Source organism: Streptomyces sp. NPDC107562 (assembly GCF_055657325.1).
Genome location: NZ_JBVKBE010000004.1, coordinates 286,319 through 341,466 on the forward strand (window position 1 = coordinate 286,319; position 55,148 = coordinate 341,466).

At 71.9% G+C, this 55,148-nt stretch carries 54 protein-coding genes and 7 tRNA genes (1 of these 61 cut by a window edge); 46 read left to right on the forward strand and 15 right to left on the reverse strand.

Annotated elements, in window-relative coordinates; genetic code table 11:
* Positions 1-130: 130 nt before the first annotated feature.
* The gene (locus tag ACZ7LV_RS15590; RefSeq protein WP_401677619.1) at positions 131-805 is read right to left on the reverse strand and encodes a lysophospholipid acyltransferase family protein; all 675 of its coding nucleotides are present in this window, start codon (positions 803-805) and stop codon (positions 131-133) included.
* 380 nt (positions 806-1,185) lie between these two features.
* Between ACZ7LV_RS15590 and ACZ7LV_RS15595 the strand changes: the two genes are divergently transcribed.
* From ACZ7LV_RS15595 to ACZ7LV_RS15605, 3 genes are all read left to right on the forward strand, one after another.
* Positions 1,186-2,352 (forward strand): glycerophosphodiester phosphodiesterase, encoded by a 1,167-nt coding sequence (locus ACZ7LV_RS15595; protein ID WP_471939635.1) that lies wholly within the window; start codon positions 1,186-1,188, stop codon positions 2,350-2,352.
* A gap of 93 nt (positions 2,353-2,445) precedes the next feature.
* Positions 2,446-2,952 carry a sigma-70 family RNA polymerase sigma factor gene (locus ACZ7LV_RS15600; protein ID WP_471939637.1) on the forward strand — a complete coding sequence of 169 codons (507 nt, stop codon included), beginning with the start codon at positions 2,446-2,448 and terminating at the stop codon, positions 2,950-2,952.
* A gap of 44 nt (positions 2,953-2,996) precedes the next feature.
* A complete protein-coding gene (locus ACZ7LV_RS15605; RefSeq protein WP_471939639.1) occupies positions 2,997-3,494 on the forward strand; it encodes a GNAT family N-acetyltransferase in 498 nt (165 codons plus the stop codon).
* On the opposite strand, the gene ACZ7LV_RS15610 is transcribed toward ACZ7LV_RS15605, so the two are convergent.
* Positions 3,476-3,916 (reverse strand): hypothetical protein, encoded by a 441-nt coding sequence (locus tag ACZ7LV_RS15610; RefSeq protein WP_471939641.1) that lies wholly within the window; start codon positions 3,914-3,916, stop codon positions 3,476-3,478. The two genes, ACZ7LV_RS15605 and ACZ7LV_RS15610, sit on opposite strands and share 19 nt — an antisense overlap.
* Positions 3,897-4,256, reverse strand: coding sequence for a hypothetical protein (locus ACZ7LV_RS15615; protein WP_401677603.1), 360 nt, complete (start codon positions 4,254-4,256; stop codon positions 3,897-3,899). The genes ACZ7LV_RS15610 and ACZ7LV_RS15615 overlap by 20 nt, the downstream gene beginning before the upstream one ends.
* A 69-nt stretch (positions 4,257-4,325) precedes the next feature.
* Here ACZ7LV_RS15615 and ACZ7LV_RS15620 point away from each other — a divergent pair, with 69 nt between their 5' ends.
* The 9 genes from ACZ7LV_RS15620 (at position 4,326) to ACZ7LV_RS15660 (ending at position 16,369) form a co-directional block, all read left to right on the forward strand.
* Positions 4,326-4,976, forward strand: coding sequence for an HAD family hydrolase (locus tag ACZ7LV_RS15620; RefSeq protein WP_471939643.1), 651 nt, complete (start codon positions 4,326-4,328; stop codon positions 4,974-4,976).
* A gap of 318 nt (positions 4,977-5,294) precedes the next feature.
* On the forward strand, positions 5,295-6,338 hold the full coding sequence (locus ACZ7LV_RS15625) for a methionine ABC transporter ATP-binding protein (protein WP_471939645.1): 1,044 nt from the start codon (positions 5,295-5,297) through the stop codon (positions 6,336-6,338).
* On the forward strand, positions 6,335-7,072 hold the full coding sequence (locus tag ACZ7LV_RS15630) for a methionine ABC transporter permease (protein ID WP_471939646.1): 738 nt from the start codon (positions 6,335-6,337) through the stop codon (positions 7,070-7,072). Before ACZ7LV_RS15625 ends, ACZ7LV_RS15630 begins: the two co-directional genes overlap by 4 nt.
* A 63-nt stretch (positions 7,073-7,135) precedes the next feature.
* Positions 7,136-7,963, forward strand: a complete 828-nt coding sequence (locus tag ACZ7LV_RS15635) for a MetQ/NlpA family ABC transporter substrate-binding protein (protein ID WP_401677590.1) — start codon at positions 7,136-7,138, stop codon at positions 7,961-7,963.
* Positions 7,964-8,100: 137 nt separating this feature from the next.
* Positions 8,101-8,739 carry a GNAT family N-acetyltransferase gene (locus ACZ7LV_RS15640; RefSeq protein WP_471939647.1) on the forward strand — a complete coding sequence of 213 codons (639 nt, stop codon included), beginning with the start codon at positions 8,101-8,103 and terminating at the stop codon, positions 8,737-8,739.
* Positions 8,740-8,862: 123 nt separating this feature from the next.
* Positions 8,863-10,074: a precorrin-6y C5,15-methyltransferase (decarboxylating) subunit CbiE gene (cbiE, locus tag ACZ7LV_RS15645; protein ID WP_401677584.1), complete on the forward strand. Its 1,212-nt coding sequence runs from the start codon at positions 8,863-8,865 to the stop codon at positions 10,072-10,074.
* 346 nt (positions 10,075-10,420) lie between these two features.
* Positions 10,421-14,107, forward strand: a complete 3,687-nt coding sequence (gene cobT / locus ACZ7LV_RS15650) for a nicotinate-nucleotide--dimethylbenzimidazole phosphoribosyltransferase (protein WP_471939648.1) — start codon at positions 10,421-10,423, stop codon at positions 14,105-14,107.
* A gap of 146 nt (positions 14,108-14,253) precedes the next feature.
* Entirely contained in the window at positions 14,254-15,486 is a 1,233-nt protein-coding gene (gene cobA / locus ACZ7LV_RS15655) for a uroporphyrinogen-III C-methyltransferase (protein WP_471939649.1), read from the forward strand.
* 64 nt (positions 15,487-15,550) lie between these two features.
* Positions 15,551-16,369 (forward strand): TrmH family RNA methyltransferase, encoded by an 819-nt coding sequence (locus ACZ7LV_RS15660; RefSeq protein WP_401677575.1) that lies wholly within the window; start codon positions 15,551-15,553, stop codon positions 16,367-16,369.
* Positions 16,370-16,417: 48 nt separating this feature from the next.
* Here the strand turns inward: ACZ7LV_RS15660 and ACZ7LV_RS15665 are convergent, their stop codons facing one another.
* Positions 16,418-17,839, reverse strand: a complete 1,422-nt coding sequence (locus tag ACZ7LV_RS15665; protein ID WP_471939890.1) for a serine/threonine-protein kinase — start codon at positions 17,837-17,839, stop codon at positions 16,418-16,420.
* 196 nt (positions 17,840-18,035) lie between these two features.
* Here ACZ7LV_RS15665 and ACZ7LV_RS15670 point away from each other — a divergent pair, with 196 nt between their 5' ends.
* From ACZ7LV_RS15670 to ACZ7LV_RS15685, 4 genes are all read left to right on the forward strand, one after another.
* A complete protein-coding gene (locus ACZ7LV_RS15670; protein ID WP_385385564.1) occupies positions 18,036-18,311 on the forward strand; it encodes a hypothetical protein in 276 nt (91 codons plus the stop codon).
* 196 nt (positions 18,312-18,507) lie between these two features.
* Complete coding sequence (locus tag ACZ7LV_RS15675; RefSeq protein WP_189699657.1) at positions 18,508-18,714, forward strand: hypothetical protein; 207 nt, start codon at positions 18,508-18,510, stop codon at positions 18,712-18,714.
* A gap of 645 nt (positions 18,715-19,359) precedes the next feature.
* The gene (locus tag ACZ7LV_RS15680) at positions 19,360-20,295 is read left to right on the forward strand and encodes a phosphotransferase family protein (RefSeq protein ID WP_471939650.1); all 936 of its coding nucleotides are present in this window, start codon (positions 19,360-19,362) and stop codon (positions 20,293-20,295) included.
* 80 nt (positions 20,296-20,375) lie between these two features.
* Complete coding sequence (locus tag ACZ7LV_RS15685; protein WP_365448962.1) at positions 20,376-20,663, forward strand: TFIIB-type zinc ribbon-containing protein; 288 nt, start codon at positions 20,376-20,378, stop codon at positions 20,661-20,663.
* A 57-nt stretch (positions 20,664-20,720) separates the two neighbouring features.
* Here the strand turns inward: ACZ7LV_RS15685 and ACZ7LV_RS15690 are convergent.
* The 5 genes from ACZ7LV_RS15690 to ACZ7LV_RS15710 all read right to left on the reverse strand — a co-directional run bounded on the left by ACZ7LV_RS15690 (position 20,721) and on the right by ACZ7LV_RS15710 (position 21,198).
* Positions 20,721-20,792 (reverse strand) — tRNA-Val (locus ACZ7LV_RS15690).
* Positions 20,793-20,841: 49 nt separating this feature from the next.
* Positions 20,842-20,913 (reverse strand) — tRNA-Val (locus ACZ7LV_RS15695).
* A 26-nt stretch (positions 20,914-20,939) separates the two neighbouring features.
* Positions 20,940-21,011 (reverse strand) — tRNA-Val (locus ACZ7LV_RS15700).
* A 1-nt stretch (position 21,012) separates the two neighbouring features.
* Positions 21,013-21,086: transfer RNA gene (locus ACZ7LV_RS15705), tRNA-Cys, on the reverse strand.
* Between the two features lie 39 nt (positions 21,087-21,125).
* Positions 21,126-21,198 (reverse strand) — tRNA-Gly (locus ACZ7LV_RS15710).
* 178 nt (positions 21,199-21,376) lie between these two features.
* Here ACZ7LV_RS15710 and ACZ7LV_RS15715 point away from each other — a divergent pair.
* The 3 genes from ACZ7LV_RS15715 (at position 21,377) to ACZ7LV_RS15725 (ending at position 24,198) form a co-directional block, all read left to right on the forward strand.
* A complete protein-coding gene (locus ACZ7LV_RS15715; protein WP_471939652.1) occupies positions 21,377-22,417 on the forward strand; it encodes a chorismate-binding protein in 1,041 nt (346 codons plus the stop codon).
* An 82-nt stretch (positions 22,418-22,499) separates the two neighbouring features.
* A complete protein-coding gene (locus ACZ7LV_RS15720; protein ID WP_471939654.1) occupies positions 22,500-23,321 on the forward strand; it encodes an aminotransferase class IV in 822 nt (273 codons plus the stop codon).
* Between the two features lie 52 nt (positions 23,322-23,373).
* Positions 23,374-24,198 carry a GNAT family N-acetyltransferase gene (locus tag ACZ7LV_RS15725; protein ID WP_471939656.1) on the forward strand — a complete coding sequence of 275 codons (825 nt, stop codon included), beginning with the start codon at positions 23,374-23,376 and terminating at the stop codon, positions 24,196-24,198.
* A gap of 33 nt (positions 24,199-24,231) precedes the next feature.
* Here the strand turns inward: ACZ7LV_RS15725 and ACZ7LV_RS15730 are convergent, their stop codons facing one another.
* The gene (locus ACZ7LV_RS15730) at positions 24,232-24,750 is read right to left on the reverse strand and encodes a DsbA family protein (RefSeq protein ID WP_471939658.1); all 519 of its coding nucleotides are present in this window, start codon (positions 24,748-24,750) and stop codon (positions 24,232-24,234) included.
* A gap of 192 nt (positions 24,751-24,942) precedes the next feature.
* Here ACZ7LV_RS15730 and ACZ7LV_RS15735 point away from each other — a divergent pair, with 192 nt between their 5' ends.
* Entirely contained in the window at positions 24,943-25,389 is a 447-nt protein-coding gene (locus ACZ7LV_RS15735) for a hypothetical protein (RefSeq protein WP_471939660.1), read from the forward strand.
* A 161-nt stretch (positions 25,390-25,550) separates the two neighbouring features.
* The gene (locus ACZ7LV_RS15740; protein ID WP_189699665.1) at positions 25,551-25,703 is read left to right on the forward strand and encodes a hypothetical protein; all 153 of its coding nucleotides are present in this window, start codon (positions 25,551-25,553) and stop codon (positions 25,701-25,703) included.
* 60 nt (positions 25,704-25,763) lie between these two features.
* Here ACZ7LV_RS15740 and ACZ7LV_RS15745 read toward each other — a convergent pair whose 3' ends face one another.
* Both ACZ7LV_RS15745 and ACZ7LV_RS15750 read right to left on the reverse strand, forming a co-directional pair.
* Positions 25,764-26,324 carry a CGNR zinc finger domain-containing protein gene (locus ACZ7LV_RS15745; protein ID WP_471939662.1) on the reverse strand — a complete coding sequence of 187 codons (561 nt, stop codon included), beginning with the start codon at positions 26,322-26,324 and terminating at the stop codon, positions 25,764-25,766.
* A 400-nt stretch (positions 26,325-26,724) separates the two neighbouring features.
* A complete protein-coding gene (locus ACZ7LV_RS15750; RefSeq protein WP_004002642.1) occupies positions 26,725-27,138 on the reverse strand; it encodes an SsgA family sporulation/cell division regulator in 414 nt (137 codons plus the stop codon).
* Positions 27,139-27,329: 191 nt separating this feature from the next.
* Between ACZ7LV_RS15750 and ACZ7LV_RS15755 the strand changes: the two genes are divergently transcribed.
* The 4 genes from ACZ7LV_RS15755 to ACZ7LV_RS15770 all read left to right on the forward strand — a co-directional run bounded on the left by ACZ7LV_RS15755 (position 27,330) and on the right by ACZ7LV_RS15770 (position 28,673).
* Positions 27,330-27,782 carry a TIGR02611 family protein gene (locus ACZ7LV_RS15755; RefSeq protein WP_471939664.1) on the forward strand — a complete coding sequence of 151 codons (453 nt, stop codon included), beginning with the start codon at positions 27,330-27,332 and terminating at the stop codon, positions 27,780-27,782.
* A 78-nt stretch (positions 27,783-27,860) separates the two neighbouring features.
* A tRNA-Val gene (locus ACZ7LV_RS15760) sits at positions 27,861-27,932 on the forward strand.
* Between the two features lie 171 nt (positions 27,933-28,103).
* The gene (locus ACZ7LV_RS15765; protein WP_471939666.1) at positions 28,104-28,562 is read left to right on the forward strand and encodes an SRPBCC family protein; all 459 of its coding nucleotides are present in this window, start codon (positions 28,104-28,106) and stop codon (positions 28,560-28,562) included.
* Between the two features lie 39 nt (positions 28,563-28,601).
* Positions 28,602-28,673 (forward strand) — tRNA-Val (locus ACZ7LV_RS15770).
* 55 nt (positions 28,674-28,728) lie between these two features.
* Here ACZ7LV_RS15770 and ACZ7LV_RS15775 read toward each other — a convergent pair.
* Positions 28,729-29,454 carry a 3'-5' exonuclease gene (locus tag ACZ7LV_RS15775; RefSeq protein WP_401677542.1) on the reverse strand — a complete coding sequence of 242 codons (726 nt, stop codon included), beginning with the start codon at positions 29,452-29,454 and terminating at the stop codon, positions 28,729-28,731.
* Between the two features lie 188 nt (positions 29,455-29,642).
* Between ACZ7LV_RS15775 and ACZ7LV_RS15780 the strand changes: the two genes are divergently transcribed.
* The 4 genes from ACZ7LV_RS15780 (at position 29,643) to ACZ7LV_RS15795 (ending at position 34,185) form a co-directional block, all read left to right on the forward strand.
* Entirely contained in the window at positions 29,643-30,209 is a 567-nt protein-coding gene (locus tag ACZ7LV_RS15780) for a DUF4365 domain-containing protein (protein WP_471939667.1), read from the forward strand.
* Entirely contained in the window at positions 30,206-31,417 is a 1,212-nt protein-coding gene (locus ACZ7LV_RS15785) for a hypothetical protein (protein ID WP_471939669.1), read from the forward strand. The genes ACZ7LV_RS15780 and ACZ7LV_RS15785 overlap by 4 nt, the downstream gene beginning before the upstream one ends.
* A 90-nt stretch (positions 31,418-31,507) precedes the next feature.
* Positions 31,508-33,484, forward strand: coding sequence for a threonine--tRNA ligase (thrS, locus tag ACZ7LV_RS15790; protein WP_471939670.1), 1,977 nt, complete (start codon positions 31,508-31,510; stop codon positions 33,482-33,484).
* A 140-nt stretch (positions 33,485-33,624) separates the two neighbouring features.
* Positions 33,625-34,185: an HIT family protein gene (locus ACZ7LV_RS15795; RefSeq protein ID WP_471939672.1), complete on the forward strand. Its 561-nt coding sequence runs from the start codon at positions 33,625-33,627 to the stop codon at positions 34,183-34,185.
* 21 nt (positions 34,186-34,206) lie between these two features.
* Here the strand turns inward: ACZ7LV_RS15795 and ACZ7LV_RS15800 are convergent, their stop codons facing one another.
* Positions 34,207-35,868: a hypothetical protein gene (locus tag ACZ7LV_RS15800; RefSeq protein ID WP_471939673.1), complete on the reverse strand. Its 1,662-nt coding sequence runs from the start codon at positions 35,866-35,868 to the stop codon at positions 34,207-34,209.
* A 181-nt stretch (positions 35,869-36,049) separates the two neighbouring features.
* Positions 36,050-38,248 (reverse strand): elongation factor G-like protein EF-G2, encoded by a 2,199-nt coding sequence (locus tag ACZ7LV_RS15805; protein WP_471939675.1) that lies wholly within the window; start codon positions 38,246-38,248, stop codon positions 36,050-36,052.
* Positions 38,249-38,475: 227 nt separating this feature from the next.
* Here ACZ7LV_RS15805 and pgsA point away from each other — a divergent pair, with 227 nt between their 5' ends.
* From pgsA to ACZ7LV_RS15890, 17 genes are all read left to right on the forward strand, one after another.
* Positions 38,476-39,216: a phosphatidylinositol phosphate synthase gene (gene pgsA, locus ACZ7LV_RS15810; RefSeq protein WP_471939677.1), complete on the forward strand. Its 741-nt coding sequence runs from the start codon at positions 38,476-38,478 to the stop codon at positions 39,214-39,216.
* Complete coding sequence (locus ACZ7LV_RS15815; protein WP_471939679.1) at positions 39,213-40,151, forward strand: phosphatidylinositol mannoside acyltransferase; 939 nt, start codon at positions 39,213-39,215, stop codon at positions 40,149-40,151. The genes pgsA and ACZ7LV_RS15815 overlap by 4 nt, the downstream gene beginning before the upstream one ends.
* The gene (locus tag ACZ7LV_RS15820; RefSeq protein WP_471939681.1) at positions 40,148-41,311 is read left to right on the forward strand and encodes a glycosyltransferase family 4 protein; all 1,164 of its coding nucleotides are present in this window, start codon (positions 40,148-40,150) and stop codon (positions 41,309-41,311) included. Before ACZ7LV_RS15815 ends, ACZ7LV_RS15820 begins: the two co-directional genes overlap by 4 nt.
* 40 nt (positions 41,312-41,351) lie before the next feature.
* The gene (locus tag ACZ7LV_RS15825) at positions 41,352-41,894 is read left to right on the forward strand and encodes a LemA family protein (protein ID WP_471939683.1); all 543 of its coding nucleotides are present in this window, start codon (positions 41,352-41,354) and stop codon (positions 41,892-41,894) included.
* Between the two features lie 113 nt (positions 41,895-42,007).
* Positions 42,008-42,931 carry a pyridoxal 5'-phosphate synthase lyase subunit PdxS gene (gene pdxS, locus ACZ7LV_RS15830; RefSeq protein WP_401677511.1) on the forward strand — a complete coding sequence of 308 codons (924 nt, stop codon included), beginning with the start codon at positions 42,008-42,010 and terminating at the stop codon, positions 42,929-42,931.
* A gap of 13 nt (positions 42,932-42,944) precedes the next feature.
* Positions 42,945-43,553 carry a pyridoxal 5'-phosphate synthase glutaminase subunit PdxT gene (pdxT, locus tag ACZ7LV_RS15835; protein ID WP_471939685.1) on the forward strand — a complete coding sequence of 203 codons (609 nt, stop codon included), beginning with the start codon at positions 42,945-42,947 and terminating at the stop codon, positions 43,551-43,553.
* 49 nt (positions 43,554-43,602) lie between these two features.
* The gene (locus tag ACZ7LV_RS15840) at positions 43,603-44,355 is read left to right on the forward strand and encodes a YebC/PmpR family DNA-binding transcriptional regulator (protein WP_471939687.1); all 753 of its coding nucleotides are present in this window, start codon (positions 43,603-43,605) and stop codon (positions 44,353-44,355) included.
* A 140-nt stretch (positions 44,356-44,495) separates the two neighbouring features.
* Positions 44,496-45,041 carry a crossover junction endodeoxyribonuclease RuvC gene (ruvC, locus tag ACZ7LV_RS15845; RefSeq protein WP_471939688.1) on the forward strand — a complete coding sequence of 182 codons (546 nt, stop codon included), beginning with the start codon at positions 44,496-44,498 and terminating at the stop codon, positions 45,039-45,041.
* Positions 45,038-45,646, forward strand: coding sequence for a Holliday junction branch migration protein RuvA (gene ruvA / locus ACZ7LV_RS15850; protein WP_471939690.1), 609 nt, complete (start codon positions 45,038-45,040; stop codon positions 45,644-45,646). Before ruvC ends, ruvA begins: the two co-directional genes overlap by 4 nt.
* A gap of 136 nt (positions 45,647-45,782) precedes the next feature.
* A complete protein-coding gene (gene ruvB, locus ACZ7LV_RS15855) occupies positions 45,783-46,853 on the forward strand; it encodes a Holliday junction branch migration DNA helicase RuvB (RefSeq protein ID WP_471939692.1) in 1,071 nt (356 codons plus the stop codon).
* A 162-nt stretch (positions 46,854-47,015) separates the two neighbouring features.
* Positions 47,016-47,504 carry a preprotein translocase subunit YajC gene (gene yajC / locus ACZ7LV_RS15860; protein WP_401677494.1) on the forward strand — a complete coding sequence of 163 codons (489 nt, stop codon included), beginning with the start codon at positions 47,016-47,018 and terminating at the stop codon, positions 47,502-47,504.
* A 130-nt stretch (positions 47,505-47,634) separates the two neighbouring features.
* A complete protein-coding gene (secD, locus tag ACZ7LV_RS15865; RefSeq protein ID WP_471939694.1) occupies positions 47,635-49,425 on the forward strand; it encodes a protein translocase subunit SecD in 1,791 nt (596 codons plus the stop codon).
* 1 nt (position 49,426) lies between these two features.
* Positions 49,427-50,539: a protein translocase subunit SecF gene (gene secF / locus ACZ7LV_RS15870; RefSeq protein WP_471939696.1), complete on the forward strand. Its 1,113-nt coding sequence runs from the start codon at positions 49,427-49,429 to the stop codon at positions 50,537-50,539.
* The gene (locus ACZ7LV_RS15875) at positions 50,536-51,075 is read left to right on the forward strand and encodes an adenine phosphoribosyltransferase (protein WP_471939697.1); all 540 of its coding nucleotides are present in this window, start codon (positions 50,536-50,538) and stop codon (positions 51,073-51,075) included. The genes secF and ACZ7LV_RS15875 overlap by 4 nt, the downstream gene beginning before the upstream one ends.
* Before the next feature lie 345 nt (positions 51,076-51,420).
* Positions 51,421-53,949, forward strand: coding sequence for a RelA/SpoT family protein (locus tag ACZ7LV_RS15880; protein ID WP_471939698.1), 2,529 nt, complete (start codon positions 51,421-51,423; stop codon positions 53,947-53,949).
* Positions 53,950-54,003: 54 nt separating this feature from the next.
* Positions 54,004-54,150 carry a hypothetical protein gene (locus ACZ7LV_RS15885; protein WP_471939700.1) on the forward strand — a complete coding sequence of 49 codons (147 nt, stop codon included), beginning with the start codon at positions 54,004-54,006 and terminating at the stop codon, positions 54,148-54,150.
* A 3-nt stretch (positions 54,151-54,153) separates the two neighbouring features.
* Positions 54,154-55,148 carry the 5' portion of a protein kinase domain-containing protein gene (locus ACZ7LV_RS15890; protein ID WP_471939892.1) on the forward strand. It continues 199 nt past the right edge of the window, so the window shows 995 of its 1,194 coding nt (coding positions 1-995); the start codon lies at positions 54,154-54,156; its stop codon lies beyond the right edge, outside the window.

Genomic DNA, 55,148 nt, shown 5'->3' on the forward strand with positions numbered 1-55,148 from the left:
GACGACCGAGCCTCAAAACCCCGCCGACGCCCCCGACCCAGGGGCGCGGGGAACTGCGCGACAAGCCCCCACCCACCCGCACCCGATCAACCGAACCGCACCCCCACGACCCCCCGGCCCACCAGCGGAGCTACGCCGCCTGCTTGGCCTTCGTGGCGTACATGTCCACATACTCCTGCCCCGACAACCGCATGACCTCCGTCATCACGGAGTCCGTCACCGCCCGCAGCACGTACCGGTCCCGGTCCATACCGTCGTAGCGCGAGAACTCCAGCGCCTCACCGAAGCGCACCGTCACCCGCGCCGGACGGGGAAACCCGGACCCGCCGGGCTGGATCCGGTCCGTCCCGATCATCGCGAACGGGACGACCGGAGCCCCCGTCATCAGCGTGAGCCGCGCGATGCCGGTCCGGCCCCGGTACAGACGGCCGTCGGGGGAGCGGGTGCCCTCGGGGTAGATACCGAAGACCCTGCCCTCCTCCAGGATCCGGCGCCCGGTCATCAGCGCCGCGACCCCGCCCTTGCCGCCGTCGCGGTCGACCGGGATCATCCCGACGCCGGTGAAGAACCAGGCCATCAACCGGCCCTTGAGGCCCTTCCCGGTGACGTACTCGTCCTTGCCGATGAAGAAGACCTGACGGTCGCAGACGAGCGGCAGGATCATCGAGTCGATGAACGTGAGGTGGTTGCCGGCCAGGATCACCGGACCGTCGCCCGGGATGTGCTCCACGCCCTCCACCCGAGGGCGGAACATCAGGCGCATGATCGGACCGAGCACTGCCTTGATGAGCGCGAAGCGGGACAACGGGCCCTCCGGGGTCAACGGTTTCGGTATGAGTCTGTGCAGGTGAGGACGATACTCGCGGCCCCCGGGCAAACGCACATCGGGGACATCGGGTTCACCGAGGTCTTACGCACTGTTGACGTGCGTTCACCTGCGGTGGCGTGTCGCAGCCTACGCGTAACCCGGCGGCGACGATGTGACCGACATCGCGTGGAGGCCGCTACGGACCGGCTACCCCCGCGCACGCCGCCGAAGCCGACGCCTCGTCACCTCGGCCGAACATACGGTCCTCATACGACATCCGTAGTCATCCACGCGTTCGAAATACAGCCTCCCGGCTGACACGTCGACACCCCTACGATCTGCCAGCACCATCGACGTTCACGGCAAGGAGGCCGCTGATGGCAACGCAGGAGTCGAACGAGCGGGAGCAGGCGCACACCGGGCGGCGGGCGCTTCTCGGTGCCGCAGTGCTCGGCGCGGGTGGAGCCGTCCTCGGCCTGTCCGGCACGGCGAGAGCCGACGCGCGTCATGGAGGCCGGGGAATGAAGAGCCTGCCCGTGCCGACGATCGTCGGCCACCGCGGTGCCAGCGGTTACCGCCCCGAGCACACGCTCGGCTCGTACCAGCTGGCCCTGGACATGGGCGCCGACATCGTCGAGGCCGGCGACCTGGTCCCCACCAAGGACGGTCACCTCGTCTGCCGGCACGAGCCCGAGATCGGCGGCACCACGGACGTCGCCGACCACCGCGAGTTCGCCGACCGCAGGACCACGAAGATGCTCGACGGCGTCTCCACCACCGGCTGGTTCACCGAGGACTTCACCCTCGCCGAGCTGAAGACCCTGCGCGCCACCGAGCGCATCCCGGCCAACCGCCCGCACAACACCCTCTACGACGGCCGCTGGGAGATCCCCACCTTCGAGGAGGTGCTCCGCTGGCAGGACGAGCAGGCCCGCAAGCGGGGCAAGGAGGTCTGGATCTACCCCGAGCTCAAGCACCCCACCTACTTCCGCAAGCTGGGCCTGTCCCTGGAGGACCGGGTCGCCAAGGTGCTGCGCAAGTACCGCAGGGACCGCTGGAACTCGCCGGTCATCCTCCAGTCCTTCGAGCCCACCAGCGTCCAGCGCCTGCACAAGCTGGTCGACAACCCGCTCGTCGTGCTGCTGTCCGGCGCCACCACCCGTCCCTGGGACTTCGTGGAGACCGGTGACCCGCGCACCGTCGCCGACCTGATCAAGCCGGCCGGCCTGCGGGAGATCGCCTCCTACGCCCAGGGCATCGGCCCGACCCTCGACCTGGTCATCCCGCGCGACGCCGCGGGCAACCTGACCCGGCCGACCACCCTCGTCGCCGACGCCCACAAGGTGGGCCTCAAGCTGCACCCCTACACGATGCGCAACGAGAGCCCGTTCCTGCCCGCGAACTTCCGCGAGGGCACCGACGCGGACGCCTACGGCGACGTCTTCGGCGCCTACAAGGCGTACTTCGCCACCGGCATCGACGGCATCTTCACCGACCAGCCCGACACCGGCCTGCTGGCCCGCGAGGACTTCGTCAACGGCTGAGCCGCCGCACCCCGCTCGGGGTGACAGCCGGCCGCCCGGGCAACCCACCGCCCGGGCGGCCGCGTCGTGCCGCATATGACGCACATGACGCACATGACGCACGATCTGCTCACCGCGCTGCGCCCCCTGCTCGCCGCCGAGGCCTCGGCCGAGGCGCACGCCACCGGCGCCGAGCCCGGCGACCTGGAACAGGCGGTCTGGCTCCGCCTGCTGGAACTCCTCGACTCCGGCGGCCCGCCCCACGACCCCGAGCGCTGGCTGCGCCGAGCCGTCCGCTCCGAGGCCCGCCGCTCGCGCCGTACGAACCGGCGCGAACGTCCGTACGAGACCGAGCCCGCCGACGAGGCCGACCCCACCCCGGAGCGGCGCGCCCTCGACGCCTCCCGTGCCCGCGCCCTGCGCGCCGCGGTGCGCGGACTGCCCGGCCGGTGCCCCGCCCTGCTGGAGGCGCTGATGTCCCCCAAGGACCTCACATACCGGGAGATCGCGGGGGAGTTGGGTATCTCACAGGGGAGTCTCGGGCCGGAACGTTCCAGATGTCTGGGATGTCTGCGGCGATTGCTCGCAGCGGAGGTTGCGGCTCACCGGGCACGGGGATAGGAGTGGGGGACAACAGGCAACAGGTGAGCGGGAGGCGTGCACACATGGGCATGAGCGTGATCATCTCCGAGGCGACCGACCAGGACGTCGAGCAGATCTTCAAGCTGCAGTACCTGTGCTTCCAGAGCGAAGCGGCGCTGTACGGCAACTACCGCATCGACCCGCTCGTCCAGACGCTTGATTCGGTCCGTCAGGAGGTCGCCGAGGACTGCGTCTTCGTGGCCCGGCTCGGCGACGAGGTGATCGGCTCGGTGCGCGGCGCGATCACCGACGACGGCGCGGCCTCCATCGGCCGGCTCTGCGTCCACCCCCGCCTCCAGGGGCACGGCATCGGCGCCCGCCTGCTGGGCGCGGCCGAGTCGGCCCTCGCGGAGCAGCGTGGCGCCAAGAAGTTCCGCCTGCACACCGGCCACCGCAGCGAGGGCAACCTCCGCCTGTACCGCAAGGTCGGCTACGAGACGGTGGGCACGTCGCAGGGCACCGACGGCGTACCCATGATCGTCCTGGAGAAGCAGGCAGGCGCCTACGTGGCGACGGCCTGAACCCTCCGTGCCTTCCGCAGCCACCACAGCGCCGAGACCGGCAACAGCACCGGGATGAACAGATAGCCCATGCCGAAGTCGGACCACACGGTCGCGTCCGGGAAGGCGCCGGGATCCACCAGCGTCCAGGTGCCGACGACCAGCACGCCCACCAGCTCGGCGGCGCAGCAGACCTGTGCCGCCCGGCGGGCCGTCTCCCCGCCGCGCACCAGCGTGCAGGTGATGAACCCGTACACCACGCCGGCCAGCGCCGACAGCGAGTAGGCGAGCGGCGCCCGGTCGAACTCCGTGGCGATCTGGTACGCGGACCGCGACACGGCGCCGACGACCATCACGCCGTACAGCCACACCAGCAGCACCCCGGGTCCGCTGATCAGCCGCGTCCTGGCCGTCGTGGCCACCTCAGCCTCCCCAGATGTCATAGAGCCGCACCTCCAGCACGGCGAGCACCACGCCACCCGCGGCGACCGTCACCGAACCCCACTTCGACCGCTCGGCCAGCGACATGAACCCGGCGGCCGGGATGCACGCGAAGGCGCCCAGCAGATACGCCACGAAGATCGTCGTCCCCTGGGCCGGCTCCTCGCCGCGCGCCAGCTGCACGATGCCGATCACCAGCTGCGCCAGCGCCAGCACCGACACCACGGCCATCCCGATGAAGTGCCAGTCCTTCGTCGGCTGGTCGCGGTACGCGGCCCAGCCGCACCACGCGCCGAGCAGCAGCGCGGCGACCGCGGTCGCCACCGTCAGGGCATCAAGCATGGGGCGACCCTATTACGGGCCAAAAGGCCTGATGCGGCCGCCCCCGGGCCGCCCCGTAGGGTCGAGGGCATGAAGATCCGCGCACAAGCCCTCCTGTTCGACAACGACGGCACCCTCGTCTCCTCCCTCGAATCCGTCCACCGCTGCTGGACCCGCTGGGCGGGGGAGTACGGCATCACCGCCGAGCGCTTCGCGCGGATCGAACTGCACGGCCGCACCGCGGCCGAGATAGCCGCCGACCTGCTGCCGTCCGAGGTCGTGCCGGAGGCCGTCGCGCGGATCGAGGCGCTGGAGGTGGAGGACGTGCCGCACGGCGGGGTGCGCCTGCTCCCCGGCACCCACGACGTCCTCACCGCTCTGCCCGCCGACCGCTGGGCCGTCGTCACCTCCGCCACCCGCCGGCTGGCCGAGGCCCGCCTCGACGCCGTCGGCATCCTGCCCAAGACGCTGATCGCCGCCGACGACGTGACCCGCGGCAAGCCCGACCCGCAGCCCTACCTGCTCGGCGCCCGTGCGCTGGGCGTCGACCCGGCCGCCTGCGTCGTGTTCGAGGACGCCCCCGCCGGACTGCGCGCCGGCCGCGCCGCCGGGATGGCCACCGTGGCCTTGGCCACAACCCACCCCGCCCACGAGCTGACCGCGGACCTGGTGGTCGAGGACCTGTCGGCCCTGTCCGTGCTGGTCACCGCCGACGGCGTGGAGATCTCCGCCCGGGGCTGAGCACTGTCCACCGCTGTCCGCAATGCGGACAGCGGTTCCTGATTGCCTCCGTACGTCTGCTTTACTGATCGCATGACCACGACGAACAGCCGCATCCCTGCGACCGAGGCGACCCGCACGCCCGGCGCCGGCTGTATGTGTCGTCGAATGTGCGCCTTCTAGAGGGCCCCCGCACCCCCTGAGCCTCGCGCCCCGAAGCGAGCCGCCGTGGCATGTCCGTACCTCCTCGGCCGTACGTGACCCCTTGCCCCGCGCACCTCTTCCCTCCCGTACCAGGGCACACCCACGCCCGCGTACTCGACAGTGACGGAATCCCACGTGATCACCACATCGGGCCTCACCAAGGTCTACCGCTCACGCGGCCGCGAGGTCACCGCCCTGGACGGCGTCGACCTGCACGTCCGCGAGGGCGAGGTCTACGGCGTCATCGGCCAGTCCGGCGCCGGCAAGTCCTCACTGATCCGCTGCGTCAACCTCCTGGAGCGCCCCACCTCCGGCACGGTCACCGTCGCCGGGCAGGACCTCACGGCGCTCGCCGGGCACGGTCCGCGCGCGGGACGGGAACTGCGCCGGGCGCGCAGCCACATCGGGATGGTCTTCCAGCACTTCAACCTGCTGTCCTCCCGGACCGTTCAGGACAACGTCGAGCTGCCGCTGGAGATCCTCGGCAAGGCGGGGAAGGAACGTTCCCGCAAGGCGCTCGAACTGCTCGACCTGGTCGGCCTCGCCGACAAGGCGAAGGCCTACCCGGCCCAGCTCTCCGGCGGTCAGAAGCAGCGCGTCGGCATCGCCCGCGCACTGGCGGGCGACCCGAAGGTGCTGCTCTCCGACGAGGCCACCAGCGCCCTCGACCCCGAGACCACCCGCTCGATCCTCAAGCTGCTGCGCGACCTGAACCAGCAGCTCGGCCTGACCGTGCTGCTCATCACGCACGAGATGGACGTCGTCAAGAGCGTCTGCGACTCGGCCGCGCTGATGGAGAGGGGCCGCATCGTCGAGTCCGGCACCGTCAGCGAGCTGCTGGCCACGCCGGGCTCGGAACTGGCCTCCGCGCTCTTCCCGGTGGGCGGCGAGGCCTCCGCCGACGACCGCACCGTGCTCGACGTCACCTTCCACGGCGAGTCGGCCACGCAGCCGGTCATCTCCCAGCTGGCCCGCACCTACAACATCGACATCTCCATCCTGGGCGCCGCGATCGACACCGTCGGCGGCCTCCAGGTCGGCCGGATGCGCATCGAACTGCCCGGCCGCTACGAGGACAACGTCGTACCGATCGGGTTCCTGCGGGAACAGGGCCTGCAGATCGACGTGGTGGGTGTCGCGGACGACGCGCCCCTGCTGGTGAAGGAAGGTGCCAAGTGACCTGGTCCGAGATGCAGCCCCTGCTGGAGCAGGCCTGTACCGAGACGCTGATCATGGTCGGCTGGTCCACCCTGATCGCCGTCGTCCTCGGCCTGCCGATCGGCGTCCTGCTCGTCCTCACCGACAAGGGCGGCCTGCTGCAGAGCCCCGTCCTGAACAAGGTCATCGGCCAGATCGTGAACGTCGGCCGCTCCCTGCCCTTCATCATCCTGATGGTGGCGCTGATGAGCTTCACCCGCTGGGTCACCGGCACCACCATCGGCAGCGGGGCCGCCATCGTGCCGCTCGCCATCGGCGGCATCCCCTTCTTCGCCCGCCTCGTCGAGACGGCCGTCCGCGAGGTGGACCACGGACTGGTCGAGGCCGTCCAGTCGATGGGCGGCAACAACTGGACCATCGTCCGCAAGGTCCTCGTCCCCGAGGCCCTGCCGTCCCTGATCGCCTCCACGACGACCACGGTCATCGCCCTCATCGGCTACTCGGCCATGGCCGGCACCGTCGGCGGCGGCGGGCTCGGCGACCTCGCCGTCCGCTACGGCTACCAGCGCTTCGAGACCGGACTGATGTGGATCACGGTGGCGGTCCTAGCCGTCGTCATCTCGCTCATCCAGTTCGCCGGCGACTACGCGGCCCGCTCCCTGCACCACCGCGGCGCCCGCTCCGGCCCCGGACCGAGGCTGCGCCTGCTGCAGGCGAAGGAGCCGGCCACGGCCGACGTGGACAAGGTCGCCTGACCCCCCAAGAACCCCCCGCACACCACCGCGGGGTCGCACCACCCTTAAGGAAAGGCACTTTTCGTGCGTAACACCGCCAAGATCACCGCCGCCGCACTCGCCGCCGGAGCCCTCACCTTCGGGCTCACCGCCTGCGGTTCCGGCCAGGACGCCGCGTCCGACACCTCGGGACCGCTGGTCGTCGCCGCGACGCCCGTCCCGCACGCCCAGGTCCTCAACTACGTCAAGGACAACCTGGCCGAGAAGGCCGGGCTGGACCTCGAGGTCAAGGAGTTCACCGACTACGTCACGCCGAACACGGCGACGGAGGACGGCTCCGTGGGCGCCAACTACTTCCAGACCGCGCCCTACCTCGAGGACTTCAACAAGAAGAACGGCACCCACCTGGTGTCCGTCGCCTCCGTGCACCTCGAACCCCTCGGCCTGTACTCCGAGAAGACCGACAAGGTCGGCGGTCTGAAGAACGGCGCGACCATCGCCGTCCCCAACGACACCGTCACCGAGGCGCGCGCCCTCCAGCTGCTCGCCGCCAACGGACTGCTCACCCTCAAGGACGGCGTCGGCACCTCGGCCACCACCGCCGACATCACCGAGAACCCGAAGAACCTCAAGTTCAAGGAGCTGGAGGCGGCCCTGACGCCCCGCGCCCTGAAGGACGTCGACGCGGCCGTGATCAACGGCAACTACGCCCTGGAGGCGGACCTCAAGCCGGCCCAGGACGCCCTCGTCCTGGAGTCCCCGGACAACAACCCGAACGTCAACCTCCTCGTCGTCAAGGAGGGCAACGAGGACGACCCGCGGGTGCGCAAGCTCGCGAAGCTCCTCACCTCCCCCGAGGTCAAGAAGTTCATCGAGAAGGAGTACGCCGGCTCGGTCATCGCCTCCTTCTGAGCCCTGCCTCCCCTCGTGCGCACCCGGGATTCACTCCCTCACACGGAGTGGACCCCGGGTGTGTGGTTGAGTGCTTTCATGCTGCATGCTGGGCAGTTCAGCAGTCCCTGACGGTTCGAAGGTTATGGAGCGACGTCATGACGAGCACCTTCCCCAGCATCTCCATCAGCACGGAGCGGTTGGTGCTGCGTCCGCTCGACGAGGACGACGTGCCCGCCCTCGCCGAGATGATGAACGACGAGCAGGTGGTCGCCTGGACCGACGTGCGGCTGCCCTTCACCGAGGACAGCGCGCGCGCCTGGATCACCCAGCAGGCCCCCGCCGAGCGCGCCCGCGGACGCGGCGTCGCCCTCGCCGTCACCGAGTTCCTCACCCAGCGCCTGGTCGGCGTGATCCAGCTGACCCGCACCGACTGGCACGTGCGCTCCACCGAGCTGTCGTACGTCGTCGCGCCCTGGGCCCGCGGCGAGGGCTACGCCTCCGAGGCGGCGCTCGCCACCGCCGGGTGGCTCTTCCACGACCAGAAGTTCGAACGCATCGAGCTGCGCACGGCGGCCGACAACACCGCCTCCCAGCAGGTCGCCCAGAAGATCGGCTGCATCAGCGAGGGTGTCCTGCGCGGCGCCTGCATAGCGCGCACGCGCACCGACGACGGCCGCTGGACCGAAGTACGCACCGACTACATCGTCTGGAGCCTGCTGCCCGAGGACCTGGAGGGGGCGGGCGAGCAGCTGGCGGACACCGGCGGATTCACGTCCTACTCCGACTGGAACTGAGCCGGGAACCGCGCGCGGCGGGGAAGGCGCCCGAGCGCCCCCGGACGTCACCAGGTACTCTCACGGAGCCCGCCCGCGGGCTGCCCCCGACGACCTGCGCGAACCTCCAGGAGACTGACGACGATGGCCGACCGGGTCACGGTGATCGGCTGGGACGGCTCTCCACTGACCGCCGCGGCACGCGGAGCCCTGGGCGCCGCCACCCTCGTGGCCGGTGCCGGACACCACCTGGCGTTGCCCGAGGTGCCGCCCGGCGCCGAGCGCATCAGGCTCGGCAGCGTCGCGCTCGCCGCCCGCCGGATCGCCGCCCATCGCGGCACCGCCGTGGTCATCGCCGACGGCGACCCCGGCTTCTTCGGAGTCGTCCGTACGCTGCGGGCCCCCGAGTTCGGCCTGGAGGTCGAGGTCGTCCCCGCCGTCTCCTCCGTGGCCGCCGCCTTCGCCCGCGCGGGCATGCCCTGGGACGACGCCCAGGTGGTCGTCGCCCACCCGCGCACCCTGCGACGCGCGGTGAACGTGTGCCGCGCCCACCCCAAGGTCGCGGTCCTCACCTCGCCCGGAGCCGGTCCCGCCGAACTCGGTCTGCTCCTCGACGGCATCCACCGCACGTTCGTCATCTGCGAGGAACTGGGCACCGCCCGAGAGCAGGTCACCGTCGTCACCTCCGACAAGGCCGCCGACCACACCTGGCGCGACCCCAACGTCGTCATCGTCATCGGCGGCCCCGCCGCGGCCCAGGAGGGCGGCGGCTGGATCGCCGGCCGTGAGCCCGGCGCGGGCCCCCGTGGCTGGACCCTGCCGCCCGAGGCGTACGACGGTGCCCTCGGGGAGGGCGAGAGCGAACCGCTGCGCGCGGCCCAACTCGCCCGGCTCGGACCTCGCGTCGGCGACCTCGTGTGGGACATCGGCTGCGGCAGCGGCGCCTTCGCCACCGAGGCCGCCCGCGCCGGCGCCGCGGTCATCGCCGTCGACCGGGACCGCGGGGCCTGCGGGCGCACCGACGCCGCCGCACGCCGTTTCGCGGTCCAGCTCCAGATCGTCCACGGCACCGCCCCGCACGTCCTGGAGAACCTGCCCGAACCCGACGTCGTGCGGGTCGGCGGCGGTGGAGCGGCCGTGGTCTCCGCGGTCGCCGACCGGCGCCCGCAGCGCATCGTCACCCACGCCGCCACGCGCGACGCGGCCGAGATCATCGGCCGTGACCTCGCCGAGCACGGCTACGAGGTCGAGTGCGCGCTCCTGCAGTCGGTGGAACTCGACACCCGGTCCTGGACGGAGAAGGAGCGGAGCGTCGCGTTCCTGCTTACCGGAGTTCTGCCGGATCGCGCCCCGTGATCCGTTTGTCGTACTGCGCGCGGTAGGCTGGCCGATCGTTGTACCGCACTCGGACGCCCGGCGCTTCGTCGGTCAATGTCCGGAAAACATGCTCGTTTTGGGGTGGGTGTGGTACGGCAGAACCCGAGGACGCGCAACGTGGCGCAGTCCACAGCGGGCCGTCGCGAATGAGGCTGACGCGACGGTGGAACGGCCGCGACAATGCCACTGAATGGCTTTGTCGCCTTTTCCGGCGGGTCGTTCGTGCCGCTGGGCACGCGCGCTCGTTCTTCACGGCGGGGCGGTCGGTGCGCCGTTCCGGGTGAGCTGGACGTAGGAGCATCAACCGATGGGCGAGGGGTTACGCATGACCGACACCGGCCAGGTCCCGGGCGAGGGGCTGCCGGAGAACGCAGGCCCGGCGCAGCAGCCGGGCGTCTCCGTTCCCGGCGCGTACACCTACGTCTCCGAGGCATCCGCCGAGGAGGAGGACCTGCTGCTGCCGGGCGCGCAGGGGGCCTGGGGGAACGAGGTGGCCCCGCCCGCGCCCGAGCCGGTGGTCGAGGCCGTCCACGAACCCGGCGCGCACGAGATGTCCGGCCGTGACAGCGGCTCGGTCGACCTGACCGGTGTACGCCTGCCGGGCCCGGCGCCCGCCGCGCAGGCACCGGCGCCCACCCCCACACCGCGCCGTCCGCTGCACCTGGGCCCGCCCATCCCCGACGCCTCAGCGAGCCCGGTCCGCTCCCTCGCCGACCGCGGCCCGGCCGGCGCGCCGGTGCGGCAGATGGGGCCGCCCACCATCGGACCCGAGTACCTGGACGTCCCGCCCGGGCGGGAGACGCCGCGCCAGGGCGCGGTGCCGCAGACCGCCACGCCCTGGGAGGATGCCGCCCGGCCCGCCGCGCCGCAGCCGCAGGTGGGCGCGGAGGGCGCCCCTGGGGAAACGGTTGTCCCGGTCGCCGTCCCGGCGGGGCAGGTGTACGAGCACGCGCACGCCCAGGCCGTGGGTGTGCCGGTGGCCCACACGCCGGCCCTGACCGATCCGCAGGACCAGGGAGATCCGCAGGCCCCGATCGACGTGCAGCAGGCCGAGATGTACGCGCAGGCGACGGCGCAGGCCGCGGCACACGCGCGGTCGACGGCCGGCGCCCATCCGCACGGTGAGGCGCACGCGCCGGGCGACACACCCGCCCCTGCCCGGGCGGAGGCGCCCGCGCCTGCCGAGGCGCCGGTGCAGGCCACGTCCGAGCCCCTCGGTGCGGCGCAGGCCGCGATGGGCCGCCTCGCCGCGGAGACGGGCACGCCGATCCACGGCGAGCCCGTCACTGCCGAGGCGGAGGCCGTCGTCGAACCGGCCTTCGGCCCCGACGCGGGCACGGAGGCGGCCGTTCCGGCGCAGCAGGGCGCCGGCCCCGAAGGACACGCGTTCGTCCCGGACGCCGACGAGCCGCCGAGCGCCCCGGTCGCGGACGAGGCAGCGCCGCTCGCCGAGCCCGTGTCCGCTCCCGAGCCCGAGCGGCTTCCCGAGGCCCCGCAGCAACCGTCCGCCGACGCCGCCGAGGAAGCCCCGGCCGCCACGCCCGCGCCCGCCCCGGAGTCCGTAGGACAGCCGGAGCACGTCGTGGCGCAGGCCCAGGACGCGGGGACGACCGAGACCGTGCCCGCGCCCGAGGCGGACCCCTTCGTTCCCGACCCGGCCCAGGCCCCGGAGCCGCAGACCGTCGCCGAGCCGGCCGTACCTGCCGCAGCCCTCGCCTCCGTGGAGCAGCCCCTCGCCGCGGACGAGGCGGCGCAGGCCCAGGTCGTGACGTCGGACGTGCACGAACGTCCGCTCCAGCCCGTCCCGCACCCGGAGGGCGCCGCGGCCGAGGCCGACCCCGGCACGCACCTCGCTCCGCCGCAGGACATCGCGCCCGGCGCCGTCCCGGAGCAGCCGCGGCCCGACCACTCGCTCGGTCAGTTCGTCCCGGTCGAGGGCACCGTGCCGACGACCCCGCACCTCGCGCCCACCCCGCCGCACCCCATCGTCCTCCCCGCCCAGGAGCAGGCGCCGGAGCCCGCCGTACAGCCGGAGTCCGCCGCTCAGCCGGAGGGCATGGTCATGGTCCCCGGGCCCCGCGAGGCCGATCCCGCCCCGGGCCCCGACCCCGTACCACTGGTGCAGAGCGCGGACGACCTGGACACCCGGGCAGCCGACCAGGAGGACCAGCCCGAACTGCTCGGTCTCCTGCACCCGCAGGGCCCGCAGGCCCCGAACGACCCGCACGACCCGCACGAAATGAGCACGGCCCCCGTGGCAGAAGCACAGCAGCCCACCGGCCCCGCCGCGCCCGCCTACGACGACGCCGAGCGCGAGGCCGTCCTGAAGGTCATGCGCGAACGGCGCGACATCCGCAACGGGTTCCGCTCCGACCCCATCCCGCACGAGGTGCTGCTGCGCGTCCTGGAGGCCGCCCACACCGCGCCCTCGGTCGGGCACTCCCAGCCCTGGGACTTCGTCGTCATCCGGTCCGCCGAGACCCGGCGCACGATGCACGAACTGGCCATGCGCCAGCGCGAGGCCTACGCCAAGTCCCTCCCGAAGGGCAGGGCGAAGCAGTTCAAGGAACTGAAGATCGAGGCCATCCTCGACACCCCGGTGAACATCGTCGTCACCGCCGACCCGACCCGCGGCGGCCGGCACACCCTCGGCCGGCACACCCAGCCGCAGATGGCCCCGTACTCCTCCGCGCTCGCGGTCGAGAACCTCTGGCTCGCCGCCCGCGCCGAGGGCCTCGGTGTCGGCTGGGTGAGCTTCTTCGACGAGCGCGAGATGGTCCGCACGCTGGGCCTGCCCGAGCACCTGGAGGTCGTCGCCTACCTCTGCGTCGGGTACGTCGACGAGTTCCCGGAGGAGCCCGAGCTGATGCAGGCGGGCTGGTCCAAGCGCCGCCCGCTGTCCTGGGTCGTCCACGAGGAGACGTACGGCCGCCGGGCCCTGCCCGGCGAGGAGCCGCACGACCTGCTCGCCGAGACCGTCGCCCAGATCAGGCCGCTGGACGCCAAGGCCCTCGGTGAGGCGTGGGAGCGGCAGAAGCGGATGACCAAGCCGGCCGGGGCGCTCGGCATGCTGGAGATCATCTCCGCCCAGCTGTCCGGCCTGTCCCGGCAGTGCCCGCCGCCCATCCCGGAGCCCGCGGCCGTCGCGATCTTCGCCGGCGACCACGGTGTGCACGCCCAGGGCGTCACCCCCTGGCCGCAGGAGGTCACCGCCCAGATGGTGGCCAACTTCCTCGGCGGGGGAGCGGTCTGCAACGCGTTCGCGAGCCAGGTGGGCGCCGAGGTCTGCATCGTCGACGTGGGTGTCGCCGCGGAGCTCCCCTCCACGCCGGGCCTGCTGCCGCGCAAGATCCGCCCGGGCACCGGCGACCTGACCACCGGCCCGGCGATGACCCGCGAGGAGGCCAGGCAGGCCATCGAGGTGGGCATCGAGACGGCCCGCGACCTGGTGGCGGCGGGCAACAAGGCCCTGCTCACCGGTGAGATGGGCATCGCCAACACCACCGCGTCCGCCGCCCTCATCTCCGTCTTCACGGGCACGGACCCGGCGGAGGTCACCGGCCGGGGCACCGGCATCAACGACGAGACCCTGGCCCGCAAGACCGAGGTCGTCCGCCGCGCCATCGAACTGCACCAGCCGGACCCGGCCGACCCCATCGGCGTCCTCGCGGCGATCGGCGGCCTCGAACACGCCGCGATCGTCGGCCTCCTCCTCGGCGGCGCGTCCCTGCGGACGCCGGTGATCCTGGACGGCGTCAGCGCCGGCGCCGCGGCCCTGGTCGCCCGCGCCATCGCCCCGGAGGTCCTCGCGGCCTGCATCGCCGGCCACCGCAGCGCCGAGCCCGGCCATGTGGCCGCGCTGAACAAGCTGGGCCTGCGTCCCCTGGTCGACCTCGACCTCCGCCTCGGCGAGGGCACGGGCGCGCTGCTGGCCCTGCCGCTGGTCCAGAGCACCGCCAGGGCCATGCACGAGGTGGCGACGTTCGACTCGGCGGGTGTGACCGAGAAGTAGGCACCCGGGGCAGGAAGAGCCGGGTGGGCGCACCGTAGCCCCCACCCGGCCCCCGCCGTACGCTGAACGCACTCTAAAATCCGCACGTCAGGGCAGCTCCGGAGCCGTAGCGCCCATCGCACGCCCGCACGAGGAGCCGTACCCTCATGGCCGAACACCCCGCCTACCCCGTAGGCCTCCGCCTCGCCGGCCGCCGTGTGGTCGTCCTCGGTGGCGGCCAGGTCGCCCAGCGCCGCCTGCCCGCCCTGATCGCGGCCGGCGCGGACGTCCTCCTCGTCTCCCCGGCCGCGACGCCCTCGGTCGAGGCCATGGCGGACACGGGCGAGATCACCTGGGAGCGGCGGCCCTACGCCGAGGGGGACCTGGCCGACGCCTGGTACGCCCTGATCGCCACCAGCGACCACGAGGCGAACACCGACGCCTCGGCCGAGGCCGAACGCCACCGCGTCTGGTGCGTTCGCTCCGACGACGCCGACGCCGCCACCGCCTGGACCCCGGCCACCGGCCACAGCGAAGGCGTCACCGTCGCCGTCCTCACCACGGACACCAGGTCACGCGACCCCCGGCACACCGCCGCCATCCGTGACGCGGTCGTCGAGGGCCTGCGCGACGGCACCCTGGTCGCCCCGCACCACCGCACGCGCACCGCCGGGGTCGCCCTGGTCGGCGGCGGGCCGGGGGACCCGGACCTGATCACCGTGCGCGGCCGCCGCCTGCTCGCCGAGGCCGACGTCGTCATCGCCGACCGCCTCGGCCCCCGCGACCTCCTCGCCGAACTGCCCCCGCACGTCGAGGTGATCGACGCGGCGAAGATCCCCTACGGCCGCTACATGGCCCAGGAGGCCATCAACAACGCCCTGATCGAGCACGCCAAGCAGGGCAAGTCCGTCGTACGCCTCAAAGGCGGCGACCCCTTCGTCTTCGGCCGGGGCATGGAAGAGGCCCAGGCGCTCGCCGAGGCCGGCATCCCGTGCACGGTCGTCCCCGGCATCTCCAGTTCCATCTCGGTCCCCGGCGCGGCCGGCATCCCGGTCACCCACCGGGGGGTCGCACACGAGTTCACCGTGGTCAGTGGTCATGTCGCCCCTGACGACGAGCGCTCCCTGGTCGACTGGCCGTCCCTCGCCAAGCTCACCGGCACGCTGGTGATCCTCATGGGCGTCGACAAGATCGGCAGCATCGCCGAGACCCTCGTGGCGCACGGCAAGCCGGCCGGCACGCCCGTCGCCCTGGTCCAGGAAGGCACGACGGCCGCCCAGCGCCGCGTCGACGCGACGCTCGCGACCGTCGCCGAGACCGTGCGCGAGCAGGAGGTCAGGCCGCCGGCCGTGATCGTCGTCGGCGAGGTCGTCGGCGTCGGCCCGAGGACTCCCGCGTAACCCCGGGTAACCCAACCCGTTCCGAGCCGTTGGCACCGTACGCACGACAAGGCAGTATCACTCTGTGGCCGATCTCATCACCGTCGAGGACCCCGACGACCCGCGCCTGCGCGACTACACGGGCCTGACCGACGTCGAACTGCGCCGTAAGCGCGAACCCGCCGAAGGCCTCTTCATCGCCGAGGGCGAGAAGGTCATCCGCCGCGCGAAGGACGCGGGCTACGAGATGCGCTCGATGCTGCTGTCCGCCAAGTGGGTCGACGTCATGCGCGACGTCATCGACGAACTCCCCGCCCCCGTCTACGCGGTCAGCCCGGAACTCGCCGAACGCGTCACCGGCTACCACGTGCACCGCGGCGCCCTCGCCTCGATGCAGCGCAAGCCCCTGCCGACGGCCGCCGAACTGCTCCGGTCCGCCCGCCGGGTCGTCGTCATGGAGTCGGTCAACGACCACACCAACATCGGCGCCATCTTCCGCTCGGCCGCCGCGCTCGGCATGGACGCGGTCCTGTTGTCCCCGGACTGCGCCGACCCCCTGTACCGCCGCAGCGTCAAGGTCTCCATGGGCGCCGTCTTCTCCGTGCCGTACGCCCGGCTGGACAGCTGGCCCAAGAGCCTGGAGTCGGTCCGCGAGGCGGGCTTCTCGCTGCTCGCGCTGACTCCCGACGAGAAGGCCAGGGCGCTCGACGAGGCCGCCCCGCACCGGATGGACCGCGTCGCCCTCATGCTGGGCGCGGAGGGCGACGGCCTGTCCACCCAGGCCCTGGTGGCCGCCGACGAGTGGGTGCGCATCCCGATGTCCCACGGCGTCGACTCCCTCAACGTGGGCGCGGCCGCCGCCGTCGCCTTCTACGCGGTCGCGACGGGCCGCCCCCCGCAGTAGCGGGGCCCCTCCCCGCCGGGCGGCGGCCTCACGGCACGCGCGGCACGCCTACGGTGACCCCTCGGACGCCCGCTCGTGACGCCCGGCGAGCACCGCCCCGCCCGCCGGCGACGGGTGGCCGGTCCGCACCTGCTCCTGCCGCCCGCCCGTGCCGCCCCGCTCGTCGCCGAGCCCCCGCGTCGACGCCTGGCACCCCTGCACGATGCCGATGCCCAGCGCGACGAGCAGCGTGACGACCACGAACACGAACAGCCGCTGCCGCAGCAGCCGCGGATTGGCCGGCCGCCGCCCGGTCCCGGTGGGCCGCGCCGGACGACCGGCGCCCCCGCGCGGTGCCGTACGACTCCCGCTGCCGGAACGGGTGGTGTTGCGCGCCGGGGTGTTCCGCGAGGCGGGCGTGGGCCGGGCCCCGGAGCGCGACGGGGAAGCACCGTTGCGGGAGGGGGCGCCGCCTCGGGACTGCGGCGTGCCACGCCCCGGCACGGGACCCCGCGTACCGCCCGCGCCCCGGGGCGCCGGAGTCACCTGCCCGCCCTGCTGCTGACGGCGCGGCGCGCGGTCCGGGTAGGTGTCGGCGAGCCGTCCGGTGGGCCGGTCCGCCTCGCCGTTGCGCGGCGCCGGCGGCCGCCCCTCGATCAGGCCCTGCGCCTCGCGGGCGGCGATCTCCTTGAGCCGCAGCGACAGCTCCAGGGTGCTGGGCCGCTCCTCGGGGTCCTTCGCCAGACAGGCCCGCACGAGCGGGGCGAGCGCGTCCGGCACGCCGTGCAGCTGGGGCTCCTCGTGGACGACGCGGTACAGCATCACCTCGGAACTGCCGTGCCCGAAGGGTGAGTCTCCCGTCGAGGCGTACGCCAGGGTGGCGCCGAGCGAGAACACGTCGGTGGCGGGCGTGACGGTGGCGCCGCGCACCTGCTCGGGCGCGAGGAAGCCGGGCGAGCCGACGGCCGTGCCGACGTGGGTGAGCGTGGAGGCCCCGGTGGCCCAGGCGATCCCGAAGTCGATGATCCGGGGGCCCTTGGGGGAGAGCAGGATGTTGGACGGCTTCAGGTCCCGGTGGACGACCCCGGCCTCGTGCACCGCGACCAGACCCTCCGACAGGGCCGCCCCGACCGCGGCGACGTCGGCGGCGCCGAGCGCCCCCTCGTCGGCGACCTTGTCGTGCAGGGAGGGGCCCGGTACGTACTGCGTGGCGAACCACGGCCGGTCCGCCTCCAGGTCGGCCGCGACCAGCCGTGCGGTGCATCCGCCGCGGATCCGCCGGGCGGCGGAGACCTCACGGGCGAAGCGGGAACGGAACTCCTGATCCTCCGCCAGATCGGGCCGGATCACCTTCAGGGCGACCCGCTGGCCCTTCTTGTCGGAGCCCAGGTAGACGACGCCCATCCCGCCCGCGCCGAGGCGTCGGTGGAGCCTGAACGAGCCGACGACGCGCGGGTCCTCGCGCCTCAGGCGCATCATCGCCATGTTCATCCCCGCTGCCCGGTCCGTGTGACGTGGCACAGCTTACGTTTCCGTGGCCGTCTGCGCGCAGAGGCCGCGCCCTCTCGGCCGGACGGATTGTCAGTGCCGGGTGCGAGACTTGAGGGGTGGTCAGGGAGCGTGCCGTCGACGCGCCTTTGAGCCGTCCGCGCTCCCAACCACCCGTCGCAGAAGGGGGATTGGGTCCATGAAGGGTGACCGTGTGGAGATAGTCGTGGACGCCGGGGACACGACACGAACGTACGAGGTGGTGGCGAGCAGGGCGGGCCGCCGGGTGGAGACGGCGGTACGCCGAGGTGTCGTCGAAGTGAGCGAAGTCACGCGAACCGGCGTCGTGGTCCGTACGGCGCGGTTCATGGCGAACCGGGTGCTGGCCCTGGTCGAGCAGCCGGTGCCCCGGGAGGACAGCTCGGAAAACACCGGACACACCGGGCGCCCCCTCCGGGAAGACCCCGAGACCTAGGTCCTCTTCTCCACCCAGGGGAGTACACCCCGTCCCAGGGCTCATCCTCCGGGAGGCCCGCCAATCGGTACGAGGGCATGACGCCCGGCAACCGCCGCGCACCTAGATTTGAGGTCAAGCGGCGGGTGCAGCACTCGTCCCCCGAGGTCAGGCACTCGCCGCTGTCAACGACAACTGAACGGTCAGGAGAGGGACCATGGCCTACACAGCACCGCGGACACTGATCCGCGAGCAGGGACGCAGGGCGCACGCCGCGTTCCGCCCGCGCCGCACGGGCCGCCGCCACCCCCTGGTGGCAACGGCCATGGCCCTTCCTCTGGCGGTCCTGCTCCTCGTCGTCTTCGACGGCTGGGAGACAGTGGCCACACAGGCGTCGTCCGTGGGCGTGATGCTGGGGCGCTGAGCGGCGACCCCAGGCCCGGAAGAGCGGTCCGGGCGGGGACATCCACCCATAACCCCGTGGGGACGGGGGTGCGGCGGACGGCACAAATGCCGGCGCAGCTGGGGAGCTGCGCCGGCATTGCTTTTCCCTCCGGCGGTACGAGGGGCGCGGTCGGGCCACGCCGCCCACCGCAGGACCGTTGCGCGGGCGGCCACTTCGCCGGTGGCCGCCGCCCCCGACGACCGCTTCACACCTCACTTGGCCGACGGTTCCGACGCCGCCCGCCGCCTGACGCGTCACCACCCGTCCGCCGCCCGGAGCCGAGCCGTCGCCCCCTCCACGCGCCACCGCTCCCCGCCACCCGCTATCGGTCTCCCCCCACGCGCCACCACTCTCGCCCCACGCGCCACCGCTCTCCCCCCCCCACGCGCCATCGCTCCGGACCCTGCGCCATCGCTCCGGCCCCTGCCTCATCGTTCCGGCGCCTGCGCCACCGCACCGGCCCCGGCGGCGCCGTCCCGGCAGCGGCCACCCCCGGCGCCCCACCCCGCGCCCCCACCCGGCACCAGCACCCCTGCACCCCCCTGGCCTGCCCCCCCGACGCACCCCCGCTCTCCGCCGACGTACCCTCCCAGCACCGCCCCGCTCCCGAGGAAAGCCCGCCCCGTGACCCCCTCCCTCCTGCCCGACCTGGCCGCCCGAGCCAGAGCCGCGGCTCACCCGCACGCCGAGGCCTGCGCCTGCGGGACGGTGGTCACCCTCGCCGACCGGGCCGACGCCACGGTCGTCCGGCACGCCGACACCGTGGCCAAGGCGCACGCCCCGGGCACCGACCCCGCCGCACTCGCCGCCCGCCTCACCACGGCCGCCCGGATCCCCGGCGTACTGCTCGCCCCCCTCGTCCCGGCGCCGGTCGCCCTGCACGGCAGGCCGGTGACCCTCTGGCCCTACGGCAGCCCGGTCGACCCCGACGACCCCGACGCCGCCCCCTGGGAGGCCGCCGCCACCCTGCTCGCCCGCCTCCACCGCACCCCGCCTCCGGTTCCCCTGCCCGCGATGCGGGGTCCCGTGAAGGCGGCCCGGGCGATCGCGGGGCTGCGCGCGACGGCGCAGGGCTCCGCCGCCCGCGCCGTACTCCGGGCCTGGACCACCCTCCCCGCGTGGGCGCGCGGCGAGAGCCCCCTCCCGGACACCGGCACCCTCTGCCACGGCGACCTGCACCTCGGCCAGCTCGTCCGGCATCCCGCGCCGGGCGGCCCCTGGCTGCTGATAGACGTCGACGACCTCGGGACGGGCCCCGCGGCCTGGGACCTGGCCCGCCCGGCCGCCTGGTACGCCTGCGGTCTGCTCCCGCCCGACGAGTGGACCCGCTTCCTGACCACCTACCAGGCCGCCGGCGGCCCCGCCGTCCGGCCGGACGCGGACCCCTGGGCCGCCCTGGACGTCCCGGCCCGTGCCCTCACCGTCCAGACCGCCGCACGGATGGTGACCAAGGCCGTGGAGGCGGAGCGGCCCCTGGACGACGTGGAGCGGTCCCTCGTGGACGCCTGTGCCCGAATGGCTTCGGTCCCCGCCCAGTTGTCCCGGAACCTCGCGAAGTAGGGTGCAACCGACCGCAGCCGGACAGAGTCTGTCCTGGCGGAACACGAAGCAGGACCAACCGGCGAGGAGTTGAACCGACGATGCAGTGTCCGAAGTGTCATGCGCCCATGCACACGTACAACCGCAACGGCGTCCAGATCGAGCAGTGCTCGGGCTGCCGCGGCATCTTCCTGGACTACGGCGAGCTGGAGGCCCTGACCCGTCTGGAGTCCCAGTGGTCCCAGCCGGCCCCGCCGCCCCCGCCGGCCGGACAGGCCTACCCGGCCCCGCCGGCCCCCGCCTGGGGCGCCCCTCACGGTGGGCACCACGGAGGCCACCACGGCCACCACCGCAACAAGAGCTTCGGCCGCATGCTCTTCTCCAGCTGAGCGGAACGCAGCACGACGAAGCCCCCGGCCGCTGAGGCGGCCGGGGGCTTCGGTCCGTGGACGATACTGGGATTGAACCAGTGACCTCTTCCGTGTCAGGGAAGCGCTCTCCCGCTGAGCTAATCGTCCTCGTCGGGGCCACGGTCGTGACTCCGGGGAGCCGATCGTGGGCACTGCGTGCGCGATACTGGGATTGAACCAGTGACCTCTTCCGTGTCAGGGAAGCGCTCTCCCGCTGAGCTAATCGCGCGGGTACGGACCTTCGAGAAGATCCAGTGGACGATACTGGGATTGAACCAGTGACCTCTTCCGTGTCAGGGAAGCGCTCTCCCGCTGAGCTAATCGTCCTTGGAGGTGGAGACGGGATTTGAACCCGTGTAGACGGCTTTGCAGGCCGTTGCCTCGCCTCTCGGCCACTCCACCAGGAGTGTAGGGGTCCGGGAAGATCCCCTTGCTCTTTCGAGCGAACGACGAGGTTCGAACTCGCGACCTCAACCTTGGCAAGGTTGCGCTCTACCAACTGAGCTACGTTCGCCTGTCTTTCCGGTCGGCTTGCGCGTCGCGGCGACGTGTTGAACTCTAGCGGATTCCTCGGCCAGCACAAAAACGCGTTTGTGCAGCGTGCTGCGCTGTGCCTGGTCACACGCGCGGTCGGACCACCTGGAAGGACACGCCCGGGCCACCGGCGGGACACCCGCCATAGACTCGACAACGTGCTCCACCTCCCACCTCTCGCCCGCTTCGGCGACCGCGTCGCCACCGGCCTCCTCGACGTCACCGGTGACCCCACCGCCCTCGACTCCACCGGTTTCTGGGCCGTGGCCGCCGACTTCGAGGGCCGTCTGACCTGCGCGCGCTTCGCCGAGGTGCGGGAGGAGCCGGTGCCCGCGCCCGTCCCGGGCGCCTGGCGCGGCCCGGCCGTCGCCGACTGGACGTCGTCCCTCGACCGCGCCTCGTACACGGCGGGAGTGCGCCGGATACGGCAGCACATCGCGGCCGGCGAGGTCTACCAGGCGAACCTCTGCCGCGTCCTGTCGGCGCCCCTCGCCCCGGACGCCGACCCCGACGCCCTCACCGCGCTGCTGGCCCGCGGCAACCCGGCGCCCTATGCCGGAACGATCCGCCTGCCCGCCCACGGCGTCGAGATCGCGACCGCGTCCCCCGAACTCTTCCTGCGCCGCGAGGGGCGGTCCGTCGTGTCGGGCCCGATCAAGGGCACCGGCCGCACCGAGGCGGACCTGCTGGAGAAGGACTACGCCGAAAACGTGATGATCGTGGACCTGGTCCGCAACGACCTCGGCCGCGTCTGCGCGTCCGGCACGGTGACCGTCCCCGACCTGTGCGCGGTTGAGAAGCACCCGGGGCTGGTCCACCTCGTGTCCACCGTGCGCGGTGAACTGCGCGACGGAGCGGGCTGGCCGGATTTGCTCGCCGCCGCCTTCCCGCCCGGATCGGTCACCGGCGCGCCCAAGTCGAGCGCCCTGCGGATCATCGACGCGCTGGAGACCGCGCCCCGGGGACCGTACTGCGGCGGCATCGGCTGGGTCGACGCCGACCGGGGGACGGGTGAGCTGGCCGTCGGCATCCGCACCTTCTGGTTCGACCGGGCCGCGGGCGTACTGCGTTTCGGGACCGGCGCGGGGATCACCTGGGGCTCGGACCCCGAGGGCGAGTGGCGGGAGACCGAGCTGAAGGCATCCCGGCTGCTCGCGGTAGCGTCGGGGGCGTACGAGATGAGTGAAGAGGGACCGTGAGCGTGCCGAGTCCGTCCGGGGGCGATCCCCGGATCCCCGGTCGCGGTCAGGTCCCCGGCACGGAAATGTGAGGTGGAGACCGGTGAAGATCTGGCTCGACGGCAGGCTCCAGGAGGCCGAGTCCGCCCGTGTCTCCGTCTTCGACCACGGGTTGACCGTGGGCGACGGCATCTTCGAGACGGTCAAGGCGGTCGACGGCACGCCGTTCGCCCTCACCCGCCACCTCGACCGGCTGACCCGCTCCGCCCGGGGGCTGGGCCTGCCGGACCCCGACCTCGACGAGGTGCGCCGCGCCTGCGCCGCCGTCCTGGACGCCAACCCCATGCCGCTCGGCCGGCTGCGCCTCACCTACACCGGCGGCCACGGCCCGCTCGGCTCGGACCGCGGCGAGCACGGCCCGACCCTGGTCGTCGCCCTCGGCGAGACCCGGCGGCGCCCGGACTCCACCGCCGTGATCACGGTCCCCTTCACCCGCAACGAGCGCGGCGCGCTCACCGGCCTGAAGACCACCTCGTACGCCGAGAACGTCGTCGCCCTCGCTCGCGCGCACGAACAGGACGCCTCCGAGGCGCTGTTCGCCAACACCGTCGGACAGCTCTGCGAGGGCACCGGCTCGAACGTCTTCGTCGTCCTCGACGGTGAGATCCACACGCCGCCGCTCGCCTCCGGCTGTCTCGCCGGCATCACCCGCGCGCTGACCGTCGAGTGGACCGGCGCCAAGGAGACCGACCTGCCGCTGGACGTGCTGGAGCGGGCCGACGAGGTCTTCCTGACGTCCACCCTGCGGGACGTCCAGGCCGTCCACCGCGTCGACGGCCGCGAACTGCCGGGCGCCCCGGGCCCGGTGACCGCGAAGGCCATGCAAATCTTCGACGAGCGGGCGGGCGACGACCTCGATCCGTAGAGCCGTGGAAATGGGGCGGACCTGAGGGCCTGGACCGGGTAGAACACCCCTGATGACCACCACCCTGCGGCCGACCGAGCCGCTTCAGCGCGCGGCCGACGGGACGCGTTCCCGCCACTACCAGGTGTGCGTGAACAGCCGTCCCGTCGGCGCGGTGCATCTCGGCACGTCCCCCGCCTTCGGCGACTCGATGGCGCGGATCCTCGACCTGCGCATCGACGAGCCCGACCGCCGCCGCGGACGCGGCACGGTCGCCGCCCTCGCCGCCGAGGAGGTGGCCCGTGGCTGGGGCTGTCGCCAGATCGAGGCGTCCGCCCCGGGCGGCGCCGAGGCGGCACTGCGGCTCCTGACCGCGCTCGGGTACGTCCCGCGCAACCGCGGCATGGAGAAGCACCTCGGCGACACCCCGCCCGACCTGCCCGCCGGACGTCACGCGCGGCCCATGACCGAGGCCGACTTCGCCCGCTGGCTGGAGCACGAGTCGCAGCGGTACGCGCGTACCTGGCGGGAGCGGGGGGTCACCGAGGCCGAGGCCCGCGCCAAGGCGCGGAGCGACCACGAGCGGCTCCTGCCGGACGGGGCGGCCACACCGGACATGCTGTTCAGCGTCCTGGAACAGGACGGCACCCCGGTAGGCGTCCTGTGGGTGGCGCTCCAGGGGGACAAGGCCTACGTGTACGACGTGGAGACCGACGCGGCACATCGGGGACGAGGGCACGGTCGTGCGCTCATGCTGCTGGCCGAACGGCAGGCGCTCGCGGCCGGCCGGCACGTCCTCGGCCTCAACGTCTTCGCCGGGAACACCCCCGCCGAGCGGCTCTACGAGTCCCTCGGCTACACGACGACGCGGCACACCCTCTACAAGAACCTGCTCTGAGCAAGCCGAGGGAGGGGCAGCAGGGCCCGGCCGTCAGTCCTGGGCGGCGAGCAGCCGGTCCGCGATCTCCTCGACGCGCTCGCGCAGCCCCTCCTGGCTCTTGCCGCCGTCCAGCAGGACCCCGTCGATGACGTACGTGGGTGTGCCGGTCACGCCGATCGCCTTGCCCTCGGCCTGGTCGGCGTCGACGATCAGGATGTGCCGCCCGTCGATCAGCGCGGTGTCGAACTCCTCGGCGTCCAGGCCGAGTTCCCGGGCCACCTCGACCAGGAACGGCTCTCCCTCGCGGTCCAGCTCCTCGACCCGCGCCAGCACGGCCTCGACGTAGGGCCACCCCTGCCCCTGTTCGGCGGCCTCCTCGGCGGCCTGCGCGGCGGCGAAGGAGTGCTTGTGCTTCTCCAGCGGGAAGTGCCGCAGCCGCAGTTCGAGGCGGTCGCCGTAGCGGGCGCGCAGGGCGCGGAGATCGTCCAGGGCGCCGCGGCAGTCCGGGCACTGCAGTTCGCACCAGACGTCGAGAACGGGCGCGGGGCGGTCGGGGGAGGAGTCGTTCATGCCGTCAGTCTCCCAGCACCGGCGCGCCCGTCCCAATCGGCTCCGGGCGTCGTACGCCCCACCTGCACCTGCGGAGGAGCCGACCCGGAGATGTCCCTGATGTCCTGGCGGTGCGTGGCCCGGCGCGGCTGCGCGGGTGCACGATGGAGGAGGCGACGCGCACCGCCCGCCCGAGGCTGCCTGGAGGACCGGATGATTGCCGAGACCGTGTGTTCCGCCGTTGCCGCGGCCGGCCTGGGCATCGCGGCGGTGTCCGCCTTCCGCAGGCGCTTCCTCACGGCCGCCCGGATCGCCGCCTATGCGCTGGTCCCGCTCGGCCTGGTGATGACCGGTGCCGTGGAGTGGGCCGCGGACACCGCGTTCAGCCCGGTGGCCTGGGCGGGCTTCGGGGTGCTCGGCGGTGCCTGGCTGCTGTTCCTGTCCACGAGGGCGGTGGAGCGGCGGCGCGGCCGCAAGGGGCGCGCGGTGGCCGGGGCGCCCCAGCAGGACCCGGTGGCCCCGCGGGCCTCGGCGCCCTCCCTCGGCCCGGCGGACCGCCCGGCCGGCCGGCCCCGCACCGAGCCGCAGGCCGCGCCCCGTGGCGAGGGCACGGACGACTTCAGCGACATCGAGGCCATCCTCAAGAAGCACGGCATCTGAATCCGGGCGCAAGCGTCTGAAACGACCCAATCCCCTGGATGATCGGAAGCTGTCCGGCTCGCGCCACAGACGTGCAGGTGATCACGGATTTCGGCGAACTCTCGCATCTTCGTGCGTCTTGATCGCGTTCGGGCCGCCACCTGCGTCATCATCGCCGCGAGATGCTGGACACGACACAGAGCGATGCCGCGCCGCCGAAGGACGAGCCGCGCGGGTGCCTCTTCGCCCTATCCCAGCCACCGCTGATGATCTTCCTTGCGGTGATCGGGTGTCTGCTGCTCATGGCTGCGTTGCACGATCTGTTCCTGCTGTGAGCCGTACGCGCGGTCCCCGGCGTCACCCGCCGGGGACCGCGTCGGCATCCCGCCCGGGCGTCAGCCCGCGGCCTCCTTGCGGCGCGCCCGGTAGGCGGCCACATGCAGACGGTTGCCGCAGGTGCGGCTGTCGCAATAGCGCCGCGAGCGGTTGCGTGAGAGGTCGACGAAGGCGCGCCGGCAGTCGGGCGCCTCGCAGCGCCGCAGCCGCTCCTGCTCACCCGCGACCACGAAGAAGGCGAGCGCCATCCCGCAGTCGGCCGCCAGGTGGTCGGCGACGGAGGCACCGGGCGCGAAGTAGTGCACATGCCAGTCGTAGCCGTCGTGGTCCGTGAGCCGGGGCGTGGTGCCGGCGGCGGCGATCAACTCGTTGATCATTCCGGCCGCGGCACGGGGATCCGGGGCGGCGAAGATCCCGGCGAACCGGCCACGGATCTTGCGCACCGCCGAGAGGTCGAACTCCGAGAGCACGCCGACGTCGCTGACCTCGTGGTTCCGCACGAAATCGGTGAGAGCCGCGAGGTTCGCGAGTCCGTCCGGCGCCGACTCGTCCTCCGGCGCGGTGTTCACCAGATCGACCACGGTGTCGAGAGCGCACCGGGTGTCGTGGGTGATCAGCACGTTTCGCTCCCTGGCCTGATGGTCGGGCGGGCGCCCGCCGATGCTGGCCGATGGTAGTGGCTCCGGGCCGTGGCCCCACCGCCTCGGGTGGCACCCGGTCGGCGCCCTGCCCCTGGAACGCGGGGGGACGCGCCGCGGTTCCCCGAGGGCCCGGGACGCGAGACGTGCGGGCACGCGGACCGGCGCCGCCTCCGCGACATCGCGCGGCGGCAGCGCCGGTGTGTGCCGTATGCGGTTGTCCTGGCGCGTGGGGGCCTGCCCGGAGGATCCTGCCGGGACGGGCCCTGGCACGCTTCACGGTGGAGGATCAGTGCCGTCGGCTCGCTCCGGCCTGATCCGCCGGACAGGCCCGAGCCGTCTCCCCGAGTGGACGGCCGGGCGGCTTGGTGGCGGTCTCGCCCTAGCTCTCCGCCAGGATGTGCGAGAGCTCCTGGTCGAGATCGAAGTGCCGGTGCTCCGTGCCGGGCGGCACGGCGGCGTCGGTTCGCTTCAGGAACGACTCCAGGGCCCGCGCGGGGGCCTCGAGCAGAGCTTCCCCCTCAGGGGAGCTGAGGGCGATGCAGACGACGCCCTGACCGTGACTGCGCGACGGCCAGACACGGACGTCGCCGGTTCCTGTGGGCCGGTGAAGCCCTTCGGCGAGGAGGTCGCGGGCGAACACCCACTCGACGGTCTCCTCGGCTCCGGTGTGGAAGGTGGCGTGCACGGCGTAGGGGTCGGCCGTGTCGTACCGCAGGCCTGCGGGGACAGGCAGGGAGGACTCGCTCGACACAACGAGGCGCAGGTGCAGCTCGCAGCTGACCGTGGTGTTCATAAGCGCCAGGGCCTTTCGCTCAGTGTGCGCTCGGGGATTCGCACGTCGGCGAAATCGACATGCCACCTACGGTGCCGTTGTAAACCCCTCTGAGGGTTTTGCGTGTGTTTACGTAACTCTTCCGGCCGAGAACGACTTCGCCCGATACGCCCATTCCGGTGACCGGAAACGTTCGGGTAGGGTTTGGCCGTATGAATACGGGGAGTAGCAAGCCAGGCGAGGTTGCCATGGCGACGGACGATTCGGGGACGCGTGAGGCGCCGGGCGAGCGCGCCCTGGGCTCGCGTGCGCCGGAATTCGTCAAGGCACGGCGCCTGCTGCACGTGAGCTGGCAGGTGGGGGTCTTCCTCGTCGGCCTCGCGGTCGTGGGCACCGGCATCGTCCTGCTGCCGTTGCCGGGCCCGGGCTGGGTGATCATCTTCGGCGGCATGGCGATCTGGGCGACCGAGTTCGTCTGGGCCCAGCTGGTGCTGCGCTGGACGAAGCGCAAGGTCACCGAGGCCGCACAGCGCGCGCTCGACCCCAAGGTGCGCCGGCGCAACATCGTCCTGACGTCGATCGGCTGTGTGATCGTGGCCGCGATCGCCGGGTTCTACGTCTGGAAGTTCGGCTTGATGATGCCGTGGAAGATCAAGGACCAGTGATCCACGGCGCGGGGCGCGAGGGCGGTCCGGCGCGGTCATCCGCACCCCCTGACATGGGGTAATCTTCTTCCTGCGCCCGGGCGATTAGCTCAGTGGGAGAGCGCTTCGTTCACACCGAAGAGGTCACTGGTTCGAACCCAGTATCGCCCACCCGGGACACGGCCCATCTGCTCCACGGCAGGTGGGCCGTTGTCGTGCCACGCCCTCTTCCTCACTCCGGGTGTCCGCACATCCCGGCCACGTCGCGCTCCTGGACGTGGGGCCCGCGCGCTCCTGAAACGATTCATGCGTCCGGCGGGGCCGCGGGGGCAGACTCGGCACATGGACTGGACCCACTACCGCTTCCGCAGCCTGTGGCGCCTGCCCGCCGCTCCGGCCGCCGTGTACGCCGTCCTGGAGCGGCCCGAGGACTACCCGCGCTGGTGGCGACAGGTGCGCGAGGTCCGGCGGACCGACGGCACCACGGGCGTGATCCGCATCCGGTCGCTCCTGCCGTACGACCTGACCTTCGTCGCGCGCGAGGTGCGCCGCGACCCCGGGTCCGGGGTGCTGGAGGTCGCGATGACCGGCGACGTCGAGGGCTGGGCCCGCTGGACGGTCCTGCCCGCGGGGAGCGGGTGCCTCGCCCGCTACGACCAGGTGGTGGACGTGCACAAGATCCTGCTGCGCCGCCTCGCGGTGCCGGGGCGTCCCCTGTTCCGTGTCAACCACCGGCTGATGATGCGCTCCGGACGGCGAGGCCTGCTGGCGTACTTGGGCCCCGGTCCCCAAGCGGTTTGAAGTAATCGCGGAGGCACCTGTATTGTTCAGTGCGTTCCCGGGCGATTAGCTCAGTGGGAGAGCGCTTCGTTCACACCGAAGAGGTCACTGGTTCGAACCCAGTATCGCCCACCGGGAAAGGCCGGTCCGCCGAGGCGGACCGGCTTTTTGCATGTCCGGCGACCGCTCAGGCCGCCGCCGCGAGCCCCGGACGCAGGGGCCACGCCGGGTCCACCGCCTCCTCGTTGCCGCTGCGCGCGAACCACGCCTGCAGGCCCCTCGCCTGCGCCGCGTGCCACACCGCCTGCAACGTGTGCAACTCCGCGGGCGACAGACGCTCCAGCCGGGACGCGAAACGCCGCCCGACGGCCCGCACGACCTCCAGCGAGGCCAGCGCGTCCGCCGCCGCGTCGTGCGCGCCGTCCAGCGGGACGCCGTAGTGCTCGCAGAGGTCGGTCAGCGTGCGCCGGCCCTTGCGGTAGCGATCCAGGTGCTTGTCCAGGACCCGTGGGTCGAGCACCAGCAGAGGGACCGACTCGAACCAGCGCCCCAGCGAGGACGCGCGATGCCGGCGCAGCTCGCGATCCAGGAGCGTCAGGTCGAACGGCGCGTTCATCACCACCAACGGCCGCCCGGTGCCCGCCTGTTCGGCGAGCTCGGTGGCTATCTCGTGCATCACCGGCGCCGGCCAGCGGCCGTTGCGCGCCAGATGATCCTCCGTCAGCCCGTGCACCGCCGTCGCCTCGGCGGGCACCGGCACGCCCGGGTTCACCAGCCACTGGTGCACCCGGGGTCGTGTGCCAGGGGCGTCCTGGACGACGAGGGCGGCCGACACGATCCGGTCGGTCTCGACGTCCACGCCCGTTGTCTCCGTGTCGAATGCCGCCAGCGGGCCCTCGTACCAGCACGTCATACGTACACAACTCCTCGTTCACCCACGGCAGCTGACGCACCGTCTTCTGCCCGTTTGGTGATACCCGGGCTGTTTGCGCCGTACGCCGGGAGGAGACAACAGAAGTACGGGTCCGCGCAGTTCAGCGGCGTCTTCCGTGGGCGCGGCCCGGCGCGGGGACATTCACTTTGCTTGGAAGGCTGCTGGCCATGGCGATAGCGCAGCCCGAGCGGGGCGGGCTGCTGCCCGAACGCACGGGCCCCCATCGCGGTTCACTCGCCACCACCGCCTGCATGGAGACATTGCAGGTGGGTTATCTGCACGCCGTCGCGGCCGCCGCCGGCTGCTCGCTGTCCCAGCCCTTTCCGGACAACGGCATCGACTGGCACGTCAGTCACAGCGCGCCGGGGCACACGATCGACGACGAGGTCACCATCAAGGTGCAGCTCAAGGCCACGTACCAGATCGCGCCCAAGCCGCCCGGCCGCTTCTTCTCCTTCACGCTCGACAACGACCACCTGGCGAAACTCGCCCGCACCCCGGTCTCGGTGCACAAGATCCTCGTCGTGATGCTCGTCCCGCGCTCGCAGGACGACTGGCTGCGCGCCAGCCACGACCGGCTGGACCTGCGGCACTGCTGCTACTGGGTCAACCTCGCCGGGCACCCCGTGACCGGCCGGCACCGGACCAACGTCCGCATACCGACCTCGCGCATCTTCGACGACCGGGCGCTGTGCGAGATCATGACGCGGGTCGGGACGGGAGGCAGACCATGACGCACCGCCCGCTCGACGAGCCCCTGCGGGCCGTACGGCCCCACCCCGAGCCCTGGGACCAGCCGCCGGAGCCCGGCCAGGTCGACCCCGCCGTGCTCGGCGCGCTGCTGCGCCGGCACGGCTGGCAGCGCCGCGGCGGCGCCGCCGGACGCTACGGCCGCTGGACACCGCCCGGCCCCGGGGCGGGCGGCACCAGTCTGCTCGTGCCCGAGAGCCGGGCCTTCCCCGACAGCGACGACCTGCTCGCCGAGGCGCTCCTCGCCCTCTCCCGCAGCCCCATGCCGTCCGCGCGCGAGGTGCTCGTCGGGCTGAGCGTGCCCAGCGACGAGATCCGCTGGTGGCGTGACGTGCCCGCGGGACCGGCGGGTGCCGCGTCCTGGACCGTCGAGGAGCAGCTGCGCTCGGCCGCCCGGCAGACGCTGCTCGCCGCGGCGCTCGCCACCCGCGCGCGTGCGGGCTATTACGGCGCCCGCCACAAGCGCGCCGCCGCCGTGATGCTGGAGAGCGTCCTGGTCGGCGCCGCGACGGGCGGCAGCGGCCTCACGGCCTTCGTCCCCGTCGACCCGGCCAGGCCGCTCGCCGTCCGCCTCCACCAGGCGCTCTACGCCGTCCGCGAGGCCATCGACTACCAGCGCGCCACCGGGGGCATGGACGCCTTCGACGGGGCCGTCGAAGCCGGGGTGAGCCGTGAGCTGACCGAGGCGCTCGTCGCCCTGGTTCGGGGCACGGAGGGCGCCCGTGTCGCCGTCGAGTGGGCCCCGGGCGCCGGTCCGCCCGAGGGCGGTGCCGGGCGGGGCGAGGCCGTGGAGTTCTCGCCGGGCGACCTGCCCGTGCTGCGCGAGGCCGGGGCCCGCTATCTGCGCGAGGAGCCCTCCGTGCCGGTGCGGATCACCGGCGAGGTGGTCCGCATGCGCAGGTCGGAGCGGCGCGGCGAGGGGACCGTGCGGCTGCGGGTGCTGGCCGGTGCCGAGATTCCGCACGTCCGGCTCATCCTGGACGAGGAGGACTACCGGATCGCCGGGCAGGCCCACCTCGTCGGGCTGCCGGTGCGGGTGCACGGGCGGCTGGAGAGCCGCGGCGGCTTCCGCCGGCTGACGGGCGCCTCCGGGGTCGTACCGGTGCAGGTGGACGAGGTGGAGCGGGACCAGCTGCTGAAGTCGTTGCAGGAGAACCTCGACTTCTTCGAGGAGGCCTGCGGCGGGGAATGATTTCGCCTGCGGTGGTCCGGGGTCGGTACGATCCCTTATTGCGCGCGCTCTCGGTACGGCGCCGCATCCACCTTCAGTCAGGAGAGACCGGTGTCAGACGTCCGTGTGATCATCCAACGCGATTCCGAGCGGGAAGAGCGCACGGTGACGACGGGCACCACGGCCGCCGACCTCTTCGCCGGTGAGCGCTCGATCATCGCCGCGCGGGTGGGCGGGGAGCTGAAGGACCTGGCCCACGCGCTCGCCGACGGCGACGAGGTCGAGGGTGTCGACATCTCCTCCGAGGACGGCCTGGGCATCCTGCGCCACTCGACCGCGCACGTCATGGCGCAGGCCGTGCAGGAGCTGTTCCCCGAGGCCAAGCTGGGCATCGGCCCGCCGGTCAAGGACGGGTTCTACTACGACTTCGACGTCGAGAAGCCCTTCCACCCCGATGACCTCAAGGCCATCGAGAAGAAGATGCAGGAGATCCAGAAGCGCGGCCAGCGCTTCTCCCGCCGCGTCGTCACCGACGACGAGGCCCGCGCTGAGCTGGCCGACGAGCCGTACAAGCTGGAGCTGATCGGTCTCAAGGGCTCCGCCTCGCACGACGACGGCGCGGACGTCGAGGTCGGTGCCGGCGAGCTGACGATCTACGACAACCTGGACGCCAAGACCGGCGAGCTGTGCTGGAAGGACCTCTGCCGCGGTCCGCACCTGCCCTCCACCCGGCTGATCCCGGCGTTCAAGCTGATGCGCAACGCGGCCGCCTACTGGCGCGGCAGCGAGAAGAACCCGATGCTCCAGCGCATCTACGGCACCGCCTGGCCGTCCAAGGACGAGCTGAAGGCGTACCTGGAGTTCCTCGCCGAGGCCGAGAAGCGCGACCACCGCAAGCTGGGCAGCGAGCTCGACCTCTTCTCCATCCCCGAGCAGATCGGCTCCGGGCTCGCCGTCTTCCACCCCAAGGGCGGCGTCATCCGCCGGGTGATGGAGGACTACTCGCGGCGCCGCCACGAGGAGGAGGGCTACGAGTTCGTCTACACCCCGCACGCGACGAAGGGGAAGCTCTTCGAGACGTCGGGCCACCTGGACTGGTACGCCGACGGCATGTACCCGCCCATGCAGCTCGACGAGGGCGTGGACTACTACCTCAAGCCCATGAACTGCCCGATGCACAACCTGGTCTTCGACGCCCGCGGCCGCTCGTACCGGGAACTGCCGCTGCGGCTGTTCGAGTTCGGCACCGTGTACCGCTACGAGAAGTCCGGTGTCGTGCACGGCCTCACCCGCGCGCGCGGCTTCACGCAGGACGACGCGCACATCTACTGCACCCGTGAGCAGATGTCCGAGGAGCTGGACAAGACGCTCACCTTCGTCCTCGGCCTGCTGCGCGACTACGGCCTGACCGACTTCTACCTGGAGCTGTCCACCAAGGACCCGGAGAAGTTCGTCGGCTCCGACGAGGCCTGGGATGAGGCGACCGAGACGCTGCGCGCGGTCGCCGAGAAGCAGGGGCTGCCGCTGGTCCCGGACCCGGGCGGCGCCGCCTTCTACGGGCCGAAGATCTCCGTGCAGACCAAGGACGCCATCGGGCGCACCTGGCAGATGTCGACCATCCAGCTCGACTTCAACCTGCCCGAGCGGTTCGACCTGGAGTACACCGCCGCGGACGGCACCAAGCAGCGCCCGGTCATGATCCACCGCGCGCTGTTCGGCTCCATCGAGCGGTTCTTCGCGGTGCTCCTGGAGCACTACGCGGGCGCCTTCCCGGCCTGGCTCGCGCCCGTGCAGGCGATCGGCATCCCGATCGGCGACGCGCACGTCGAGTACCTGGAGAAGTTCGCGGCGACGGCGAAGCGGCAGGGGCTGCGGGTCGAGGTGGACTCGTCGTCCGACCGCATGCAGAAGAAGATCAGGAACGCGCAGAAGCAGAAGGTGCCCTTCATGGTCATCGCGGGCGACGAGGACATGGCCAACGGCGCCGTCTCCTTCCGCTACCGCGACGGCTCGCAGGAGAACGGCATTCCCGTCGACGAGGCCATCGCCAAGATCGCGAAGGTCGTCGAGGAGCGCACGCAGGTCTGACGCGCCCCGGCGCACCCCGCAGGGCCCCCGGAAGCCGTACGGCTCACCCGGGGGCCTTTCGTCGGCGTGGTCCGCGGGCCCGGCCCGGTCCCGGCGGTTTTCGCCCAGCCCGGCGACACGCCGCGAATGGGCGAAGCCATATGCTGCCTTGCATGACGAGTGAGCCGGAACAGCAGATCGGAGTGGGGACGCAGGACGCGTTCCAGCGCCTGTGGACACCCCACCGGATGGCCTACATCCAGGGTGAGAACAAGCCCACCGGTCCGGGGGCCGACGACGGCTGCCCCTTCTGCTCGATCCCGGCGAAGTCCGACGAGGACGGCCTGGTCGTCCGCCGTGGCGCCCAGGTGTACGCGGTGCTGAACCTGTACCCGTACAACGGCGGCCACCTCATGGTCGTGCCCTACCGGCACGTCGCCGACTACACGGACCTCACGGAGCCCGAGACCGCCGAGCTCGCCGAGCTGACCAAGCAGGCGATGACGGCGCTGCGCACGGCGTCGGGCGCCCAGGGCTTCAACATCGGCATGAACCAGGGTGGGGTCGCCGGCGCGGGCATCGCCGCGCATCTGCACCAGCACATCGTGCCGCGCTGGGGCGGCGACACGAACTTCATGCCCGTGGTGGGGCACACCCGGGTGCTGCCCCAGCTGCTGGCCGACACCCGGAAGATGCTGGCGGAGGCCTGGCCGACGGCGTGAGACCGCCGGCCAGGGGTCGCCTCACGCGTCGTACAGGTCCGCCTTGCGGGGCGACGGGTCCTGCACGGCCGTGCTGAGGAACGCCGAGCGGTTGCCGAACTTCTCGGTGTCCACGCCGTTCTCCTCCAGCACCCGGATCGCCGCCGAGTGGACCACGCGGAGCACCGGCGTGGCGGCGCGCAGCGCGTCGTCGGCCATGAACCGGTGCCGCCAGGGCTTCGCGGCCCACGCGTGCCGCAGGCCGAACGGCTCGGGCAGGGCCAGCGACCCGCCGAGCCAGTTCAGCAGCGGCGGGTACCAGGTCAGCGGCGCCCGGGCGGCCACCCGTACCACCTCGTCGGCGTCGACCAGCGGGAGCTTGACGGTCCGCGTCTCCCAGCGTTTCACGGACTTCTGCACCGACTTCTCCTTCGCCGCCGGCTTGGAGGTGAAGAGCGGGTGCACGGGCCCCAGGGCGTGCCCGGTGACCTCGATGCGCAGTGTCTCGAAGAGCACGGTCACCGTGATCAGCATGGTGATCACCAACTGCCCGTCCCAGAGCGTCCACTGCACGCCCAGGTAGTGCCGGTCGCCGCTGCCGAACTGCTGCTTGTTGCAGATCTCCTGGATGGCGTGCGACTTGACCTGGTACGCCTCCACGTCGGTGCCCCCCGGACGGGACACCGACGTCGCGTTCTCGCCGATCGGCGTGACGACCCAGTGGCGTATCGAGGGCTTGGGGAAGCCGCCCGTGTTCAGCGGGCCGCGCTCCAGCATGCGCAGCTGGTCGTGGATGGACCGCACGACGTCCCAGCTGCGGAACGGGTGGATCTCCCGGTCGGGATCGGCCGGGGAGAGGTCCTCCGCGAGCTGCCAGCTGCCCCAGCGGGTGCCCATGCCGAGTATGCCCTTGGGCCCGGCGTAGAAGACGGAGTTGGACTGCTGCTCGGCGCCGAGCCGGGCGAGGGACTGGCGCAGCTGCTCGGCGGCGGTCTCACCGGGGTTGCTGGGCACCGCCTCGGGCACCTTCGCGCCGACGCTGCTGCCCGACAGCAGGCTGTCCCAGCGCTCCCGCAGGTCCTTCGCGGTGCGCTCGCAGATCTGCTTGGCCCAGAACCAGCCGATCACCGGCATCACCACCGCCGCACGCGCGTACCAGGCCCAGAAGCCGGTGAAGGGCATCTGGACCAGGAAGATCACGGCCAGTGCCCCGACCGCGACGAGCAGCGTGGTCGCGAGTGTCGAGGCCCGCTTGTCCTCACGCCGGGCGATGGTGGTGCGGATCGTGAACACCATCAGCCAGACCAGCAGGCCGGGCAGGAAGAGCAGACCGCACAGCACCATGACGATCGCGAGCAGGTTGTCGCGCTCGCGGCGGATGCGGTTGGCCGCCAGGCAGTGCTCGACGACGACCTGCGGCTCCGCGCCGAAGGACTGGATCAGCGGTGCCCGGCCCGAGCCGAGCATCCGGTCGACCACCGCCCGGGAGAACGCCTCGCCGAGGTTGGGCCGGAAGATCTTCGCCCACTTCTGGCCGGGCTTCACCTTCGACTCGTGCCACTCGTTGTTGGCCTTGAGTATCTCCTCGACCTCGTTGTCCCGGTACGCCGCGGAGGCCAGCGCGTACGTCGCCGTCTGCCCTTCGTCGCCCGTGCGCGGCACCTGCGGCCCGAAGATGTCCGCGTAACCGCTGTCAACGGTCATTCCCGCCCCCGATCGCCGCCACTGTCGCTCCTGCGGCCTTCCCGACTTCCCTGCTCCGCACACCTGTTGATCAGGTCGTCAAAGCCTATCCGCAGGCACCGACATACGTCGGCGGACGGCCGAAGCCGTCCGCCGAACCGGAGGAGAACCACCGTCCTTCAGCCACGCAGGCCCGCCCGCGCTAGGAGGCGTCCTGCTCCATCTTCCGCAGCCGCTCGGCGACTTGAGGGGGCATCGGCTCGTGGCGCGCGTAGCGCCGGCTGAACCGCGCGGTCCCGTGCGAGAGGGAACGCAGATCGACGGCATACCGCCCGATCTCGATCTCCGGCACCTCGGCCCTCACCAGGGTGCGTCCGCCGGCGGTCTGCTCGGTGCCCAGCACCCGGCCGCGCCGCCCGGACAGGTCGCTCATCACGGCGCCCACGTAGTCGTCGCCGACCAGCACGCTCACCTCGGCCACCGGCTCCAGCAGATGGATCCTCGCGTCCGCCGCCGCCTCGCGCAGCGCGAGGGCGCCCGCCGTCTGGAACGCGGCGTCCGAGGAGTCCACGGAGTGCGCCTTGCCGTCCAGCAACGTGATCCGCACGTCGACGAGGGAGTGCCCCGCGGCGATGCCCTTGGCGGCCTGCGCGCGCACGCCCTTCTCGACCGACGGGATGAACTGGCGCGGCACCGCCCCGCCGACGACCTTGTCGACGAACTCGATGCCCGAGCCGCCGGGCAGGGGTTCCACCTCGATCTCGCAGATGGCGTACTGCCCGTGGCCGCCGGACTGCTTCACATGCCGGCCGCGCCCGCCCGCCTTGGTCGCGAACGTCTCCCGCAGGGGCACCCGGTGCGGTACGACGTCCACCCGCACGCCGTAACGGCTGCGCAGCCGTTCCAGCGCGACGTCGGCGTGGGCCTCGCCCAGGCACCACAGCACCACCTGGTGGGTGTCCTGGTTCTGCTCCAGGCGCATCGTCGGATCCTCGGCCACCAGCCGGGACAGACCCTGGGAGAGTTTGTCCTCGTCCGGTTTGCTGTGCGCCTGGATGGCGAGCGGCAGCAGGGGATCGGGCATGTCCCAGGGCTCCATCAGGAGCGGGTCGTCCTTGGCGGAGAGGGTGTCGCCGGTCTCCGCGCGGTTCAGCTTCGCCACGCAGGCGAGGTCGCCGGCGACACAGTGCGAGACGGGGCGCTGCTGTTTGCCGAACGGCGTGGACAGGGCGCCGATGCGCTCGTCGACGTCGTGGTCCTCATGGCCCCGGTCGGCGAGTCCGTGACCGGAGACGTGCACGGTCGCGTCCGGCCGCAGCGTGCCGGAGAACACCCGCACGAGCGAGACGCGGCCGACGTACGGGTCGGAAGAGGTGCGCACGACCTCCGCGACCAGCGGCCCGTCCGGATCGCAGGACATCAGCTCGCGTGGCCTGCCGTCGATGGTGGTGACCTGGGGCTGCTCGTGCTCCAGCGGGGTCGGGAACCCCCCGGTGACCAGCTCCAGCAGCTCGACCGTGCCGAGGCCCTGCCGGGCGCCGTCGCCGGCGGGAGCGGCGGCCAGCACCGGGAAGAACCTGCCGCGCGCGACGGCCCGCTCCAGGTCCTGCACGAGGGTCTTGACGTCGATCCGCTCACCGCCGAGGTAGCGGTCCATGAGGGTCTCGTCCTCGCTCTCGGCGATGATCCCCTCGATGAGGCGGTTGCGTGCCTCCTCGATCAGCGGCAGCTGCTCCTCGTCCGGCTCGGACTCCTTGCGCTCGCCCGTCGAGTAGTCGAACAGCTTCTGCGACAGCAGCCCGGTCAGCCCGGTCACCGGCGCGTGCCCGTCCGGCGCCTGCGGGCCGCGCAGCGGCAGGTACAGCGGCAGCACGGCGTCGGGGTCGTCGGCGCCGAACGCCTCCGCGCAGATCCGCGTCATCTCCTCGAAGTCCGCGCGTGCGGCCTCCAGGTGCGTGACGACGATGGCGCGCGGCATGCCGACGGCCGCGCACTCCTCCCACACCACGCGGGTCGAGCCGTCCACGCCGTCCGAGGCGGAGACGACGAAGAGGGCCGCGTCCGCGGCGCGCAGACCGGCCCGTAGTTCCCCGACGAAGTCGGCGTATCCGGGGGTGTCGAGAAGGTTGACCTTGATGCCGTCCCACTCGACGGGTACCAGGGAGAGCTGCACCGAGCGCTGTTGCCGGTGCTCGATCTCGTCGTAGTCGGAGACCGTGCCGCCGTCCTCCACGCGGCCCGCCCGGTTCACCGCCCCCGCGGTCAGCGCGAGCGCCTCCACCAAGGTCGTCTTTCCCGCTCCGCAGTGGCCGACCAGCACCACATTCCGTACGGACGCGGGCTGGTCGGCCGCCACTGCTCTGCCGGCGGCTCCGGGGTGTGCATTGGTCTTGTCGCCCATGATCCTGCCTCCCGTGCACGGTGAGGTCACTGTGGGCGCGGACACGCGGGACCCGCGTGCTGGGCGGCTCCGGCGACGCCCGCGATTCTTCGAGCTTTCCACTCCCGTCACGGTGCGTCCATACAAAGGACGCGAAGCCGCCGACCGGCGGCGGTTGCGGGCCGTGCGCCCCGCTCCCCGACGAGCCGTGGGTGCCGAGCGGTCGCCCGCCCGCGCGCGTGGCTACGATGGGCCAGCCGACGGCCAGCAGGGGCCGGGCGGCGCCAGCGACCCTCGGGAAGGCCATGCTGAACAAGTACGCGCGTGCATTTTTCACGCGTGTCCTCACACCGTTCGCCGCGTTTCTCATCCGCCGGGGCGTGAGCCCCGACACGGTCACGCTGATCGGCACCGCGGGCGTGATGGCGGGCGCGCTGGTCTTCTACCCCCAGGGGGAGTTCTTCTGGGGCACGGTCGTCATCACCCTCTTCGTCTTCTCCGACCTCGTCGACGGGAACATGGCCCGCCAGCTGGGCCGCTCCAGCCGCTGGGGCGCCTTCCTGGACTCCACCCTGGACCGGGTCGCCGACGGCGCCATCTTCGGTGGCTTCGCCCTCTGGTACGCCGGTGGCGGCGACGACCTCGTGCTGTGCGCCGTGTCGATCTTCTGCCTGGCCAGCGGTCAGGTGGTGTCGTACACCAAGGCGCGCGGCGAGTCGATCGGCCTGCCGGTCGCCGTGAACGGGCTGGTCGAGCGCGCCGAGCGGCTGGTGATCTCGCTGGTCGCGGCCGGGCTCGCGGGTCTGCACGCGTTCGGCGTGCCGGGGATCCAGGTGCTGCTGCCGATCGCCCTGTGGATCGTGGCCGGCGGCAGCCTGATCACGCTGATCCAGCGGGTCGTCACGGTCCGCCGCGAGTCCGCCGAGGCGGAGGCGGCGGAGCGGGGGAGCGACGACAATGCCTCTCAGGGGAGGGAGGCGGCGAAATGAGTGCTCGGGACAGCCTGACGGACGCCCTGTACGGCCTCGGCTGGAGCACGGTGAAGAAGCTGCCCGAGCCGGTGGCCAGGCGGCTCGGGAACACGGTGGCCGACCTCGCCTGGAAGCAGCGCGGCAAGGGTGTGCTGCGGCTGGAGGCCAACTACGCGCGAGTGGTGCCGGGCGCGTCCCCGGAGCGGCTCGCCGCGCTCACGCGCGCGGGCATGCGGTCGTACCTGCGCTACTGGATGGAGTCCTTCCGGCTCCCCGCCTGGAGCGCCGAGCGCGTGAACGCCGCTTTCGAGCCCAAGGACCTGCACCACCTGACGGACGGCCTGGCCGCGGGCAAGGGCGTCGTCCTGGCCCTGCCGCACCTGGCCAACTGGGATCTGGCCGGCGCCTGGGTCACCACCAAGCTCGGCATCCCCTTCACCACCGTCGCCGAGCGGCTGAAGCCCGAGACGCTCTACGACCGCTTCGTGGCCTACCGCGCGGGCCTCGGCATGGAGGTCCTGCCGCACACCGGCGGCTCCGCCTTCGGCGCCCTCGCCCGCCGGCTGCGTGGCGGCGGCCTGGTCTGCCTGGTGGCCGACCGCGACCTGTCCGCCTCCGGGGTGGAGGTCAGCTTCTTCGGCGACACCGCGCGGATGCCGGCCGGACCGGCGCTGCTGGCCCAGCAGACCGGGGCCCTGCTGATGCCGGCGACGCTCTGGTACGACGACTCACCCGTCATGCGGGGCCGTCTGCATCCTCCGATCGAGGTACCCGAGTCAGGCACCCGGGCCGAGAAGACGTCTGTCATGACGCAGGCCCTGGCGGACGCCTTCGCGTCGGGGATCGCCGAACATCCGGAGGACTGGCACATGTTGCAGCGGCTGTGGCTCAAGGACCTCGACCCCGCAAAGGGCGGTCCGGCGGCCCCGGATGCCACGAAGGGGACCCCGTGAGGATCGGCATCGTCTGCCCGTACTCCTGGGACGTGCCGGGCGGCGTCCAGTTCCACATCAGGGATCTGGCCGAGTACTTCCTCCGCCAGGGGCACGAGGTGTCCGTCCTCGCCCCCGCGGACGACGACACCCCGCTGCCGCCCTACGTCGTCTCCGCAGGCCGCGCGGTCCCGGTGCCGTACAACGGTTCGGTGGCCCGGCTGAACTTCGGGTTCCTGTCGGCGGCGCGGGTGCGCCGCTGGCTGCACGACGGCGCCTTCGACGTGATCCACATCCACGAGCCGGCGTCCCCGTCGCTGGGCCTGCTCGCCTGCTGGGCGGCGCAGGGCCCCATCGTCGCCACCTTCCACACGTCCAACCCCCGCTCGCGCGCGATGATCGCCGCGTACGCGATCCTCCAGGCGGCGCTGGAGAAGATCAGCGCCCGGATCGCGGTCAGCGAGTACGCCCGCCGCACCCTCGTCGAGCACCTCGGCGGGGACGCCGTGGTGATCCCCAACGGCGTGGACGTCGACTTCTTCGCCCGGGCCGAGCCCCGCCCCGAGTGGCAGGGCGACACCCTCGGCTTCGTCGGCCGCATCGACGAGCCCCGCAAGGGCCTGCCGGTGCTGATGCGGGCGCTGCCGAGGATTCTCGCCGAGCGGCCGCAGACGCGGCTGCTGGTCGCGGGCCGCGGCGACGAGCGGCAGGCGGTCGAGTCGCTCCCGTCCGAGCTGCGCTCCCGGGTGGAGTTCCTCGGCATGGTCAGCGACGAGGACAAGGCCCGCTTCCTGCGCAGTGTCGACGTCTACGTGGCACCCAACACCGGCGGCGAGAGCTTCGGGATCATCCTGGTCGAGGCGATGTCGGCGGGCGCCCCCGTGCTGGCCTCGGACCTGGACGCCTTCACCCAGGTCCTCGACCAGGGCGCGGCGGGCGAGCTGTTCGCCAACGAGGACGCGGACGCGCTCGCGGAGGCCGCCCTGCGGCTGCTGGGCGACCCCGAGCGGCGCAAGGAGCTCAGCGAGCGGGGCAGCGCCCACGTCCGCGGGTTCGACTGGTCGACGGTGGGCGCGGACATCCTGTCGGTCTACGAGACGGTCACGGACGGCACCAGCGCGGTCGCCGCCGACGAGCGGTCCGCCGGACTGTGGGGCCGGTTCGGGCTGGCCCGCGACTGACCGATCGCACCCGACCGGCACCCCGGTAGCCTTGCCGCCCGTGACCGCAACCCTGATCTGGATCATCGTCGCCCTGGTCGCCGTGGGCGTGTACCTGAGCTGGACGGCGGGCCGCCTGGACCGGCTGCACGCCCGGATCGACGCCACCCGGGCCGCCCTGGACGCGCAACTGCTGCGCCGCGCCTCGGTGGCCCAGGAGGTCGCCACGTCCGGGGTGCTCGATCCGGCGGCCTCGATCGTCCTGTACGAGGCGGCGCACGCGGCCCGGCAGTCCGAGGAGGAGCACCGGGAGGTCGCCGAGAGCGAGCTGAGCCAGTCCCTGCGGGCCGTGTTCGCCGACCCGCAGCAGGTCGAGGTGGTCCGGGAGGCACCTGGGGGAGAGGCGGCGGCCCGGGAGCTCACCGAGGCGGTACGCCGGGTGCCGATGGCCCGGCGCTTCCACAACGACGCGGTGGGTGCCGCCCGCAGACTGCGGCAGCACCGCAAGGTGCGATGGTTCCGGCTGGCCGGGCACGCGCCGTTCCCCATGGCCTTCGAGATGGACGACGAGCCCCCGACGGCCCTGGCGGACCGGGCCGCCTAGCGGAGGTGGCGGAAAACGATCCACCGGCTGCACATTGGCCCTTGCTGTGGCCTGCGCACTTCCCGTTTCCTCGGTGTTCGCAGAAACCCTCTTTCACGTCAGTGAGGTCACCCGTGTCCAGCACGCTCCCCAACCCCGCCCAGCCCCAGGACAACGCCGCCACCGGCACCGCGCGCGTCAAGCGCGGCATGGCCGAGCAGCTCAAGGGTGGCGTGATCATGGACGTCGTCACGCCGGAGCAGGCGAAGATCGCCGAGGACGCGGGCGCCGTCGCCGTCATGGCCCTGGAGCGGGTCCCGGCCGACATCCGCAAGGACGGCGGGGTGGCCCGGATGTCCGACCCGGACATGATCGAGGGCATCATCGACGCCGTCTCCATCCCGGTCATGGCCAAGTCCCGCATCGGCCACTTCGTCGAGGCGCAGGTCCTGCAGTCCCTGGGCGTCGACTACATCGACGAGTCCGAGGTGCTCACCCCCGCCGACGAGGTCAACCACTCCGACAAGTGGGCCTTCACCACGCCCTTCGTCTGCGGCGCCACCAACCTCGGTGAGGCCTTGCGCCGCATCGCCGAGGGCGCGGCCATGATCCGCTCCAAGGGCGAGGCCGGCACCGGCAACGTCGTCGAGGCGGTCCGCCACCTGCGCCAGATCAAGAACGAGATCGCCCGCCTGCGCGGCTACGACAACAACGAGCTGTACGCCGCCGCCAAGGACCTGCGCGCCCCGTACGAGCTGGTCCAGGAGGTCGCCGAGCTGGGCAAGCTCCCGGTCGTGCTGTTCTCCGCCGGCGGTGTGGCCACGCCCGCCGACGCCGCGCTGATGCGCCAGCTCGGCGCCGAGGGCGTCTTCGTCGGCTCCGGCATCTTCAAGTCCGGCGACCCGGCCAAGCGCGCCGCCGCCATCGTGAAGGCGACCACCTTCTTCGACGACCCGAAGATCATCGCCGACGCGTCCCGCAACCTCGGCGAGGCCATGGTCGGCATCAACTGCGACACCCTGCCCGAGACCGAGCGCTACGCCAACCGCGGCTGGTAAGGCACTGCACCCCATGAGCGACACCCCCGTGATCGGCGTGCTGGCCCTCCAGGGCGACGTACGGGAGCACCTCGTCGCCCTGGCCGCGGCCGACGCCGTGGCCAGGCCGGTCAGGCGCCCCGAAGAGCTCGACGAGGTCGACGGCCTCGTGATCCCCGGCGGCGAGTCCACCACCATCTCCAAGCTGGCCACCCTGTTCGGCGTGATGGAGCCGTTGCGCGCCCGGGTCCGCGACGGACTGCCCGTCTACGGCACCTGCGCCGGCATGATCATGCTGGCCGACAAGATCCTCGACCCGCGCTCGGGCCAGGAGACGATCGGCGGTATCGACATGATCGTGCGCCGCAACGCCTTCGGACGGCAGAACGAGTCCTTCGAGGCCGCGGTCGACGTCGCGGGCGTCACGGGAGATCCTGTGGAGGGGGTCTTCATCCGCGCCCCCTGGGTGGAGTCCGTCGGCGCCCGCGTCGAGGTGCTGGCCGAGCACGACGGCCATATCGTCGCGGTCCGTCAGGGCAACGCGCTCGCCACGTCGTTCCACCCGGAACTGACCGGCGACCACCGTGTGCACGGCCTGTTCGTCGACATGGTGCGCGCGACCCGCGCGGCTCGGTCCTTGTAGGATCTCTGGCGTTCGTTGCAGAGATGGGTTACGCGAAGGAGACAGGCAGATGTCCGGCCACTCTAAATGGGCTACGACGAAGCACAAGAAGGCCGTGATCGATGCCAAGCGCGGCAAGCTCTTCGCGAAGCTGATCAAGAACATCGAGGTCGCCGCGCGCATGGGCGGCGTCGACCTGGAGGGCAACCCGACCCTCTACGACGCCGTGCAGAAGGCCAAGAAGCAGTCGGTCCCGAACAAGAACATCGACTCGGCGATCAAGCGCGGCGGTGGTCTGGAGGCCGGTGGCGCCGAATACGAGACGATCATGTACGAGGGCTACGGTCCCAACGGTGTCGCGGTGCTCATCGAGTGCCTCACCGACAACCGCAACCGCGCCGCCTCGGACGTCCGTGTCGCGATGACCCGCAACGGCGGGTCCATGGCCGACCCCGGCTCCGTGTCGTACCTGTTCAACCGCAAGGGTGTCGTCATCGTCCCCAAGGGCGAGCTCGGTGAGGACGACGTCCTGGGCGCCGTGCTCGACGCGGGCGCCGAGGAGGTCAACGACCTCGGTGAGTCCTTCGAGGTGCTCAGCGAGGCGACCGACCTGGTCGCGGTCCGCACGGCCCTGCAGGAGGCCGGGATCGACTACGACTCCGCCGAGGCCAACTTCGTCCCGACCATGCAGGTCGAGCTGGACGAGGAGGGCGCGAAGAAAATCTTCAAGCTGATCGACGCGCTGGAGGACAGCGACGACGTGCAGAACGTCTTCGCCAACTTCGACGTGAGCGACGAGGTCATGGAGAAGGTCGACGCGTAGCACCGCCGCGCACCGGAGCGCGCGCCACGGGCCGACGGGACACACCCCGTCGGCCCGTCGCGTTGTCGGTGGCACCCGATAGCCTGCACGAACTGGGGAAACCGGCCGGTGACGGCCGCAGGAGAGCGAAGGAGGGGCGGGTGCGGGTACTGGGGGTGGACCCGGGACTGACCCGGTGCGGCGTCGGCGTCGTCGAAGGGGTCCCCGGACGCCCGCTCACGATGCTCGGCGTCGGCGTGGTCCGCACGCCGGCCGAGGCCGAGCTGGGGCACCGCCTGGTCGCCGTTGAGCGGGGCATCGAGGAGTGGCTCGACGAGCACCGGCCCGAATTCGTCGCCGTGGAGCGGGTGTTCAGCCAGCACAACGTCCGCACGGTGATGGGCACCGCCCAGGCCAGCGCGGTCGCCATGCTCTGCGCGGCCCGCCGCGGCATCCCCGTCGCCCTGCACACCCCCAGCGAGGTCAAGGCCGCCGTCACCGGCAGCGGCCGCGCCGACAAGGCACAGGTCGGCACCATGGTGACCCGGCTGCTGCGGCTGGACGCCCCGCCGAAGCCGGCCGACGCCGCCGACGCCCTGGCGCTCGCGATCTGCCACATCTGGCGCGCCCCCGCGCAGAACCGCCTCCAGCAGGCCGTCGCCCGGCACACCGCAACAACCACCGCATCGAAAGGCCGCACGGCATGATCGCCTTCGTCAGTGGCACGGTCGCCGCCCTCGCACCCGACACCGCGGTGGTCGAGGTCGGCGGTGTCGGCATGGCCGTGCAGTGCACGCCCAACACGCTGTCCACGCTCCGCACGGGCCAGCCCGCCAAGCTCGCCACCTCCCTCGTCGTACGGGAGGACTCGCTCACCCTCTACGGCTTCGTGGACGACGACGAGCGCCAGGTCTTCGAACTGCTCCAGACCGCGAGCGGGGTGGGCCCCCGGCTCGCCCAGGCCATGCTGGCCGTGCACACGCCCGACGCCCTGCGCCGCGCCGTCGCCACCGGCGACGAGAAGGCCCTCACCGCCGTCCCCGGCATCGGCAAGAAGGGTGCCCAGAAGTTGCTGCTGGAGCTCAAGGACCGCCTGGGCGCGCCGATCGGCGCCGCCCCCGCGATCGGCGCGCCGGTCAGCAACGGCTGGCGCGACCAGCTGCACGCCGCGCTGATCGGTCTGGGGTACGCGACCCGGGAGGCCGACGAGGCGGTCGCCGCCGTCGCCCCCCAGGCCTTGGCCGCCGAGGGCACGCCGCAGGTGGGTCAGCTGCTGAAGGCGGCCCTGCAGACGCTCAACAGAGCCCGCTAGCCGGCGGCGCCGCGCAGCCGCACGGGACGCCGGCGGACGCGAACCGCCCGCTGCGGCTGCCGGGACCGGCCCGAAGAGCGGCACCCCCTCCCCGTACGACCCATCCGACCGCGAACGCACCCGAGGGCCCACGCACATGAACTGGGACGACCCGACCGACCCCGCCGACACCGAGCGGCTGGTGGGCCCTGCCGCCGACCGTGAGGACCAGGCCGTGGAGGCCGCGCTGCGCCCCAAGGACCTGGGCGAGTTCATCGGCCAGGAGAAGGTCCGCGAACAGCTCGACCTCGTCCTGCGCGCCGCACGCGCGCGGGGCGCCACCGCCGACCACGTGCTGCTCTCCGGCGCCCCCGGCCTCGGCAAGACCACCCTGTCCATGATCATCGCGGCCGAGATGGGCGCCCCGATCCGCATCACCTCGGGTCCCGCCATCCAGCACGCCGGCGACCTCGCCGCGATCCTCTCCTCCCTCCAGGAGGGCGAGGTCCTCTTCCTCGACGAGATCCACCGCATGTCGCGGCCCGCCGAGGAGATGCTGTACATGGCGATGGAGGACTTCCGCGTCGACGTGATCGTCGGCAAGGGACCCGGCGCGACCGCGATCCCGCTGGAGCTGCCCCCGTTCACCCTGGTCGGCGCCACCACGCGGGCGGGACTGCTGCCGCCCCCGCTGCGCGACCGCTTCGGCTTCACCGCGCACATGGAGTTCTACGAGCCGGCCGAGCTGGAGCGGGTCATCCACCGCTCGGCGAGCCTCCTCGACGTCGAGATCGACACCGACGGCGCCGCCGAGATCGCCGGCCGCTCCCGAGGAACACCCCGGATCGCCAACCGGCTGCTGCGGCGGGTGCGGGACTACGCGCAGGTCAAGGCCGACGGGATCATCACGCGGGACATCGCGGGCGCGGCACTGCGGGTGTACGAGGTCGATCCTCGGGGCCTGGACCGCCTCGACCGTTCCGTGCTGGAGGCGCTGCTGAAGCTGTTCGGCGGCGGACCGGTCGGTCTGTCCACGCTCGCGGTGGCCGTGGGGGAGGAGCGTGAGACCGTGGAAGAGGTCGCCGAGCCGTTCCTCGTACGGGAGGGCCTGCTGGCCCGGACCCCGCGCGGCAGGGTCGCCACCCCGGCGGCCTGGGCGCACCTCGGCCTCACCCCGCCCCGCCAGGGCACGGCGGGAACCGGACAACAGGACCTGTTCGGGGCGTGACGGCGAGGGCATTGGCCGTGGCAGGAACCCCGGTGCCATGCTGAGCGTTGTTCCATGCGCGCGGACTCGCTTAGACTCCGCCGATGCCGCCTTCCTCGGCGGCTGACATACCCCCATCCAACAGGCCGCCCCTCTGCGCGGTCGTGCGAAGGAAATCGTCCCGTGAATAGCCTCGTGACCCTCCTCCCGTTCATCGTGCTCATCGGGGCCATGATCCTGATGACCCGCTCGGCCAAGAAGAAGCAGCAGGCCGCTGTCGACATGCGGAACCAGGTGCAGCCGGGTTCCGGGGTCCGCACCATCGGGGGCATGTACGCAACGGTCAAGGAGGTCAACGAGGACACCGTCCTCCTGGACGCCGGCCCGGGCGTCGACCTCCTCTTCGCCAAGAACTCCATCGGGGCGGTGCTCTCCGACGACGAGTACAACCGCATCGTGCACGGCATCGAGCACGACCTGAAGGACGACGCGGACACCGTCCCGGACGACGCCTCCTCCCTCACCAAGGACGACGAGCCCGTCGACGCCCCGGCCGACGAGAAGTCCGTCGATCTCGGCAAGAAGGACGTGGACGAGGAGCCCGCCGACGCCGCCGAGGCGAAGCAGGACGCGGAGCCGAAGAAGACCGACGGCGACGCCGACGCGAAGTAGTCAGTCCCGGAGTGCGCGGGCCGGGCTCGGGTGCCCGGGACAGGCGCAACCCGCACGGGATCCCGACACCATGTCATGGCCGTCCGCCCGCTGACCCGGAGTGAGGCGGCCCGAGAGGGAGTACGAGAAGGTGGCAGCACCTAAAAAGGGCCGGAGCTCGAGCGCCCAGAGCAAGCCATGGCGCTCGCTGGCCCTGATTCTGATCGCCCTCGTGGCGCTCACCGGGGGAATGTTCGCCTCCGGACACACCACTCCGCGTCTCGGCATCGACCTGGCCGGTGGTACGAGCATCACGCTCGGGGCAGTCGCCGAGGACGGCAACGAGGCCGCGATCAACCCGACCAACATGAACACCGCGGTCGAGATCATGGAGCGCCGCGTCAACGGTCTGGGTGTCTCGGAGGCCGAGGTCCAGACCCAGGGCGATCGCAACATCATCGTCAACATTCCCAAGGGCACGAACTCGCAGCAGGCCCGGGAACAGGTCGGCACCACCGCCAAGCTCTACTTCCGCCCGGTCCTCGCCACCGAGCCCTCCGGCGGCACCGCCCCGCAGAACCCCTCGCCCAGCGCCTCCCCGTCCGGTGGCTCGGACAAGGCCACCGAGCCCGAGAAGGCCACCGGCTCGCAGAGCCCCGCCGCGTCGGACCCGGCGAGCCAGAGCGCGACCCCCTCTGACGGCGCCACCACCCAGGGCCGTGCCGTCACGGAGGCGTTGAAGAAGGCCAGCCCGAGCCCCTCCGCGTCCGGCTCCGGGGCCCCCAGCCCCACCCCGTCGGCGAGCGGCGGCGCCACCGGCGACGCCGACAGCAAGCTCCAGGCGCAGTACGCGGCGCTCGACTGCAGCAAGCAGTCGGTTCGCGCGAGCACCGGTGAAGGCGCCAAGCCCACCGACGCCACCGTCGGCTGCGGCGAGATCCAGGGCGTCTGGTACAAGTACCTGCTCGGCCCGGCCGGCGTCGACGGCACCGAGGTCGACGACGCCCAGGCCGTCTACGACACCCAGAGCGGCGCCGGCTGGAAGGTCCAGATGGACTTCACCTCCGCCGGTGCCAAGAAGTTCGCGGACATCACCGGCAAGCTCGCCCAGAACCAGTCGCCGCAGAACCAGTTCGGCATCGTCCTCGACGGCGAGGTCGTCTCCAGCCCGTACGTGAGCCAGTCGATCACCGGCGGCAACGCCGAGATCTCCGGCAGCTTCACGCAGGAGGAGGCCCAGGGCCTCGCCAACATGCTGTCCTACGGCGCCCTGCCGCTGACGTTCCGCGAGGACAGCGTCACCACGGTGACCGCGGCGCTCGGCGGCGACCAGCTGGAGGCCGGCCTGATCGCGGGCGCCATCGGCCTCGCCCTGGTCGTGCTCTACCTGCTGGTGTACTACCGCGGCCTGTCGTTCATCGCCCTCCTGTCGCTGCTGGTCTCGGCGGCGCTCACCTACACGCTCATGGCGCTGCTCGGCCCGGCCATCGGCTTCGCGCTGAACCTGCCGGCCGTCTGCGGTGCCATCGTGGCCATCGGCATCACGGCGGACTCGTTCATCGTGTACTTCGAACGGGTCCGGGACGAGATCCGCGAGGGCCGCTCGCTGCGTCCCGCCGTCGAGCGGGCCTGGCCGCGTGCCCGGCGCACCATCCTGGTGTCCGACTTCGTGTCGTTCCTGGCCGCCGCGGTGCTGTTCATCGTCACCGTCGGCAAGGTGCAGGGCTTCGCGTTCACGCTCGGCCTGACCACGGTGCTCGACGTCGTGGTCGTGTTCCTCTTCACCAAGCCGCTGCTGACGCTGATGGCGCGCCGGAAGTTCTTCGCGAACGGTCACCCGTGGTCCGGTCTCGATCCCCAGCGTCTGGGCGCCCGGCCGCCGCTGCGCCGCACCCGCCGTCCCTCGCATCCCGCAGGCCCCGTCGAGACGAAGGAGGCCTGAGATGTCGAAGCTCGGCAACCTCGGTGCCCGACTGCACCGTGGCGAGGTCAGTTACGACTTCGTCGGCAACCGCAAGATCTGGTACGGCATCTCGATCCTGATCACCATCACGGCCATCGTGGGCCTGGCGGTGCGGGGCCTGAACATGGGCATCGAGTTCCAGGGCGGTGCCGTCTTCACCACCCCGAAGACGTCCGTCTCGGTCAGCCAGGCCGAGGAGTACGCGGAGGCGGCCTCCGGACACGACGCGATCGTCCAGAAGCTCGGCAACGGCAGCCTGCGCATCCAGATCGCGGGCATCGACACCGGCCAGGCGGACCGGATCAACCAGGCGCTGGCCGACGACATGAAGGTCGACGCCGAGAAGATCAACGCCGAGCTGGTCGGCCCCAGCTGGGGTGAGCAGATCGCCAACAAGGCCTGGCAAGGCCTCGGGATCTTCCTGGTCCTGGTGGTGATCTATCTGGCGATCGCCTTCGAGTGGCGGATGGCGATCGCGGCGTTCGTCGCGCTGATCCACGACATCACCATCACCGTCGGCATCTACGCCCTCGTGGGCTTCGAGGTCACACCGGGCACGGTGATCGGTCTGCTGACCATTCTCGGTTATTCGCTGTACGACACGGTGGTCGTCTTCGACAGCCTCAAGGAACAGACGAAGGACATCACCAAACAGACCCGCTGGACCTACAGCGACATCGCCAACAGGTCGATCAACAGCACCCTGGTGCGTTCGATCAACACCACGGTGGTCGCGCTGCTGCCGGTGGCGGGCCTGCTGTTCATCGGTGGCGGTGTGCTCGGCGCGGGCATGCTCAACGACATCTCGCTCTCGCTGTTCGTCGGCCTCGCGGCCGGTGCGTACTCGTCGATCTTCATCGCTACGCCGCTCGTCGCCGACCTCAAGGAGCGCGAGCCGGCGCTGAAGGCGCTGCGCAAGCGGGTCCTCGCCAAGCGGGCGCAGGGCGCCGACCCGGCCGAGACGCAGGCCGCCGGTGAGGGGGGCGAGCCGTTCGGCGACGAGCCGGACGACGCCCACGCGGTGGTCGGCCCGCGCAACCAGCCCGCGTCCCGTGCGCGCGGACGCGGTCGCCCCTCGGGGAAGCGCCGATGACCGACATCAAGGAGCTGTTGCTCAGCCGCATCCGTGACGTGGCCGACTACCCGGAGCCGGGCGTGATGTTCAAGGACATCACCCCGCTCCTGGCGGACCCGGCGGCGTTCACGGCGCTCACGGACGCGCTGGCCGAGATCGTGGAGCGCACCGGCGCCACCAAGGTCGTCGGACTGGAGGCCCGGGGCTTCATCCTCGGCGCCCCGGTCGCGGTGCGGGCCGGCGTCGGCTTCATCCCCGTGCGCAAGGCGGGCAAGCTCCCCGGAGCGACGCTGCGCCAGGCGTACGACCTGGAGTACGGCTCGGCGGAGATCGAGGTGCACGCCGAGGACCTGACCGCCGACGACCGTGTGCTGGTCGTCGACGACGTCCTCGCGACGGGCGGCACGGCGAAGGCCTCGCTGGAGCTCGTCCGACGCGCCGGCGCCCAGGTGGCGGGCGTGGCCGTCCTGATGGAACTGGCCTTCCTGAACGGCCGCACCCGCCTGGAGCCGGCCCTGGCCGGAGCCCCGCTGGAGTCGCTCCTCACGGTCTGACCGAGGCAAGCTGCACGCCCGCAGGCGCCCCTCACCTGGTGAGGGGCGCCTGCGCTGCTTCCCGGCCTCGCACGCGATTCCGGACCCCCCTGAGGCGCCTGCACGCCCCTCGGGAAGCCACGGGACGCGACCCTCGTCCGAAAGCCGGAGGAAAGCCGCAGGCAAGCCCCAGGCAAGCTGTGTGACACCGTGGACAGGGGGCCGGAGGAATCCGTGGGACGGGCTGGGCGTTGCCTGGGTACACGGCCCTCAGATCGGCCTGAAGGCGATCCTGGAGCTCAGGATCGCTACCATGGGGTCTCCGGAGCCTGACCGGGGGACCCGGATCGCGCACGAGGAGCCCTCTTGCCAGACGAGGCCCAGCACCTGACCGCCGCCAAGCCCGAGCGTTCCTCGGAGCAGGCGGCCCAGCCCGCGCAGCACCCGAGGAACGACGCTCGCGGGTCGGTCGAGCACGCCCAGTCCGCGCCCGTCGCGAAGGCCGCCGAGCAGGCGCGCCCCAAGCCGGCCGCCCCTGAGCGCCCCGCCTCCACGGCCCCGATCCGCCCCGCCGCGACACCCCAGACGCCCCGCTCCGGCTCGTCCAACCGGGTCCGGGCCCGCCTGGCCCGCCTCGGCGTCCAGCGCGCCAACCCGTACAACCCGGTCCTGGAGCCCCTGCTCCGGATAGTCCGCAGCAACGACCCGAAGATCGAGACGTCGACGCTGCGCCAGATCGAGAAGGCCTACCAGGTAGCCGAGCGCTGGCACCGCGGCCAGAAGCGCAAGAGCGGCGACCCGTACATCACCCACCCCCTCGCCGTGACCACGATCCTCGCCGAGCTCGGCATGGATCCGGCGACCCTCATGGCCGGCCTGCTGCACGACACCGTCGAGGACACCGAGTACGGCCTGGAGGATCTGCGCCGCGACTTCGGCGACGTGGTCGCCCTGCTGGTGGACGGCGTCACCAAACTGGACAAGGTCAAGTTCGGCGAGGCCGCGCAGGCCGAGACCGTGCGCAAGATGGTCGTCGCCATGGCCAAGGACCCGCGCGTCCTGGTCATCAAGCTCGCCGACCGCCTGCACAACATGCGCACCATGCGCTACCTCAAGCGCGAGAAGCAGGAGAAGAAGGCGCGCGAGACCCTGGAGATCTACGCGCCGCTCGCCCATCGCCTGGGCATGAACACCATCAAGTGGGAACTGGAGGACCTCGCGTTCGCGATCCTCTACCCCAAGATGTACGACGAGATCGTACGGCTGGTGGCCGAGCGGGCGCCGAAGCGTGACGAGTACCTGGCCATAGTGACCGACGAGGTCCAGCAGGACCTGCGCTCCGCCCGCATCAAGGCGACCGTCACCGGCCGGCCGAAGCACTACTACAGCGTCTACCAGAAGATGATCGTCCGCGGCCGTGACTTCGCGGAGATCTACGACCTGGTGGGCATCCGCGTCCTCGTGGACACCGTCCGCGACTGCTACGCGGCCCTCGGCACCGTGCACGCGCGATGGAACCCGGTCCCCGGCCGGTTCAAGGACTACATCGCGATGCCCAAGTTCAACATGTACCAGTCGCTGCACACGACGGTGATCGGTCCCAACGGCAAGCCGGTCGAACTCCAGATCCGCACGTTCGACATGCACCGCCGCGCCGAGTACGGCATCGCCGCGCACTGGAAGTACAAGCAGGAGGCCGTCGCCGGTGCCTCCAAGGTGCGCACCGACGTGCCCAAGGCGTCCGGCAAGGACAAGGACGCCATCAACGACATGGCGTGGCTGCGCCAACTCCTCGACTGGCAGAAGGAGACCGAGGACCCCGGCGAGTTCCTGGAGTCGCTGCGCTTCGACCTCTCCCGCAACGAGGTCTTCGTCTTCACTCCCAAGGGCGACGTCATAGCGCTTCCGGCGGGTGCCACCCCGGTGGACTTCGCGTACGCCGTGCACACCGAGGTCGGTCACCGCACCATAGGGGCGCGGGTCAACGGCCGCCTGGTACCGCTCGAGTCCACCCTGGACAACGGCGACCTGGTGGAGGTCTTCACCTCCAAGGCGGCGGGCGCGGGCCCGTCCCGCGACTGGCTCGGCTTCGTGAAGTCGCCACGGGCGCGCAACAAGATCCGGGCGTGGTTCTCCAAGGAGCGCCGCGACGAGGCGATCGAGCAGGGCAAGGACGCCATCGTCCGCGCGATGCGCAAGCAGAACCTGCCGATCCAGCGGATCCTCACCGGCGACTCCCTGGTGACGCTGGCGCACGAGATGCGCTACCCGGACATCTCCGCGCTGTACGCGGCGATCGGCGAGGGACACGTCTCCGCGCAGAACGTGGTGCAGAAGCTCGTCCAGGCCTTCGGCGGCGAGGAGGCGGCCACCGAGGAGATCGACGAGAGCGTGCCGCCGGCCCGTGGCCGCAGCCGCAAGCGCCGCTCCAGCGCCGACCCGGGCGTGGTCGTCAAGGGCGTCGACGACGTGTGGGTCAAGCTGGCCCGCTGTTGTACGCCCGTTCCCGGCGACCCGATCATCGGCTTCGTCACGCGCGGTAGTGGCGTATCGGTTCACCGTAGCGACTGCGTCAACGTGGAGTCACTGTCCCGCGAGCCCGAGCGGATCCTGGACGTCGAGTGGGCGCCCACCCAGTCCTCGGTCTTCCTGGTCGCCATACAGGTCGAGGCCCTCGATCGCTCCCGGCTCCTCTCGGACGTCACCCGCGTGCTGTCCGACCAGCACGTCAACATCCTCTCCGCGGCCGTCCAGACCTCCCGCGACCGGGTCGCCACCTCACGCTTCACCTTCGAGATGGGCGACCCGAAGCACCTCGGCCACGTCCTGAAGGCGGTCAGGGGAGTCGAGGGCGTTTACGACGTGTACCGCGTGACGTCGGCGCGCAGGTCGTAGCCTCCGTAGCAACACGACGCGAGGCGACGCGAGACGACGCGGACGGGGGAGCGCATGGCGGATCGGGGTGGAGCCCGGTCGGACGCGCGGGAGCGCGTCATCGACGGCCGCTACCGCGTCGTCGACCTGCTCGGGCGCGGTGGCATGGGCACCGTGTACGAGGCCGAGGACGAACAGCTCGGCCGCCGCGTCGCGGTGTAGCTGCTGACAGCCGTCGAGGGTGTCGGCCGGGACAACGAGGCCTGGAGCCGCTTCGTGCGCGAGACCCGCGCGCTGGCCCGGATCGACCATCCCGGGGTCGTCACGCTGTACGACAGCGGCGTGCACGAGCCCAGCGGGACGCCGTACCTGGTGATGCAGTTACTCGAAGGCATCAGCCTGGCCGAGCTGATGGCGGCCGAAGGGGGGCCGCTCCCGCCGTCCGAGGCGAGTGCCGTGGCCCTCGGCATGGTCGACTCGCTGGCCGCGGCGCACGAGGCGGGTGTGCTCCACCGTGACGTCAAGCCCTCCAACGTCGGCCTCACGAGGGACGGGCGGGTCGTCCTCCAGGACTTCGGACTCGCCCGGCTCGCCGGGGAGGGTGCGATCACCCGGACCGGGGTGATCATGGGCACCCCGCAGTTCATGGCCCCCGAGATCATGCGCGGCGCGCTGCCCGGACCCGCCGCCGACCTGTACGGCCTCGGGACCTGCCTGTATCTCATGCTCTCGGGGGAGCTGCCGTTCCGTTCCGCCGTGGACGTCGGCGCGATCATCGAGCGGGCGCTGGGCGACGGGGTTCCCGAGTTCGCCGCGGGGGCGGCGGTTCCGCCGGCGCTCGCGCGACTCGTCGAGGGACTGTGCCGGCAGGAACCCGAAGAGCGCCCCCAGGACCTGGCAGAGGTCCATCGTCTCCTCGCACAGCTGTCGGACGGCGGTACGGCACCGCTCGTGGAGCGCCTGGCACGGAACACCCGCGAGAGTGCCGTGAACGCGACCCGCGAGTTCGTGCCCCTGGACGAGGACCTGCCCGAGTACGACTGGGACGAGCCCGTTTCCCAGGCGCTCTCCCGCAGCAGGTACGACTCCCGGTCCGAGGTCCTCGACGCCGGGGCCACCCTCAGTGACGCCACCCGGCGCATCGTCCTGGGCAGCATGACCGAGGACAACGCCCTCTCCCGGCAGCGCGAGGCCGTCAACCTCGTCCAGCGGGGGCAGTT

Excerpts from the sequence above, each read along its gene's own strand:
- ACZ7LV_RS15595 (WP_471939635.1), top strand. The coding sequence starts at position 1,186 with ATGGCAACGCAGGAGTCGAACGAGCGGGAGCAGGCGCACACCGGGCGG.
- ACZ7LV_RS15600 (WP_471939637.1), top strand. The coding sequence starts at position 2,446 with ATGACGCACGATCTGCTCACCGCGCTGCGCCCCCTGCTCGCCGCCGAG.
- ACZ7LV_RS15605 (WP_471939639.1), top strand. The coding sequence starts at position 2,997 with ATGGGCATGAGCGTGATCATCTCCGAGGCGACCGACCAGGACGTCGAG.
- ACZ7LV_RS15610 (WP_471939641.1), bottom strand. The coding sequence starts at position 3,916 with ATGACATCTGGGGAGGCTGAGGTGGCCACGACGGCCAGGACGCGGCTG.
- ACZ7LV_RS15615 (WP_401677603.1), bottom strand. The coding sequence starts at position 4,256 with ATGCTTGATGCCCTGACGGTGGCGACCGCGGTCGCCGCGCTGCTGCTC.
- ACZ7LV_RS15620 (WP_471939643.1), top strand. The coding sequence starts at position 4,326 with ATGAAGATCCGCGCACAAGCCCTCCTGTTCGACAACGACGGCACCCTC.
- ACZ7LV_RS15640 (WP_471939647.1), top strand. The coding sequence starts at position 8,101 with ATGACGAGCACCTTCCCCAGCATCTCCATCAGCACGGAGCGGTTGGTG.
- cbiE (WP_401677584.1), top strand. The coding sequence starts at position 8,863 with ATGGCCGACCGGGTCACGGTGATCGGCTGGGACGGCTCTCCACTGACC.
- cobT (WP_471939648.1), top strand. The coding sequence starts at position 10,421 with ATGACCGACACCGGCCAGGTCCCGGGCGAGGGGCTGCCGGAGAACGCA.
- cobA (WP_471939649.1), top strand. The coding sequence starts at position 14,254 with ATGGCCGAACACCCCGCCTACCCCGTAGGCCTCCGCCTCGCCGGCCGC.
- ACZ7LV_RS15665 (WP_471939890.1), bottom strand. The coding sequence starts at position 17,839 with ATGAACATGGCGATGATGCGCCTGAGGCGCGAGGACCCGCGCGTCGTC.
- ACZ7LV_RS15670 (WP_385385564.1), top strand. The coding sequence starts at position 18,036 with ATGAAGGGTGACCGTGTGGAGATAGTCGTGGACGCCGGGGACACGACA.
- ACZ7LV_RS15675 (WP_189699657.1), top strand. The coding sequence starts at position 18,508 with ATGGCCTACACAGCACCGCGGACACTGATCCGCGAGCAGGGACGCAGG.
- ACZ7LV_RS15685 (WP_365448962.1), top strand. The coding sequence starts at position 20,376 with ATGCAGTGTCCGAAGTGTCATGCGCCCATGCACACGTACAACCGCAAC.
- ACZ7LV_RS15725 (WP_471939656.1), top strand. The coding sequence starts at position 23,374 with ATGACCACCACCCTGCGGCCGACCGAGCCGCTTCAGCGCGCGGCCGAC.
- ACZ7LV_RS15730 (WP_471939658.1), bottom strand. The coding sequence starts at position 24,750 with ATGAACGACTCCTCCCCCGACCGCCCCGCGCCCGTTCTCGACGTCTGG.
- ACZ7LV_RS15735 (WP_471939660.1), top strand. The coding sequence starts at position 24,943 with ATGATTGCCGAGACCGTGTGTTCCGCCGTTGCCGCGGCCGGCCTGGGC.
- ACZ7LV_RS15740 (WP_189699665.1), top strand. The coding sequence starts at position 25,551 with ATGCTGGACACGACACAGAGCGATGCCGCGCCGCCGAAGGACGAGCCG.
- ACZ7LV_RS15750 (WP_004002642.1), bottom strand. The coding sequence starts at position 27,138 with ATGAACACCACGGTCAGCTGCGAGCTGCACCTGCGCCTCGTTGTGTCG.
- ACZ7LV_RS15755 (WP_471939664.1), top strand. The coding sequence starts at position 27,330 with ATGAATACGGGGAGTAGCAAGCCAGGCGAGGTTGCCATGGCGACGGAC.
- ACZ7LV_RS15765 (WP_471939666.1), top strand. The coding sequence starts at position 28,104 with ATGGACTGGACCCACTACCGCTTCCGCAGCCTGTGGCGCCTGCCCGCC.
- ACZ7LV_RS15775 (WP_401677542.1), bottom strand. The coding sequence starts at position 29,454 with ATGACGTGCTGGTACGAGGGCCCGCTGGCGGCATTCGACACGGAGACA.
- ACZ7LV_RS15780 (WP_471939667.1), top strand. The coding sequence starts at position 29,643 with ATGGCGATAGCGCAGCCCGAGCGGGGCGGGCTGCTGCCCGAACGCACG.
- ACZ7LV_RS15785 (WP_471939669.1), top strand. The coding sequence starts at position 30,206 with ATGACGCACCGCCCGCTCGACGAGCCCCTGCGGGCCGTACGGCCCCAC.
- ACZ7LV_RS15795 (WP_471939672.1), top strand. The coding sequence starts at position 33,625 with ATGCTGCCTTGCATGACGAGTGAGCCGGAACAGCAGATCGGAGTGGGG.
- ACZ7LV_RS15800 (WP_471939673.1), bottom strand. The coding sequence starts at position 35,868 with ATGACCGTTGACAGCGGTTACGCGGACATCTTCGGGCCGCAGGTGCCG.
- ACZ7LV_RS15805 (WP_471939675.1), bottom strand. The coding sequence starts at position 38,248 with ATGGGCGACAAGACCAATGCACACCCCGGAGCCGCCGGCAGAGCAGTG.
- pgsA (WP_471939677.1), top strand. The coding sequence starts at position 38,476 with ATGGGCCAGCCGACGGCCAGCAGGGGCCGGGCGGCGCCAGCGACCCTC.
- ACZ7LV_RS15815 (WP_471939679.1), top strand. The coding sequence starts at position 39,213 with ATGAGTGCTCGGGACAGCCTGACGGACGCCCTGTACGGCCTCGGCTGG.
- pdxT (WP_471939685.1), top strand. The coding sequence starts at position 42,945 with ATGAGCGACACCCCCGTGATCGGCGTGCTGGCCCTCCAGGGCGACGTA.
- ACZ7LV_RS15840 (WP_471939687.1), top strand. The coding sequence starts at position 43,603 with ATGTCCGGCCACTCTAAATGGGCTACGACGAAGCACAAGAAGGCCGTG.
- ruvA (WP_471939690.1), top strand. The coding sequence starts at position 45,038 with ATGATCGCCTTCGTCAGTGGCACGGTCGCCGCCCTCGCACCCGACACC.
- ruvB (WP_471939692.1), top strand. The coding sequence starts at position 45,783 with ATGAACTGGGACGACCCGACCGACCCCGCCGACACCGAGCGGCTGGTG.
- secF (WP_471939696.1), top strand. The coding sequence starts at position 49,427 with ATGTCGAAGCTCGGCAACCTCGGTGCCCGACTGCACCGTGGCGAGGTC.
- ACZ7LV_RS15875 (WP_471939697.1), top strand. The coding sequence starts at position 50,536 with ATGACCGACATCAAGGAGCTGTTGCTCAGCCGCATCCGTGACGTGGCC.
- ACZ7LV_RS15885 (WP_471939700.1), top strand. The coding sequence starts at position 54,004 with ATGGCGGATCGGGGTGGAGCCCGGTCGGACGCGCGGGAGCGCGTCATC.